The organism is Amycolatopsis sp. NPDC028719, assembly GCF_055565395.1.
Genome location: NZ_JBVHUL010000009.1, coordinates 30,401 through 86,770, shown reverse-complemented (window position 1 = coordinate 86,770; position 56,370 = coordinate 30,401). Strand labels below are relative to the sequence as shown.

General features: G+C 72.2%; 49 protein-coding genes (1 of these 49 running past the window's edge). 25 read left to right on the top strand and 24 right to left on the bottom strand.

Annotation, left to right across the window (positions count from 1 at the left end):
• Positions 1-58, bottom strand: the 5' end (the start) of a protein-coding gene (locus ACZ4TR_RS35080; RefSeq protein WP_465292147.1) for a helix-turn-helix domain-containing protein. Its footprint begins 815 nt before the window's first position; only the first 58 of its 873 coding nucleotides appear in the window; the start codon lies at positions 56-58; the stop codon falls past the left edge of the window.
• A gap of 86 nt (positions 59-144) precedes the next feature.
• On the opposite strand from ACZ4TR_RS35080, the gene ACZ4TR_RS35075 reads away from it, so the two are divergent.
• Entirely contained in the window at positions 145-585 is a 441-nt protein-coding gene (locus tag ACZ4TR_RS35075; protein WP_465292145.1) for a hypothetical protein, read from the top strand.
• Here ACZ4TR_RS35075 and ACZ4TR_RS35070 read toward each other — a convergent pair.
• Entirely contained in the window at positions 539-931 is a 393-nt protein-coding gene (locus ACZ4TR_RS35070) for a VOC family protein (protein ID WP_465292143.1), read from the bottom strand. The genes ACZ4TR_RS35075 and ACZ4TR_RS35070 overlap by 47 nt on opposite strands.
• Before the next feature lie 84 nt (positions 932-1,015).
• On the opposite strand from ACZ4TR_RS35070, the gene ACZ4TR_RS35065 reads away from it, so the two are divergent.
• The 3 genes from ACZ4TR_RS35065 to ACZ4TR_RS35055 all read left to right on the top strand — a co-directional run bounded on the left by ACZ4TR_RS35065 (position 1,016) and on the right by ACZ4TR_RS35055 (position 4,549).
• The gene (locus ACZ4TR_RS35065) at positions 1,016-1,966 is read left to right on the top strand and encodes a helix-turn-helix transcriptional regulator (protein WP_465292141.1); all 951 of its coding nucleotides are present in this window, start codon (positions 1,016-1,018) and stop codon (positions 1,964-1,966) included.
• Positions 1,967-2,219: 253 nt separating this feature from the next.
• Positions 2,220-4,286: an AMP-binding protein gene (locus tag ACZ4TR_RS35060; protein ID WP_465292139.1), complete on the top strand. Its 2,067-nt coding sequence runs from the start codon at positions 2,220-2,222 to the stop codon at positions 4,284-4,286.
• Positions 4,286-4,549 carry a hypothetical protein gene (locus ACZ4TR_RS35055; RefSeq protein WP_465292137.1) on the top strand — a complete coding sequence of 88 codons (264 nt, stop codon included), beginning with the start codon at positions 4,286-4,288 and terminating at the stop codon, positions 4,547-4,549. Before ACZ4TR_RS35060 ends, ACZ4TR_RS35055 begins: the two co-directional genes overlap by 1 nt.
• A gap of 71 nt (positions 4,550-4,620) precedes the next feature.
• Here the strand turns inward: ACZ4TR_RS35055 and ACZ4TR_RS35050 are convergent, their stop codons facing one another.
• Together ACZ4TR_RS35050 and ACZ4TR_RS35045 are read right to left on the bottom strand one after the other, a co-directional pair.
• A complete protein-coding gene (locus ACZ4TR_RS35050) occupies positions 4,621-5,238 on the bottom strand; it encodes a GyrI-like domain-containing protein (RefSeq protein ID WP_465292135.1) in 618 nt (205 codons plus the stop codon).
• Complete coding sequence (locus tag ACZ4TR_RS35045) at positions 5,238-5,741, bottom strand: PadR family transcriptional regulator (protein ID WP_465292133.1); 504 nt, start codon at positions 5,739-5,741, stop codon at positions 5,238-5,240. The genes ACZ4TR_RS35050 and ACZ4TR_RS35045 overlap by 1 nt, the downstream gene beginning before the upstream one ends.
• 135 nt (positions 5,742-5,876) lie before the next feature.
• On the opposite strand from ACZ4TR_RS35045, the gene ACZ4TR_RS35040 reads away from it, so the two are divergent.
• From ACZ4TR_RS35040 to rpmJ, 6 genes are all read left to right on the top strand, one after another.
• Complete coding sequence (locus ACZ4TR_RS35040; protein ID WP_465292131.1) at positions 5,877-7,196, top strand: SWIM zinc finger family protein; 1,320 nt, start codon at positions 5,877-5,879, stop codon at positions 7,194-7,196.
• Between the two features lie 85 nt (positions 7,197-7,281).
• Positions 7,282-8,667: a DUF5691 domain-containing protein gene (locus tag ACZ4TR_RS35035; protein ID WP_465292129.1), complete on the top strand. Its 1,386-nt coding sequence runs from the start codon at positions 7,282-7,284 to the stop codon at positions 8,665-8,667.
• Entirely contained in the window at positions 8,664-9,752 is a 1,089-nt protein-coding gene (locus tag ACZ4TR_RS35030) for an ATP-binding protein (RefSeq protein ID WP_465292127.1), read from the top strand. The genes ACZ4TR_RS35035 and ACZ4TR_RS35030 overlap by 4 nt, the downstream gene beginning before the upstream one ends.
• Positions 9,749-11,929, top strand: a complete 2,181-nt coding sequence (locus ACZ4TR_RS35025) for a DUF5682 family protein (protein ID WP_465292125.1) — start codon at positions 9,749-9,751, stop codon at positions 11,927-11,929. The genes ACZ4TR_RS35030 and ACZ4TR_RS35025 overlap by 4 nt, the downstream gene beginning before the upstream one ends.
• Positions 11,926-13,098, top strand: a complete 1,173-nt coding sequence (locus tag ACZ4TR_RS35020; protein ID WP_465292123.1) for a VWA domain-containing protein — start codon at positions 11,926-11,928, stop codon at positions 13,096-13,098. The genes ACZ4TR_RS35025 and ACZ4TR_RS35020 overlap by 4 nt, the downstream gene beginning before the upstream one ends.
• A 90-nt stretch (positions 13,099-13,188) precedes the next feature.
• Positions 13,189-13,311, top strand: a complete 123-nt coding sequence (gene rpmJ / locus ACZ4TR_RS35015; protein WP_284742536.1) for a 50S ribosomal protein L36 — start codon at positions 13,189-13,191, stop codon at positions 13,309-13,311.
• On the opposite strand, the gene ACZ4TR_RS35010 is transcribed toward rpmJ, so the two are convergent.
• The 7 genes from ACZ4TR_RS35010 to ACZ4TR_RS34980 form a co-directional block, all read right to left on the bottom strand.
• Complete coding sequence (locus ACZ4TR_RS35010) at positions 13,302-14,783, bottom strand: flavin-containing monooxygenase (RefSeq protein ID WP_465292121.1); 1,482 nt, start codon at positions 14,781-14,783, stop codon at positions 13,302-13,304. The genes rpmJ and ACZ4TR_RS35010 overlap by 10 nt on opposite strands.
• 71 nt (positions 14,784-14,854) lie before the next feature.
• Entirely contained in the window at positions 14,855-17,221 is a 2,367-nt protein-coding gene (locus ACZ4TR_RS35005) for a polysaccharide lyase 8 family protein (RefSeq protein ID WP_465292119.1), read from the bottom strand.
• Positions 17,222-17,470: 249 nt separating this feature from the next.
• Entirely contained in the window at positions 17,471-18,925 is a 1,455-nt protein-coding gene (locus ACZ4TR_RS35000; protein WP_465292117.1) for an aldehyde dehydrogenase (NADP(+)), read from the bottom strand.
• Positions 18,926-18,938: 13 nt separating this feature from the next.
• Complete coding sequence (locus tag ACZ4TR_RS34995) at positions 18,939-20,078, bottom strand: hypothetical protein (RefSeq protein ID WP_465292115.1); 1,140 nt, start codon at positions 20,076-20,078, stop codon at positions 18,939-18,941.
• Between the two features lie 4 nt (positions 20,079-20,082).
• The gene (locus ACZ4TR_RS34990; RefSeq protein WP_465292113.1) at positions 20,083-21,339 is read right to left on the bottom strand and encodes a glucarate dehydratase family protein; all 1,257 of its coding nucleotides are present in this window, start codon (positions 21,337-21,339) and stop codon (positions 20,083-20,085) included.
• Entirely contained in the window at positions 21,339-22,274 is a 936-nt protein-coding gene (locus ACZ4TR_RS34985; protein WP_465292111.1) for a 5-dehydro-4-deoxyglucarate dehydratase, read from the bottom strand. The genes ACZ4TR_RS34990 and ACZ4TR_RS34985 overlap by 1 nt, the downstream gene beginning before the upstream one ends.
• Positions 22,275-22,325: 51 nt before the next feature.
• Positions 22,326-23,831 carry a sodium:solute symporter family protein gene (locus ACZ4TR_RS34980; RefSeq protein ID WP_465292109.1) on the bottom strand — a complete coding sequence of 502 codons (1,506 nt, stop codon included), beginning with the start codon at positions 23,829-23,831 and terminating at the stop codon, positions 22,326-22,328.
• Positions 23,832-23,991: 160 nt separating this feature from the next.
• Here ACZ4TR_RS34980 and ACZ4TR_RS34975 point away from each other — a divergent pair, with 160 nt between their 5' ends.
• The 3 genes from ACZ4TR_RS34975 to ACZ4TR_RS34965 all read left to right on the top strand — a co-directional run bounded on the left by ACZ4TR_RS34975 (position 23,992) and on the right by ACZ4TR_RS34965 (position 26,495).
• Positions 23,992-24,801, top strand: a complete 810-nt coding sequence (locus tag ACZ4TR_RS34975) for an IclR family transcriptional regulator (protein ID WP_465292107.1) — start codon at positions 23,992-23,994, stop codon at positions 24,799-24,801.
• 41 nt (positions 24,802-24,842) lie between these two features.
• Positions 24,843-25,649 (top strand): NAD-dependent epimerase/dehydratase family protein, encoded by an 807-nt coding sequence (locus ACZ4TR_RS34970; RefSeq protein WP_465292105.1) that lies wholly within the window; start codon positions 24,843-24,845, stop codon positions 25,647-25,649.
• Between the two features lie 114 nt (positions 25,650-25,763).
• Positions 25,764-26,495, top strand: a complete 732-nt coding sequence (locus tag ACZ4TR_RS34965) for a polysaccharide deacetylase family protein (protein ID WP_465292103.1) — start codon at positions 25,764-25,766, stop codon at positions 26,493-26,495.
• On the opposite strand, the gene ACZ4TR_RS34960 is transcribed toward ACZ4TR_RS34965, so the two are convergent.
• Complete coding sequence (locus tag ACZ4TR_RS34960; RefSeq protein WP_465292101.1) at positions 26,437-27,426, bottom strand: histidine kinase; 990 nt, start codon at positions 27,424-27,426, stop codon at positions 26,437-26,439. The genes ACZ4TR_RS34965 and ACZ4TR_RS34960 overlap by 59 nt on opposite strands.
• Before the next feature lie 23 nt (positions 27,427-27,449).
• On the opposite strand from ACZ4TR_RS34960, the gene ACZ4TR_RS34955 reads away from it, so the two are divergent.
• A complete protein-coding gene (locus ACZ4TR_RS34955; protein ID WP_465292099.1) occupies positions 27,450-28,028 on the top strand; it encodes a LuxR C-terminal-related transcriptional regulator in 579 nt (192 codons plus the stop codon).
• Positions 28,029-28,928, top strand: coding sequence for an aminoglycoside phosphotransferase/kinase family protein (locus tag ACZ4TR_RS34950; RefSeq protein ID WP_465292097.1), 900 nt, complete (start codon positions 28,029-28,031; stop codon positions 28,926-28,928).
• Between the two features lie 19 nt (positions 28,929-28,947).
• Here the strand turns inward: ACZ4TR_RS34950 and ACZ4TR_RS34945 are convergent, their stop codons facing one another.
• A complete protein-coding gene (locus tag ACZ4TR_RS34945) occupies positions 28,948-29,565 on the bottom strand; it encodes a TetR/AcrR family transcriptional regulator (RefSeq protein WP_465292095.1) in 618 nt (205 codons plus the stop codon).
• Between the two features lie 67 nt (positions 29,566-29,632).
• On the opposite strand from ACZ4TR_RS34945, the gene ACZ4TR_RS34940 reads away from it, so the two are divergent.
• From ACZ4TR_RS34940 to ACZ4TR_RS34930, 3 genes are read left to right on the top strand one after another with little or no spacing between them, the layout of a single operon-like run.
• Complete coding sequence (locus ACZ4TR_RS34940; protein WP_465292093.1) at positions 29,633-30,271, top strand: MSMEG_1061 family FMN-dependent PPOX-type flavoprotein; 639 nt, start codon at positions 29,633-29,635, stop codon at positions 30,269-30,271.
• 1 nt (position 30,272) lies between these two features.
• Positions 30,273-31,157 carry a PDR/VanB family oxidoreductase gene (locus ACZ4TR_RS34935; protein ID WP_465292091.1) on the top strand — a complete coding sequence of 295 codons (885 nt, stop codon included), beginning with the start codon at positions 30,273-30,275 and terminating at the stop codon, positions 31,155-31,157.
• Complete coding sequence (locus ACZ4TR_RS34930) at positions 31,157-31,951, top strand: siderophore-interacting protein (RefSeq protein WP_465292089.1); 795 nt, start codon at positions 31,157-31,159, stop codon at positions 31,949-31,951. Before ACZ4TR_RS34935 ends, ACZ4TR_RS34930 begins: the two co-directional genes overlap by 1 nt.
• 25 nt (positions 31,952-31,976) lie before the next feature.
• Here the strand turns inward: ACZ4TR_RS34930 and ACZ4TR_RS34925 are convergent, their stop codons facing one another.
• Positions 31,977-32,753: a DUF4184 family protein gene (locus tag ACZ4TR_RS34925; protein WP_465292088.1), complete on the bottom strand. Its 777-nt coding sequence runs from the start codon at positions 32,751-32,753 to the stop codon at positions 31,977-31,979.
• A gap of 98 nt (positions 32,754-32,851) precedes the next feature.
• Here ACZ4TR_RS34925 and ACZ4TR_RS34920 point away from each other — a divergent pair, with 98 nt between their 5' ends.
• The 3 genes from ACZ4TR_RS34920 to ACZ4TR_RS34910 all read left to right on the top strand — a co-directional run bounded on the left by ACZ4TR_RS34920 (position 32,852) and on the right by ACZ4TR_RS34910 (position 37,321).
• Entirely contained in the window at positions 32,852-33,727 is an 876-nt protein-coding gene (locus ACZ4TR_RS34920; RefSeq protein ID WP_465292086.1) for a helix-turn-helix domain-containing protein, read from the top strand.
• 79 nt (positions 33,728-33,806) lie between these two features.
• Entirely contained in the window at positions 33,807-35,582 is a 1,776-nt protein-coding gene (locus tag ACZ4TR_RS34915; RefSeq protein WP_465292084.1) for a maleylacetate reductase and hydroxyquinol 1,2-dioxygenase domain-containing protein, read from the top strand.
• Positions 35,579-37,321, top strand: a complete 1,743-nt coding sequence (locus tag ACZ4TR_RS34910) for an FAD-dependent oxidoreductase (protein ID WP_465292082.1) — start codon at positions 35,579-35,581, stop codon at positions 37,319-37,321. The genes ACZ4TR_RS34915 and ACZ4TR_RS34910 overlap by 4 nt, the downstream gene beginning before the upstream one ends.
• Before the next feature lie 112 nt (positions 37,322-37,433).
• Here ACZ4TR_RS34910 and ACZ4TR_RS34905 read toward each other — a convergent pair whose 3' ends face one another.
• The 4 genes from ACZ4TR_RS34905 to ACZ4TR_RS34890 all read right to left on the bottom strand — a co-directional run bounded on the left by ACZ4TR_RS34905 (position 37,434) and on the right by ACZ4TR_RS34890 (position 43,862).
• The gene (locus tag ACZ4TR_RS34905; protein ID WP_465292080.1) at positions 37,434-38,420 is read right to left on the bottom strand and encodes a peptidylprolyl isomerase; all 987 of its coding nucleotides are present in this window, start codon (positions 38,418-38,420) and stop codon (positions 37,434-37,436) included.
• 84 nt (positions 38,421-38,504) lie between these two features.
• Positions 38,505-40,781, bottom strand: coding sequence for a glycosyl hydrolase family 95 catalytic domain-containing protein (locus ACZ4TR_RS34900; RefSeq protein ID WP_465292078.1), 2,277 nt, complete (start codon positions 40,779-40,781; stop codon positions 38,505-38,507).
• Positions 40,782-40,806: 25 nt separating this feature from the next.
• Positions 40,807-43,101 (bottom strand): glycosyl hydrolase family 95 catalytic domain-containing protein, encoded by a 2,295-nt coding sequence (locus tag ACZ4TR_RS34895; protein WP_465292076.1) that lies wholly within the window; start codon positions 43,099-43,101, stop codon positions 40,807-40,809.
• Positions 43,102-43,235: 134 nt separating this feature from the next.
• On the bottom strand, positions 43,236-43,862 hold the full coding sequence (locus tag ACZ4TR_RS34890; protein WP_465292074.1) for a TetR/AcrR family transcriptional regulator: 627 nt from the start codon (positions 43,860-43,862) through the stop codon (positions 43,236-43,238).
• Positions 43,863-43,908: 46 nt separating this feature from the next.
• Between ACZ4TR_RS34890 and ACZ4TR_RS34885 the strand changes: the two genes are divergently transcribed.
• Positions 43,909-44,751 (top strand): class I SAM-dependent methyltransferase, encoded by an 843-nt coding sequence (locus tag ACZ4TR_RS34885; protein WP_465292072.1) that lies wholly within the window; start codon positions 43,909-43,911, stop codon positions 44,749-44,751.
• On the opposite strand, the gene ACZ4TR_RS34880 is transcribed toward ACZ4TR_RS34885, so the two are convergent.
• From ACZ4TR_RS34880 to ACZ4TR_RS34855, 6 genes are all read right to left on the bottom strand, one after another.
• The gene (locus ACZ4TR_RS34880) at positions 44,748-46,157 is read right to left on the bottom strand and encodes a M1 family metallopeptidase (RefSeq protein ID WP_465292071.1); all 1,410 of its coding nucleotides are present in this window, start codon (positions 46,155-46,157) and stop codon (positions 44,748-44,750) included. The genes ACZ4TR_RS34885 and ACZ4TR_RS34880 overlap by 4 nt on opposite strands.
• Before the next feature lie 80 nt (positions 46,158-46,237).
• Entirely contained in the window at positions 46,238-50,134 is a 3,897-nt protein-coding gene (locus ACZ4TR_RS34875; protein ID WP_465292069.1) for a Pls/PosA family non-ribosomal peptide synthetase, read from the bottom strand.
• Between the two features lie 315 nt (positions 50,135-50,449).
• A complete protein-coding gene (der, locus tag ACZ4TR_RS34870; protein ID WP_364525123.1) occupies positions 50,450-51,919 on the bottom strand; it encodes a ribosome biogenesis GTPase Der in 1,470 nt (489 codons plus the stop codon).
• Positions 51,920-51,935: 16 nt separating this feature from the next.
• Positions 51,936-52,595: a lysophospholipid acyltransferase family protein gene (locus tag ACZ4TR_RS34865; protein ID WP_465292067.1), complete on the bottom strand. Its 660-nt coding sequence runs from the start codon at positions 52,593-52,595 to the stop codon at positions 51,936-51,938.
• Entirely contained in the window at positions 52,592-53,296 is a 705-nt protein-coding gene (gene cmk / locus ACZ4TR_RS34860; protein ID WP_284742753.1) for a (d)CMP kinase, read from the bottom strand. Before cmk ends, ACZ4TR_RS34865 begins: the two co-directional genes overlap by 4 nt.
• A 219-nt stretch (positions 53,297-53,515) precedes the next feature.
• Complete coding sequence (locus ACZ4TR_RS34855; RefSeq protein WP_465292065.1) at positions 53,516-54,082, bottom strand: TetR/AcrR family transcriptional regulator; 567 nt, start codon at positions 54,080-54,082, stop codon at positions 53,516-53,518.
• Between the two features lie 91 nt (positions 54,083-54,173).
• On the opposite strand from ACZ4TR_RS34855, the gene ACZ4TR_RS34850 reads away from it, so the two are divergent.
• From ACZ4TR_RS34850 to ACZ4TR_RS34840, 3 genes are read left to right on the top strand one after another with little or no spacing between them, the layout of a single operon-like run.
• A complete protein-coding gene (locus tag ACZ4TR_RS34850) occupies positions 54,174-54,542 on the top strand; it encodes a DUF4267 domain-containing protein (protein WP_465292063.1) in 369 nt (122 codons plus the stop codon).
• 36 nt (positions 54,543-54,578) lie between these two features.
• Positions 54,579-55,061, top strand: coding sequence for a cation:proton antiporter regulatory subunit (locus tag ACZ4TR_RS34845; protein ID WP_364464715.1), 483 nt, complete (start codon positions 54,579-54,581; stop codon positions 55,059-55,061).
• Between the two features lie 6 nt (positions 55,062-55,067).
• Positions 55,068-56,261 carry a cation:proton antiporter gene (locus ACZ4TR_RS34840; protein ID WP_465292062.1) on the top strand — a complete coding sequence of 398 codons (1,194 nt, stop codon included), beginning with the start codon at positions 55,068-55,070 and terminating at the stop codon, positions 56,259-56,261.
• Positions 56,262-56,370 lie beyond the last annotated feature (109 nt).

The following is a 56,370-nucleotide window of genomic DNA, read 5'->3' as shown; positions in this document are numbered from 1 at the left end:
AGGCACGCAGCCCGAAGCCGAGCGCTCTCGCCCGGGGTGTCGCGAAGGGTGTCGCCATGACCGCATTCTGTCACCGGGGTCCGACGGTCCCGGCGCCTCCACTTCGGCTGGTGTCACAAATCCGCGTCAGGTTCCCTGCAGGTCATGGACCCGGACCACGCCCTGCTGACCCGTCTGCGAGACCTGGCGGCATCCCTCCCCGGCGACGTCTCCTGGCTCGCCGGCCCGCCCTTGCGCGCGGACGGCCTGCGCGACCTCGGCGAGCGTCTGGCCTGCCTCGGCGCGGACCTGATCGGCCGGGCGGGCGTGCTCGACGAGATCGCCGCCGCCCGCCTGCCCGCCCACGGCTGGATCCCCGAGTGCGGGCCGGATCCGCGCCGCCGTCTCGCGCACTACGTCGGCCGTGGCGAGGTCCGGCTCGGGCTCATCTACTACGCGAGCTGCGGCGCGGGCTGCTTTCCCTGCTACGGCACCGATCCGGCCGAGAAGACCGTCCGGCACGAGCGGTGCGACAAGTGCGTCGAGGAGGCCTACCGCCTCATGAGCGTTCCTTCAGGACCGCCAGGTAGTGCACGTTCGTCATGACGCCGAGGACGTTGCCGAACGGGTCGACGACCGACGCCGTCACGAACCCGGGCCCGCGCTCGGTGATCGGCTCGTTCTCCTTCGCGCCCAGGTCGTGCAAGCGGGCGACGGTGGCCTCGAGGTCGTCGACGTGCCAGTAGACGATCTCGCCGCTCGCCCCGCCCATGCTCGCCGGGACGTACTTGCGGTCGATCAGGCCGAGTTCGTGCTGGTAGTCGCCGATCCGGAACTCGGCGTACCCGGGCCGCTGGAAGTACGGCTCGATCCCCAGGAACTCGGTGTACCAGGCCTGTGCGGCCGCGTGGTCGTCGGCGAAGTAGGAGACGGTGGCCATTCCTCGCAGCATGTCTGCTCCTTTGCGATCGTGTGGAGCCATCATGCGGGGTGAAAGTGCGCACCGAATGAGCACTTTGTTTGCGAGACTGCTCCCATGCGCGCCGACCGTCTCGTGGCCACCCTCCTGCTGATGCAGACACGCGGCCGCGTCACGGCCGCCGAACTCGCGGCCGAGCTCGAAATCTCCGTCGCGACGGCCCGCCGTGACCTCGAAGCGCTCTCGGCGGCGGGAGTGCCCGTCTACCCGCAGCCGGGCCGGGGCGGCGGCTGGCGACTGGTCGGGGGCGCGCGCACGGACCTGTCCGGCCTGACCGCGCGCGAGGCGCAGGCCTTGTTCCTCCTGGCCGGCCCGGCCGCGGCGGCGGCCCCGGAGGTCAAGTCGGCGCTGCGGAAGCTGATGGGCGCACTGCCCGGCACGTTCCGCGCGGACGCCTCCGCGGCCGCCGACGCCGTCCTCGTCGACCAGGCGGGCTGGGGCGAGCGTGTGAAGGACCGGCCGCCGATCGTCTCGCTGCTGCAGGACGCCGTCATCGCGCGCCGCCGCGTCCGGCTGACCTACGCCGGACGCGAGAAGACCGAACGCGTCGTCGACCCTTGGGGCCTGGTCGACAAGGACGACGTCTGGTACCTGGTCGCGGGGACGCCGGAGGGGCGCCGGACGTTCCGGGTGGACCGGATCGTCGAGGCGGCCGCGACCGGGGACGCCACGGTCCGCCCGGCGGACCTCGAGCTCGCGAAGGTGTGGGAGGAGGTCGTCGAGGAGATCGAACGGCGCCGGTCGCTCCTCACCGCGGACGTGGTGCTCGGCCGCCGCTACTTCGGCGTCCTGCGCGACCGGTTCGGCCGGCACTGCGCATGGGTCGCGGAGCTGCCGGGCGACCGGGTGCGGGCGCGGGTCGCGGCGCCCGCGCCGATCATGATCGCGCAGGAGCTGGCGGGCTGGGGCGCGCTCGTCGAGGTCGAGTCCCCGGAGTCCGTGAAAGCCGAGCTGGCGCGTCTGGGAGCCGAGCTGATTGCCCGATACGGCAAGGAATGTCCTGAATGACTCATTCAGGTCTTCGCGGATCCCGCAATGAGCCCTTCATGACACCGCCGACGGCACGCGCACCCGTCCGGTGGCCGCTATCCTCGGTGAACAGCGTTAATCACTCCACAGTGGACATTGGAGGCACCTACTGCGGGTGTCCGTTACCCTCCGGTATCTGGCCGTTCGGAGTATCCGGGATCACCCGTTTGCTGTTACTGTGACGCCTCCGTGACCTGAACGTGTGTTCGGTGACACTTCGGTGAGGGTAAAGATGCGTGACGATGTGGTCGAGGCGAGTGCGGTGGTCGGGCACACGCCGGACGTGGTGTGGCAGATCGTCGGATCGCCGGAGTGGTACTCGCGGTTCGTGCCCGAGATCAGCGGGTGCGAGATCGTCGAGCCCGCCGCCCGGGGCCGGGGCCCCCGGGGCGTGATCCGGATCGTGCCCGAGCGCGGGCGGGTGCTGGAGACCCAGGTCCAGGCCGTCGTTTACCGGCCGGGCGAGCACGTCGTGTGGTGCGGCGTTCCCGACGAGGGCACATGGGTCTCCCTCGAGCTGAGACCGCTGGCCGGGGGCAAGACCGAGCTGTTCGTCCGGATGATGCTGCCGCCGGCGCACGCGGATCTGGTGTCGTCGGTGAAGAAGGACGTCCGTACCCTCGCGCGGCGCCTCGACCTGCACCTGGCCGGGCAGTCCGACCCCGACGCCGACAACGATGGCAACAAGGCCACGAAGCTGCGCACCACGAGCATCCTGGTGCGCGCCGGCGTCCTCAGCGCGGGCCGCCCGGACAAGATCGCCCGCCAGCTCGGCCAGCTCGCCCAGTGGGGGGCCACGATCGCCGGCGGCTACCAGGCCGCCGCGGCCCGCGTGCCGGACGAGCCCGCCCTGCACGACGAGCGCAACCTCCGCACCTTCCGGCAGGTCCAGGAGCGCAGCGACCGGCTCGCGAACGGGCTGAGCGAGCTCGGCGTCGGCGAGCGCGACCGGATCGCGCTGATGTGCCGCAACCACGCCGCGATGGTCGAGTCGTTCGTCGCCGCCAGCAAGCTCGGCGCCGACCTGATCCTGCTCAACACCGGGCTGTCCGCGGCCTCGGTCAAGGACGTCATCGCCGAGCACGAGCCGGCGGCGGTGCTGGCCGACGACGAGTTCGCGCAGACCATCGCGAACGTCCCGGGCGAGTTCGCTCGGATCAGCACGTGGCCGGACGCCGAAACCGGCTACCCGACCGTCGACGAGCTGATCCACGCCGCGCCCGCCGACCCGCCCAAGCCGGTCGACCGGCCGGGCCGCGTGGTCGTGCTCACGTCCGGGACCTCCGGGACGCCGAAGGGCGCACGGCGCCCCACCCCCAAGGGCATGGGGACGGCCGCGGCGATCCTCGACCGGATCCCGCTGCGCGCCGGCGACCGGATCCTCGTCGCGGCGCCGCTGTTCCACAGCTGGGGCCTGGCCGCGATGCAGCTCGGTATGGCGCTGCGGGCGTCGCTGGCGCTGATCCGCAAGTTCGACGCCGAGGAGACGCTGCGGGCGATCGCCGAGCAGAAGTGCGACGCGCTGTTCGTGGTGCCGATCATGCTGCAGCGGATCATGGACCTGCCCGAGCGGGTGCGGGCGCGCTACGACCTGTCGTCGCTGCGGATCGTCGCGAGCAGCGGGTCGGCGATGTCCGGCGCGTTCGTCACGCAGTTCATGGACACCTTCGGCGACGTCCTCTACAACTTCTACGGCTCGACCGAGGTGTCCTGGGCGAGCATCGCCGACCCGGACGACCTGCGCGCGGCGCCGGGCACGGCCGGGCGCTGCCCGCTCGGCACGCGCGTCGCGATCCTCGACGAGGACCGCAAGCCCGTCCCGCCGGGCGGCGAGGGCCAGATCTTCGTCGGCAACGACATGCTGTTCGACGGCTACACGAACGGCACCGACCCGGCGCGCGCGGCGGACCTGATGGCGACCGGCGACGTCGGCTACCTCGACGCGGCGGGCCGCCTGTTCGTGACCGGCCGCGCCGACGAGATGATCGTGTCCGGCGGCGAAAACGTGTTCCCCCGTCCGGTCGAGGAAGCGCTGGTGGCCCTGCCGGGCGTGCACGACGCGGCGGTGGTCGGCGTGGCGGACGCGGAGTGGGGCCAGCGCCTCGCGGCGTACGTCGTCCCGCGGCGCGGGGCTTCGCTGCACGCCGAGGACATCCGGGCCTACATCCACCAGCGGCTGGCCCGGTTCGCGGTGCCGCGCGACGTGTACTTCGTGCCGGACCTGCCCCGCAACGCGACGGGCAAGATCCTCAAGCGCCTGCTGCACGACGACACCTGGCCGGCGACCTCCGACTACTGATGCCCGAACACACCCCCGACGGCCGTTACCTCATCGTCGACGGCCGCCGCTGGCGCGCAACGGACCCGGAGATCCCGGACGACGTCCGCGACCGGCTGCAGAAGCACCTGATGGCGGCCCGGCGGGTACAGGACCGCGCGCGTACTCAGGTGGCGAAGGTGGCGTTGGGCGAACGCGGCGAGCCGTGGTGGGAGCAGACATCCGCGCAACGGCGTGAGCGGTGGGAAAGCGGCCTCGCGGAGCTGGATGGGCCCACCGACTGATCGCTGCGGCGACGCTGGCCCGGATGCAGTGAATGACTCATTCCTTGCACCGGACGCCAGGAATGAGTCATTCACTGCATCGGAGACACCCTGGCCACCGGCTGACGCAGCACGGTTTTGAGCTTCGCCGGCTCCACCCGCCGCGGGTCGCCGAGGTAGACCTCGTGGTGCAGCCCGGCCGGCCGGAGCCCCTGCCGCTCGAGGAACTCACCGTGCAGCCGGGCAAGCAGCGGGCCTTCGTCGTCGTACGAGCCGACGTGCAGCGCCTGCGCGCACCGCCCCTCGTGCAGCTTCTCCAGGCGGACCGGCGCGTCGATCTTCTTCTTGCGCCGCACCGATTCCCGGGCCTCCTCGACGGCGCCCTCGCCGATCCACGCGGGCTGGGAGATGAGCATCGTCCACTGCCAGGAGTCCTTGGCCCGCACGGTGAACGCGGCGTAGTCCCCCGCCCACCACAGACCTTCCAGCGGCCCGACCACGAAGTCCTCACCGGCACGCTTGGCCGTCATCTTGATCGTGTAGGCGAAGGCGTAAAGGGCTTCGACAGCCCGCTTGTAGCTCTCGGCCGTATTCGGGTTGCCCCGGCCGTCGATCGCGAGGAACTGCTGCCCGGGCACCTCGACCAGCGCCCAGTCGGTGTTCTTCGACGCGTACAGCTGCTTCAGGTCTTTCTTGACGTCGTAGGGCATCAGGTCATTCCTTCCAGCCACGCGGCTTCCGCTTCGAGCTGCGCGATCGAGTAGTCGAAGATCGCCCGGACGAACGGTGGCGCGTCGACCTCCGCCGCGCGGCGGACTTCGGCCAGCCGCTGCGCCACCGCTTCGGCGCGCCGGGCCAGCGCGTTCGCGAGCCGCTCGGGCGGGATCGCCGGGCTGTTCGCCAGCCCGGTCAGCACCGGCGGGTGCACCGGGCGCAGTTCGGCGATGGCCGCCTCCGCGGCTTCCGCGCACGCCCGCCGGCCCGTGTCCGTCGCCGTGTACGTCTTCTTGGCCTTCGCGTGCGGCCGCTCCGCCACGACCTCGGCGACCAGCCCGCGGTCACGGAGTTTGCCGAGCACGTAGTAAATCGAGCTGAAGCCGAGGGCGGTCCAGTCGCGCATGCCGCGTTCCGAGACGACCTCGTCCAGCTCGTAGCCATGCCTCGGCCGCTCGACCAGGAGGCCGAGCACCGTCAGTTCCGCGTCGGTCAGCACCGGACTATTCTAACGCTAGAATAGAGCCGCGTGTCCAGGTCGCCGGAAATTGTCGGTGGGTGCTGGCATGCTTCACCGGGTAAGCCTCCCCGGGCCACTAACCTGGGGAATCCGACCGGACGGCAAAGGAAACCAGTGGGGGGACAGGTGGTGACGGCGGTGCCGTGGACCGCGGAACGCGTGGCCGGGCTCGCGCCGGATCCCGCTTCGGAAAAGGCGGGCCGGGCGCTGGCCACGCCGGCGAAGTGGTCGGGCGCGGGTGCGTCCGAAGAGGCCGTGTGGGGCTTCTGCCAGGGCAGCGGCAAGAAGCCGTACCAGACGTGCGTCGAGCTCGCCGAGCCCGCGTTCCGGTGTTCCTGCCCCAGCCGGAAGTTCCCGTGCAAGCACGCACTCGGGCTGTTGATGGTGTGGGCCGCGCGGCAGCTCGACACGGCCGAGCCGCCCGAGTGGGTGCACGCCTGGCTCGCCGAACGCGCCGATCGGGCTCAGCGGGCCGAAAAACGGGCGGAAGCGGCCGGCCCCAAGGACGAGGAGGCCGCCGCTCGCCGGGCCGGTGAACGCGCCGCGCGCGTCGAAGGCGGTGTCGCCGAACTGAAGGTCTGGCTCACCGACCGGATCGGCGCGGGGTTCGCCGGTTTCGAGCGCAGCGGCGGCGAAGAGCTGCGCACGGTGGCCGCGCGGATGGTCGACGCCCAGGCGTCCGGCCTGGCGGGCGGGCTGCGGCGGGCGGCGGGGATCGTCGGCCGCCGCGACTGGCCGGAGGCGCTGCTCGGCGAACTGTCGCTGCTGTACCTGCTGGCGGACGCGGCGACCCGGCTGGACACGCTGCCGGGTCCGCTGGCCGAGACCGTCCGCACGCGGCTCGGTTTCTCGGTGGAGACGGCCCGGGTCCTGGAAAGCGGCGAGCGCGTGTCGGACGAATGGCTGATCACCGGCGCGGCCGACGAGGAGAACGACCGGCTGCTCACCCGCCGCACGTGGCTGCGCGGCCGGCTCACGGGCCGCGACGCCTTGGTGCTGTCGTTCGCGCCGCCGGGCCGTCCGCTGGACGCGTCGCTGCCACCCGGGCACCTGCTGACGGCGGAGCTGGCGTTCTACCCGGGCGCGGCGCCCCTGCGGGCGCTGGTGGCCGAGCGCGGCATCCCGCTGCCGGCCCCGGCCGCCGAGGGCGGGTCGATCGCGGACGCGCTGGCGGCGTACGCGCGGGCGATGGCGGCGGACCCGTGGCTGGAACGCTGGCCGGTCCTGCTGTCCGAAGTCACGCCGGCCGAACACGCGGGCGGCTGGTGCCTGTCCGAAAAGGACGGAACCGCGCTGCCGCTGGTGCCGTACGCGTTCCCGTGGTCGCTGCTGGCGATGTCCGCGGGCAAGCCGCTGACGGTGGCGGGCGAATGGAGCCAGTCGGGGCTGCGGCCGCTGATGTGCTGGCAGGACGACCGGGCGGTGCGGCTGTGATGCCATCCCGCCTCAGCCGGCTCCGATCGGCGAAACCCGAGTCACCCACCGCAGCACCCCATCGACTCCGGAAGGCGGTGAAGCCGTGAAAGCCTGGGAAGACCTCGTCGGCACCGCGCTGCTCGGCACCCGCCGGCGCACCCTCGACCCCGCCACCCAGCCACCCGCCGTCCGCAACCTCGTCGAAGACCGCGCCGACCCCGCGGAACAGCTCCTCTCCGCGGCGGCCGTCCTCACCACCTACCGGCGCGCCGGGCGCCGGCCGCTCCACGACGTCCGTCCCCTGCCCGTCGCCGCGCCCGACGAGCGGCCGTTCGTCCCTCCCCTCGCGCGGGAACGGCTGGCCCGACTGCTCGCCGCCAGCCACCCCGATCTCCTGCTGGAGTGGCTCGGCATCGTCGCCGGCACGGACTACCGCGTCCCGCCCGAAACCCTTCCCCTGCTCGCCGAAGCCGCGCGCAGCAAGGCCGCGCTGCGGGGGCCGCTCGTCGCCGTCGCCGGGCCGGTCGGGGCGTGGCTCGGGCAGCGCAACCCCGACTGGGCCTTCCTCGCCGCGCCGCCCGAAGAATCCGGCGACGTCTGGCAGTACGGCAGCCTGGCCCAGCGCCGCCGCTGGCTCGCCGCCAAGCTGGCCGACGATCCCGCGGCCGCCCGCGAAGCCCTGACGACGTCGTGGAAGAGCGAACCGGCCGACGTCCGGTCCGACTTCCTCGGCGTGCTCGCCGGACACGTGCGCGCCGAGGACGAAGCTTTCCTCGAAGCGGCCCTCGGCGATCGCGCCGCCGCCGTCCGCGAACGGGCCGCCGACCTGCTCGGCCGGCTGCCCGGCACGCGGTACGGCGAGACCATGGCCGACCGGCTGCGGCCGCTCGTCCGCCGGAAGGGCCGGGTGCTCGAAGTGTCCGTCCCGCAAGGCGAACGCGGCGAAGGCACCGTCCGGCTGCGCACCCTGGCCGCCGCCGCTCCCCTGGCCTTCTGGACCGAGTTCGGCCCGCCCGCCGAAGTGGTGCGGATGACCGTCGAGGGCTGTCCGCCCGGCGTCCTGCGCGACTCCTGGGCCACCGCGGCCCTGCGCCAGCGCGACGAAACCTGGGCGCAGGCGCTGATCGGCGCCGATCCGGGCGGCCGCACCACGCCACCGCTGCTCGGCGTGCTGAGCCCGGCGAGCCAGGCCGCCACCGTGGGGCACCTGGTGAGCCGGCTGCCCGTCGAGTCGTTCGCGCGGCTGGTCCACGAGCTGCCCCGGCCGTGGACCAAGGAGCTCGGCACCGCCCTGCTCGACTGGATCGCCCGCCAGGACGACCACCGCCTGGTCTCGCACGCCGCCGTCGTGATCGCCCGCGCGGTCCCCGCGGGGTGCCTCCGTCACCCGCTCGCCACCACGCGCCTGAGCATGGACGCCGGTCCGTGGCGCCGGGCGCTCACCGAAACGCTGAACTTCCGCCGCGAAATGTACGAGGAGCTCGCATGACCGCCCCCGCCACCGTCCTCCGGCCGCACGCCGAGCAGGACCACGCCGCCGAGCTGGCCGCGCTGGCCGCCGCCGACGACCGGGCCAAGCCGCCCAACTGGAACCTGTCCCCGTGGGCCGTCGTCGAGTACCTGCTCGGCGGCACCCTGCCCGACGGCACCGTGATCACGCCGAAGTACGTCGGCCCACGGCGGCTGGTCGAGGTCGCCGTCGCGACGCTGGCCACCGATCGCGCGCTGCTGCTGCTCGGCGTGCCCGGCACGGCGAAGACCTGGGTTTCCGAGCACCTCTCCGCCGCCATCAGCGGCGATTCGACGCTGCTGGTGCAGGGCACCGCGGGCACGTCGGAGGAGTCCATCCGCTACGGCTGGAACTACGCCCGGCTGATCGCCGAAGGCCCGAGCGCCGCCGCGCTGGTCGAAAGCCCGCTGCTGCACGCGATGCGGGACGGCAAGCTCGCCCGGCTCGAGGAGCTGACCCGCATCCCGGCCGACGTCCAGGACTCGCTGATCACGATCCTGTCCGAGAAGACGCTCCCGATCCCGGAGCTGGGCACCGAGGTCCAGGCGCGGCCGGGCTTCAACCTGATCGCGACGGCGAACAACCGCGACAAGGGCGTCAACGAGCTGTCCAGCGCGCTGCGGCGGCGGTTCAACACCGTGGTGCTGCCGCTGCCGGACAGCGCCGAGGCTGAGGTCGAGATCGTCAGCCGGCGCGTCGCCGAGCTGGGCACATCGCTGCAGCTGCCGGTGGAAGCCGCCGAGCTGAACGAGATCCGCCGGGTGGTCACGGTGTTCCGCGAGCTGCGCTCGGGGCGCACCGAGGACGGGCGCACGGCGGTGAAGTCCCCGTCCGGCACGCTCTCGACGGCCGAGGCGATCAGCGTCCTGACCGGCGGCCTCGCGCTGGCCACGCACTTCGGCGACGGCGTGCTGCGCCCGCACGACGTCGCGGCCGGCATCCACGGCGCGGTGGTCAAGGATCCGGTGGCCGACCGCGCGATCTGGATCGAGTACCTCGAGACGGTCATTCGCGAGCGCGACGGCTGGGCCGACTTCTACCGGGCGGGCCAGGAGCTTTCGTGACGACGCACCTGCTCGGCATCCGCCACCACGGCCCGGGTTCGGCCCGGGCCGTGGCGACGCGGCTCGCGCAGCTCGAACCCGACGTCGTGCTGATCGAAGGCCCGCCCGAGGCCGATGCCCTGGTCGAGCTGACGGAGGACCCCGCGATGGCACCGCCGGTCGCGCTGCTCGCGTACGCGACCGACGACGTCTCGCGCGCCGCGTTCTGGCCGTTCGCCGTCTTCAGCCCGGAGTGGCAGGCGCTCACCTACGCACGCGAAGCCGGCATCCCGGTGCGGTTCTGCGACCTCCCGGCCGCGAACACGTTCGCCGCGGGGCCGGACGAGCACGCCGGGCCGCCCGGCGATCCGCTGGCCGCGCTGGCCTCGGCCGGCGGTTACGACGACCCGGAACGCTGGTGGGACGACGTCGTCGAGTCGCGGCGCGGCGACGACGACCCGTTCGAGGTGATCGCCGAGGCGATGACCGCGTTGCGGGAGGACGAAGAACCGCCACGCGGCAACGAAGCGCGGCGCGAGGCCTACATGCGCTCGGTGCTGCGCCGCACCCGCAAGGACGGCTTCGGGAACATCGCCGTCGTCTGCGGGGCCTGGCACGTGCCCGCGCTGGCCGACCCGCTGCCGCCGGCGTCGCACGACCAGACCGTCCTCAAAGGACTGCCGAAGCGGAAGGTCGCGTGCACCTGGGTGCCGTGGACCCACGGGCGCCTCGCGACGGCCAGCGGCTACGGCGCCGGCGTGCGGTCGCCGGGCTGGTACCACCACCTGTTCACCACGGCTCAGGACGTCACCACGCGCTGGCTGACCGGCGTCGCGGGGGTGCTGCGGGAGGAGGACCTGCCCGTCTCGACCGCGCACGTCATCGAGGCGGTCCGGCTGTCCGAGACCCTGGCCACGCTGCGCGGGCGGTCGTCGGCCGGGCTGGCCGAGGTCACCGAAGCCACTCGATCCGTGCTCTGCGGCGGCGACGAGGTGCAGGTCGAGCTGGTCACGCGGCGGCTGGTGGTCGGCGAACGGCTCGGCGAGGTGCCCGAGCGGGTGCCGCAGCCGCCGCTGGCGGCGGACCTGACCGCGACGGCGAAACGCCTGCGGCTCAAGAAGGACCCGATCGTCAAGGAGCTCGACCTCGACCTGCGCACACCCGGCGGGCTCGAGCGCTCGAAGCTGCTGCACCGGCTGCGGATCCTCGGCATCGAGTGGGGCAGCCGGGAGGCGTCGGCGCGGCGGAACCGGGGCACGTTCCGGGAGACCTGGGCGCTGTGCTGGGAACCGGCGTTCGAGGTCGACCTGGTCGCGGCGGCGGTGCACGGCACCACCGTGCCGTCGGCGGCGACCGCCGCGGTCCGCGACACCGTCGAGGGCACGCCTCCGCTGGACGAGGTGACCACGGCCGTCGAGAACTGCCTGCTCGCCGATCTGCCGGAGGCGCTGCCCGAAGCGCTCGCGGCTCTGGACGCGCGGGCGGCGGCGGACGCGGACGTCGCCCGGCTCATGTCGGCGCTGCCCGCGCTGGCCCGGGCGACCCGGTACGGGAACGTCCGCGGCACCGACACCGGTGCACTGCGCGCGGTCGCCGACCGCATGCTCGACCGGATCTGTGCCGGGCTGCCGCCGGCGACGCACGGGATCGACGACGACGCCGCGGCCCGGATGGCCCAGCTGGTCGACGGGGTGCACGACGCGACGTCCCTGCTGGGCGACGACCCGAAAGAGCGCTGGCTCGCGGCGCTGGCGCGGCTGGCCGAACGGCCGTCGCTGCCCCCGTTGCTGGCCGGCCGGCTGACCCGGATCCTGCACGACGCCGGGCTGCTCGACGCGCTGGACATCGAACTGCGGCTGGGCCGGGCGCTCACGCCGGGCATCGCGCCTTCGGCGGGCGCGGCGTACGTCGAAGGCTTCTTCGACGGCGGCGCGCTGCTGCTGGTGCACGACGAAGGTCTGCTGCGGGTGATCGACGCGTGGCTCGCGGGGATCCACGAAGACGTGTTCACCGAGGTGCTTCCGTTGCTGCGCCGCACGTTCGGCGCGTTCAGCGGGCCCGAGAAGCGGGCGATCGGGGACCGCGCGGCCGGGCTCACCGGCACCGCGGCGGTGGTGGCGACGGCCGAGGAACTGGATGAGGACCGGGCGGAGCGCGTGCTGCCGGTGCTCGCGACGCTGCTGGGGGTGGGGGCATGATCAAGGCGGACGCCGAGCGCACGCGGCGCTGGCGGCTGGTGCTGGGTGCCGAGGGCGCGGGTTCGGGGTCGGGGCTGGCCGACGCCGAACTGTCCGATGAGGACAGTGGGGTCGACTCGGTCCTGGCCGCTCTCTACGACAAGCCGGACGAGGAGGCGGCGGGTGGCCCGCGCAGCGCGAACCTGGGTGCGTCGGCGCCGCGGGTCGCGCGGTGGCTGGGTGACATCCGCCGGTACTTCCCCAGCACCGTGGTGCAGGTGATGCAACGCGACGCGGTCGACCGGCTGGGGCTGACCCGGATGCTGCTGGAGAAGGAGCTGCTCTCGGCGGTCGAGCCGGACGTGCACCTGGTGGGCACCCTGCTTTCGCTGAACGGTGTCCTGCCCGAGGAGACCAAGGAAACCGCGCGCGAGGTCGTCCGCAAGGTGGTCGAGGAGCTGGAAGAGCGGCTCGCCGAGCGCACGCGCGCGGCGATCAAGGGCGCGCTGGACAAGGCGTCGCGCACGCAGCGGCCCCGGCCGGGCGACGTCGACTGGGCGCGCACGATCCACCGGAACCTCAAGCACTACTCCCCCGAGCTGGGCACGATCGTGCCGGAGCAGCTGGTCGGGTACGGCCGGCGTCAGCAGGCGGTGCAGCGCGACGTCGTCCTGGCCGTGGACCAGTCGGGCTCGATGGCGGAGTCGGTGGTGTACTCGGGGCTGTTCGGCGCGGTGCTGGCCTCGATGCGGGCGCTGAAGACGTCGTTCGTCGCGTTCGACACGGAGGTCGCGGACCTCACCGAGCACCTCGCCGACCCGGTCGACGTGCTGTTCGGCACGCAGCTGGGCGGCGGCACCGACATCAACCGGGCGATCGCGTACTGCCAGGGCCTGGTCGGCCGGCCCGAGCGGACGTTGCTGGTGCTGATCAGCGACCTGTACGAGGGCGGCGACGAGGACGAGCTCCGGCACCGGATCGCCGAGCTGGCGGGCTCGGGCGTCCAGGTGGTGGCGCTGCTGGCGCTGTCCGACTCGGGCGCGCCGTCGTACGACCACGAGAACGCGGCGGCCCTGGCGGAGCTGGGGGTGCCGGCGTTCGCGTGCACGCCGGACCAGTTCCCGGAGCTGATGGCGGCGGCAATCCGGGGTGACGACCTGCAGGCCTGGGTCGCGCGCGAGACCAGCTGAGTTGCGGAATGAAACCGAGTGGTCGGCGGTTGAGACGAAAGCGGGACGCATTCGGGGCCCGCACCGCCGACCAGGAAGGGACGGCTCACCATGAAGGTTCGCAGCTCGGTCCGTTCGCTCGCCCGCCAGCCGGGCGCCCAGGTGATCCGGCGCGGCAACCGCGTGTTCGTGATCAACAAGGACAACCCGCGCTCGAAGGCCCGTCAGGGCTGACTGGGCGCGGCTGCCCGGTCTTCCGCGCGGCCGAACCGCATCACTCCGTCGTCCACGCGGGTAAACCGCATGTCGGCCAGATCCAGCAAGTAGTTCTGGCGCATCATCCAGGGCCGCCTCTCGCCCTGCTTCGGCAGGCCGGGGGCGGCCCTTTTGATGTACCCCGACGCCAGGTCGACGATCGGGCGCGGCCGCCCCGCCGTCGACGCCGAGGCCGCGTCCGGGGCGCAGTACGCGTACCCGCGCCGGTCCAGGTACGCCAGCAGCCGGCACACGTACTGGGACGTCAGGTCCGCCCGCAGCGTCCACGAGTTGTTCGTGTACCCCACGCACCACGCCAGGTTGGGCACACCACCGAACATCATGCCCTTGTACGCCCGCTGCTCCCCCGGCTCGATCGCGCGGCCGTCGACCGTCAGGGAGATCCCGCCGAAGGCCACCAGACGTAGCCCGGTCGCCGTCACGATGACGTCGGCGTCCAGCGAGCGGCCCGACTCCAGAAGGACGCCGGACGCCGTGAACCGCGCGATCCGGTCCGTCACGATGTCCGCCTTGCCCGACCGCAGCGCCCGGAACAGGTCCGCGTCCGGCACCAGGCACAGGCGCTGGTCCCACGGGTCGTACGACGGCACGAAGTGCGGGTCCACCGGGATCGACGCCGGCAGCTGCGCCGCCACCCGGTCCCGCAGCGCCTGGGCCGCCCGGCGCGGCAGCCGCCGCATGAGCTGGAAGAACAGCGTCCCCATGACGACGTTCTTGCCCCGCACCACCCGGTGCGCGAGCTTCTCCGGCAGCAGCGCCCGGATCCGGTCGGCCAGCGCGTCCTGGCCCGGCCGCGCCACGATGTACGACGGCGAACGCTGCAGCATCGTCACCCGCGCGGCCTGCGAGGCCATCGCCGGGACCAGCGTCACCGCCGTCGCGCCGCTGCCGATCACCACGACCCGCTTGTCCGCGTAGTCCAGCGAAGCGGGCCAGTGCTGCGGGTGCACGATCTCCCCCGCGAACTCCGCGCGGCCCGGGAAGTCGACGACGTGCCCGGACTCGTAGGAGTAGTAACCACTGCACAGGTACAGGAACCGGCAGGTGAACGTCGCCCCGTGCCCGGTCGACACCGTCCAGAGCGCGTCCGAGGACGACCACGATGCCCGCACGACCCGGTGGCCGAAGCGGATCCGATCGACGACTCCGTGTGCCGCCGCCGTCTCCCGGATGTACGCCAGGATCGCCGGCCCGTCGGCGATCGCCTTCGGGTCCTTCCACGGCCGGAACGGGTAGCCGAGGGTGAACATGTCCGAATCGGACCGGATGCCCGGATAGCGGAACAGGTCCCAGGTGCCGCCGATCGTGTCGCGCGCCTCGAGGATGGCGTACGTCTTGCCCGGCAGCCGTTCCTGGAGCCGGCAGGCCGCACCGACGCCGGACAGGCCGGCGCCCACGATCAGGACGTCCACGTGGTCGGCGGTGGTCATGAAATCCAGCCTAACCGAGGTGGGGACCCCGCCGGACCGGGTCGGGGCACCGGTCCGGCGGGGAAGACCCGCTACAGGGGAACGACCTTCGTCGCGCCGAAGCTGCCTTTGAGCGGCACCACCACGGACTTGCCGCGCACGGTCACCGTCACGCTGTCCTGCGTCTGGGTCGGATCCGACACGGCGAGCTGGCGGCGCCAGCCGGACCGCCCCACCGCGACCGACGCGGGCCCGGAGACGCGCACGTCGCCGGCCGAGCCGGCCGCGAAGAAGTTCGCCAGCAGCGTCTCCCCGACCTGGACCGCCTGGACCGTCGCGGTGTTCGCCCGCACCTGCCACGCCCAGGACGCACCGACCGTGCCGAGGACCGACGCACCGGGCAGCACCGCGTACGCGTACTTCGCGTCCGTCGGCTGGACTCCGTGCTCCAGCACCAGCTTCTGGTACCGGCGCGTGTTCGGCGTCGTGGTGCCCTTGGTGTTGGCGCCGGTGTCGATGTCGCGCCACGCACCGGTGCGGTCCTCCCGCAACGCCGTCACCGAAGCGTCGTCCAGGAGCACGTACCCGCCGACGTTCTCCAGGTGCACCCAGCGCGGCCGCCGCAGCGCGGAGACCTTCCCGAGGTCGGTCGCGACGCGCCGGAAGTCGGCGGTCAGCGCGCCGCGGCCGCCCTCGCCGAGGTTGCGGTTCTCGATCGCCGTGCGCACCGCGTGAGGCGACGTGCTGGTGATCCCGGCGCCGAGGCACACGATCCCCGACGGCGTGAAGAACCACGACTTCTTCGCGACCAGCGACCCGTCCCAGGACGTGAAGTCGAACGCGTAGGTGCCGTGCTCGTCGTCCCAGCGGACGCCACCGGTGTGCGGGTTCGGGCCGACCGGCACGCCGCCGAACTTCGGGTCGGCCGGGCCGTCGTTTTCGGTCGTGCCCGGCAGCAGCAGCGGGTCGACCGTCGGCCAGTAGGCGTCGGTGTAGTGGCCCTTCGCGTTCGGCAGGAACGTGTAGAGCACGCCGTCGCCGACGTGGTAGCCCTTGAGGTTCTGGCCGTTGATGGACTCGTAGCGCGAGATCCGCGTCGAGCTGACGCCGAGGGACGCCGACCAGCCGTCGGTGACGTGCACCATCCGGTCCTGCTGGCCGAAGATCCGGTGCGTGGCGACCACCCGCGCCGGCCGCGCGCCCGAGGCCAGCATGTCCTGCGCGAACTCGATCCCCGGCGTCGCCACCAGGTCCGGGCCGGGCGCGAACCGCTCCGGGTCGGGGATCTTCAGGAACGGCGCGTACGTGCCTTCCTTGATCCACTTCGCGGCCAGGGCGTTGAGGTCGGTCTTCGTCTTCCCGGAGGCCGTGCGGGCCAGGACCAGCGTCGCGACGGTCAACTGGTGGCCGATGTCGTGCCCGGTCTCGCCCTGCCGCGAAAGCATCCGGCCGCGCACCGGTTCCATCAGCGCGCCCGCGTAGACGAACGGCGCGAAGCTGTCCGCGACCAGCGCGTAGATCTTGTCCTTCAGCGGCTGCGGAAGCGCGAACTCCGTGCCCTGCGTGACGTGGATGGCGCCGGCGAGCGCGGTGAGCAGGACGATGCCGTAGTGCCCGGGGTACGGGATGGTGTCGTGCTGGATGAACGAGCCGTCGACGTGGAAGCCGTCGCCGGCCGCGCGGTCCAGCTTCGCGACGACGCTCGCCGCGCCCCCGCCGGCGACGTCGGTCAGCGCGTCGATGCCCGTCTTGATCCACCCCGTGTCGCCGATCAGCGCCCCGGCGACGATGGAGATCAGGGCCTTGTCCGCGCGGTTCGCGCCGGTCTCGACGAGCGACGGGGTGTTCGCGCGGACGTTCGGGTTGCCGACGAACCGCTTGATCGGGCTGACGTAGCGGGCCAGCTCGTCCGCGGTCAGCTGGTCGGCGACCACCGAAAGCGTGTGCAGCACGTAGTACGGGACGCCGATTTCGTAGGTGTACCAGTTGCCGATCTCGCCGACGGCCGGGTTGTACTGGCTCGCGTAGATCAGTTCCAGCGCGGCCTTGATCCGCTCGAGTACCGCCGGGTCGCCGGCCAGCGCACCACCCGGCGTGCCCCAGTCGACGGCGATCGCGCGCAGCCGGGCGTACATCGACGTCGTGTAGTCACTGCCCGGGCCGAGCGGCAGGTCCGTCCACAGTGGAGTGTCACCGCCGGCGACGGACAGGCTGTCGTTGTACGCCTTCGCGACGCGGCTCAGGTTGGCCAGGGCTTCGGTGCGTTCGGGCGACGGCCGGTCGATGCCGGTCTGCAGCTGCCGGTAGGCGGCGACGATCGGCGCGGTGGCGGTCGGCACCCCACGCGCGGCGGCGGCCACCGGAGTGGCGGCCGCCGCGAACGCGGGCCGGGTGAGCAACACGGTCGAAGCGGCCGCCAGCGCGCCGCCGCGCAGGGCGTTTCTCCGGTTCACGGGCATGACAATGCCTCCCAGGAAGACATCTTCGGCTTGCGGGGAAAGGGGAACGGAATTCAGTTGTGCGGCGGCGGATTCGGTTCTCGGCACCAGAAACTGTCGGTGCCGGGCGATAGAGTGGAAACGGGGGGCGCCCCCGCGGGAGCAGGGACTGCGAGTCAGGGCCGGGGTCGGCGGCGCCGGAAACTGTCGGTGCCAGGCGGTAAAGTGGAAACCGGGGGGGGCGCCCCCCGCGGGAGGCGCCCCGCCGGGTCAGCGGGAGCCGTCGGTGCGGCGGGGCAGCTGCCAGGGGTTGGCCTCCTGGAGGGGTTCGGGCAGCAGGGCGTCCGGGAAGCCCTGCCACGCCACCGGACGCAGGAAGCGCTCGATCGCGGCGGTGCCCACCGACGTCGTGGTCGGGGCCGTCGTGGCCGGGTACGGGCCGCCGTGCTGCTGGGCCCAGCTCACCGTCACGCCGGTGGGCCAGTCGTTCCACAGCAGCCGGCCGGCGATGCGGGCCAGCGCCGGCAGCACCGGCCGGATCCAGTCCGCATCGGACTGTTCGCCGTGGATCGTGGCGGTGAGCCCCGGTTCGATGACGTCGAGCAGGCTCAGCAGCTCGGCCTGATCGGCGTAGGTGACGATCAGCGACGCCGGGCCGAAGCACTCTTCGTGCACCGAGTCGCCGCCTTCGAGGAACTGCTTGCCGGTGGTGGCCAGCAGCGTCGGGGTGAAGGACGGCGACTCCGAAGCCGCTTCGGACACGACGTCGACGCCCGGCACCTCGCGCAGCTGCGCGAGCTTGTCGGCGTACCCCGCGGCGATGCGGTCGTTGAGCATCGGCTGGGCCGCGGCACCCGACAACGCCTGGCGCAGCGCGTCGGTCAGGCCGTGGTCCTCGGGCAGGAACAGCAGGCCCGGCTTGGTGCAGAACTGGCCGGCCCCGAGGGAGAACGACCCGGCGTACCCCTTCGCGACCGCCTCCCCGCGCGCGGCGATGGCGGCCTCGGTGACGACGACCGGGTTGACGCTGCCGAGCTCGCCGTAGAACGGGATCGGCCGCGGCCGCGCGTTCGCGATGTCGAACAGCGCCCGCCCCCCGGGGATGGACCCGGTGAACGACGCCGCCGCGATCCGCGGGTCCTTCAGCGCGGTGACGCCTTCCTCCTGCCCGAAGATGACGTCGAAGATGCCTTCGGGCGCACCCGCGCCGACCAGGGCTTCGCGCACGATCCGGCCGGTCAGCGCGGACAGCTCGGGGTGGCCGGGGTGCGCCTTGAGGACCACCGGGCAGCCCGCGGCGAGCGCGGACGCCGTGTCGCCGCCGGCGACGCTGAACGCGAACGGGAAGTTGCTGGCCGCGAACACCAGCACCGGGCCGAGCGCGGTCTTCACGCGGCGGATGTCCGGACGCGGGCCCATCGGCCAGTCCGGGTCGGCGTGGTCGACGGTGGCGCCGAGGTACTCGCCGTCGGTGAGCACCTCCGCGAAGAGGCGGAGCTGGAACGTCGTGCGCTTCAGCTCACCGGCCAGCCGCGGAGTGGCGGGCAGGTGGGTCTCGCGGTGGGCCAGCGGGACGAGGTCGTCGGCGGCGGCGTCGAGCGCGTCGGCGGCCGCGACCAGCCAGCGGGCGCGCTCGGCCGGGGTCGCCTCGGCGGCGGGACGGGCTGCCGCGGCGGCTCCCGTCAGGATCTTCTCGAGCGTGGCGGCGTCAGTGGCCTGGCTCATTCGGTACAGCTCCTCAGTGCATCTCGTGGGCGGCGGCGGTGGCCGCGCCCAGATCGCTCCAGCGACCCGGGCCGGCCAGTCCGAGGTGGTACAGGTGCAGCTCGGCGGCGCCCGCCTTGGCCAGCTCGCCGGCGTACGCGGCGATGTCCGGCACCGGTGCGGCGGCGACCGCGGTGATGTAGCTGCCGATCGCGACACGCTCGGGCAAGGCTTCCCGGGCCGCCGCGACGGCCTCGGCGCCGGTGGCGGGCGCCCACCCGAACACTACGACCGCATCGACGTCGTCCGCAGCGGACGGCGTCAGCCCGGGCAGCGCGCCGGTGACCCACGGGTCGAGCGCGCCGTGCAGCACGATCCGGATGCCCTCCGGCAGCGTGGCCAAAACGGTGGCTCGCAGCTCGTCGGTCGCCTTCTGCCGGACCCGCAGCAGCATCCGGGTCAACTCCGGCGGCAGCCGATCGCCGGTGATGCCCAGGTCGCCGGTCGCGACCAGCCGCCGGACCTCCTCGACGAGCTGGGCCCGGACAGCGTCCGGGTCGAGGTCCCACGAAGACGCGCAGGCCTCGCAGCAGCAGATCGACAGCAGCCGGGCCACCGCGGGCGCCCAGACGCCGTCGGTCTTCTCGTGCTGGTGCTGGTGCACCGCGCCGAGCGGGCCGCAGGCCTCGAGAATCACCGACGACAGCTCGAGCCCGGCGACGGCCTCGGCGGTCAGCGTCGCGGCGTACTCGCGCACCGCGGGCTGCGCAGGGCACAGCGCCCAGGGGTAGCTCTCTCCGAAGCAATTGCGCATCACCACGTCCGGGTGCTCGTAGCCGAGCTGCGAGTTGTGGGTCAGCACGATCCACGCGGCTGCCGGGATCCCGGCCTCGTTCAGCACCCCAACAGCGTCAGAACCGCTGTCCGGGGCAGCTAGCCAGTCCGGAGTGGACGGACGCAGACGTTTGCTTCCCCAGGCTTGCTCGCGCACCGGCCGGTAGAACGCCGCGTGCCGCGCCACGACCGCCGTGCGCGAAGCCGACCACGGCGTCGCCGCCCGGGCGCTGTGGTAGGACAGCGCGACGGCCACCTCGTCGACGCCCAGGTCGCGGGCCCGCGCGGCGAACCCGGCCTCCAGGACGTCCCAGGGATAGGCGTATCCCGTCACCTTCACCGGATCACCACCTCGTCGTGTTCGGCTCGAACCCGGCCACGTACTCGCGCATGTAGGTCACGTCATCCCGCTTGGTCAGTCCACATCGGACGTAGTTCTCGTGCAGCCGGGCCAGCGCGTCCTCGTCCAGCTTGACGCCGAGGCCCGGGGCCGGCGGCACCGCCACGGCGCCGTCGCGGAACTCCAGCACCCCCGGCTCGATGACGTCCTCGACCTTCCACGGCCAGTGCGTGTCGCAGGCGTAGGTCAGGTGCGGGGTCGCCGCCGCGACCTGGACCATCGCGGCCAGGCTGATCCCGAGGTGGCTGTTCGAGTGCATCGACAGGCCGACGCCGAAGCTTTCGCAGGTCGTGGACAGCGACTGCGTCGCCCGCAGCCCGCCCCAGAAGTGGTGGTCCGAGAGCAGCACGCCGATGGCGCGCGCCCGGAAGCCCGGCTCGATGTCGCCGAAGTTCACCACGCACATGTTGGTGGCCAGCGGCATCGACGCCTCGGCGGCCACCTGGGCCATGCCGTCGATGCCCGGCGTCGGGTCTTCGAGGTACTCCAGGACACCGTCCAGCTCACGAGCCACCCGGATACCGGTCTGCGGCGTCCACGCGCCGTTCGGGTCGATCCGCAGCGGGTGCCCGGGAAACGCTTCGGCGAGCGCGCGGATCCCGTCGACCTCCTGCGCGGGCTCGAAGACCCCGCCCTTGAGCTTGATGGACCGGAAGCCGTACTCGTCGACCATCCGCTTCGCCGAACCGACCAGCGTCTCCGGCGTGGTGATCTCGCCCCAGGAGTCCTCGCGGCCGTCGACGTGCTTGCCGTACTTGTAGAACAGGTAGGCGGAGAACTCGACGGCGTCGCGGGCCTTGCCGCCGAGCAGGTCGGCGATCGGGCGTCCGAGGTACTGACCCTGCGCGTCCAGGCACGCGACCTCGAACAGCGAGTAGACGCTCGCGACGGTCTTGCGGATGGAGAACCCGCCGATCAGCCCGTGGGCGTCGGTCAGGACCGTGCCCGACAACGCCCGCGCGACCAGCCGCTGCAGACCGGGCAGGTCGAAGACGTCGTGGCCGCGCAGCTGCGGCAGCACCTTGCGCACCTCGCCGAGGAACGCGTCGTCGCCGTAGGACTCGCCGAGCCCCACGATGCCGTCTTCGCATTCGACCTGCACGACGCTGCGCAACGCGAACGGCTCGTGCACGCCCATGACGTTGAGCAGCGGCGGGTCGGCGAACGCGACCGGCGTCAGCGCCACATCGAGGATCTTCATCAGCCCAGCGCCTTCAGCGTCACGAAGCCGTCCTCCACGACCTTCTCGAGCCGGTGGATCTGCTCCGGCGTCGGCTCGACCAGCGGCGGCCGGACCGGGCCGACCTTGTCCCCGCGCAACCGGGCGGCGGCCTTGACCAGGGACACCGCGAAGCCCGGCGTCTCGTCCCGCAGCGCCACCAGCGGCAGGTAGAAGCCCGTCAGCAGCGCGTCCATCACGCGGGTGTCGCCCTCGCCGAGCGCGCGGTGGAAGCGGTGCGCGATCTCGGGCGCGAAGCAGTGCACGGCCGAGGAATAGCGGGCGACGCCGATCGAGGCGTACGCCTTGGCGGACACCTCGGCGGTGGGCAAGCCGTTGAAGAACAGGAAGTTCCGCGCCCGTTCGGTGTCCAGCGACCGGATGGTGGTGACGATCCGGGTCATCACCTCGACGTCGCCGTAGCCGTCCTTGAGGCCCGCGATCGAGGGAATCTCGAGCAGCGAGGCCGCGGCCGGCGCGCCGAACACGCCGGTGCCGCGGTGGTAGACGATCACCGGCACGGACGAGTCGCCGACGGCGTAGCGGACGAAGTCGACCAGCCCCGCCTGCGGACCGGAAACGAGGTACGGCGGGAGGAGCAGGACACCGTCCGCGCCGCCGGCCTGAGCCGCCGCGATGCCGGCCCGCGCCGACGCCGCGCCGCCCCCGGCGCCCACCCAGACCGGGACGCGGCCGGCGGCCACCTCCCGGGACCGGGTGAGCACCGAGGCGTGCTCGGCGGGCGAGAGCGAGCTGAACTCGCCGGTGCCGCACGCGACGAACAGCGCACCGGCGCCCGCCGCGATGTGGCTCTCCACGTTCTCCGCGAGCGCGTCGAGGTTGACCTCGAGGTCCTCGGTGAACGGGGTGAGGGGGAACGCCAGCAGGCCGTCCAGCTCGATCTCGGTCTGTGCCATCAGTTTCTGCTCTCTCGTCCTTTTTCGGTTTCGGCCCGGGTGTGGCCAACGTCAGGCGGGCACGGTCGTGCCTTCCTTCTTGCGGTCGACGTCGTCGTCGGTGTTCACGGTGTCGACGATCTCATCGGCGACCGCGCTGCGCTCGGGCGCGATCAGGCCGAGGCCGACGTAGAGGGTGAGCGAGACCAGGATCGGGGTGGCGACGAGCACCGTCTGGTTCGCGTTGAAGACGTAGTAGCAGAGGCCGTAAGCGACCAGGCCGCCCGCCCAGGAGACCAGCGCCGCGCGCGGGCCGCACTTGCGGAACCACGGCAGCATGCCCAGCAGCAGCGGGATCGAGATCGGGCCCATCAGCGCGGCGACCCAGTTGACGACGATCTGCAGCACGCCGCCGAGGTTCTGCGCCTGCGTGGCCACGAGCATCGTCAGCGCGACGAACACGACCGTGGTGATCCGCGCCGCCTTGAGGCCCTGGACGTCGGTCCACTGCCGGGTGCGGCGGACCATCGCCGGGATCATGTCGCGGGTGATCACCGCGGAGATCGCGTTGGCGTCGGAGGAGACCATCGCCATGGTGTGCGAGAAGATCCCGGCCAGCACCAGGCCGACCAGGCCCGGCGGGAGGAACGTCGTGGTCATGATCGCGTAGGACTGCGTCGGGTCCTTGATGCCGGGGATGAGCAGCGGCGCCGCGAACATCGGGAACATCAGCACCAGGGGCCACAAGAGGTACAGCGCGGACGAAAGCCGCGCGCCGCGCCGGGCCTCGTGGGTGTTCGGCGCCGCCATGTAGCGCTGCGCCAGGTTCCACATGCCTCCGTTGTACTCCAGGGTCTTCACGAGCACGTAAACGAGCAAGAAGATGGTGGTGTACTTGGACGTCACCGGGTCGACGTGGTTCTCGGGCAGCTTGTCCCACATCGTCCAGAGCGCGGAGATCCCGCCCAGCTTGCCCAGCACGACGACGATCATCACGATCGCGGCGATGCCCTGGATGACGAACTGGCCGAAGTCGGTGAGCGCGTCGGCCCACAGGCCGCCGATGGTGCAGTAGACGAGGGTGACGGCGCCGGTGATGAGGATGCCGAGGTTGTAGTCCAGGCCGGCGAAGACGTGCAGCAGCGTCGCGACGGCGAACCACTTGGCCGCGATGTCGAAGATCTTCAGCAGGCTGCCGCTCCAGGCGAGCGCCTGCTGCGTCGGCACGTTGTACCGCCTGGCCAGGTACTCCAGCGGCGAGGCGACGCCGAGCTTCGAGCGCAACCGGTTCCACCGGGCGGCGAACAGCCAGCTGCCGATCCCGACGCCGATGCCGATGCTGGCGAATCCCCAGAAGTACACGGTGACGCCGCTCGTGTACGCGACGCCCGCGTACGCGACGAAGAGCACCGCGCTGTAGCCGGACATGTGGTGCGAGATGCCCGCCAGCCACCACGGCATCTTGCCACCGGCCGTGAAGAAGTCCTTCACGTCGCTGACCCGTTTGTGCGACCACCAGCCGATCACGATCATCAGCACGAAGTACGCGCAGACCATCGCCCAGTCGAGTACGTGCACCGCAGGCTCCTTTCCGCGTCCACAGTGATGCGGTTCCCGAAGGAGGTGTTCACATCCATGAACGGAGTCTGTTATAGTGATTATGTTCATCCATAAGAACGTTGTTCGGGACGCTAATATGGCCGGAGTCACAAGTCAACGGCCGGACGGAGGAGCACAAATGCCGCAGAAGGTGGACAACCCGGTAGCGGCCGACGGTGCCCCCGCCGAGTCGTCGGGAGTGAAGTCCGCGCGCCGGGCCGTCGACCTCATCGAGACGTTCGCGGCGAACGACGTCTGGCTGTCGCTGTCCGACCTGCACGCGCGCACGGGCTTCCCGCGCTCGTCGCTGCACGGCCTGCTGCGGACGCTGCTGGAGGCCGGCTGGCTGGAGGCGGACACGAACACCGCCCGCTACCGCCTCGGTGTCCGCGCGCTGATCTGTGGCACGGCGTACCTGGACCGCGACGCCGTCGTACCGTTCGCCACCGAGGCCCTGGAGCGCATCCGGGAGAAGACCGGCTTCACCGCGCACTTCGCGCGGCGCAACGGCACCGAGGTCGTCTACCTGGAGACGCGCGAGTCGCAGCGCTCCACGCACCTCGTCTCCCGCGTCGGGCGCACGCTGCCCACGCACGCGACCGCGCTGGGCAAGGCGCTGCTGGCCGAGCTGACGCACGACGAGATCGAGGCGCTGATGCCGGCGTCGCTGACCGCGCTGACGCCGAACACCATCACCACGCTCGAAGGCCTGCACGCCGAGTGCGCCGCGACCCGCGAGCGCGGGTACGCCGCCGAGATCGAGGAAGGCACGCTCGGCGTCCGCTGCGTCGCCGCGGTGATCCCCTACCGGATCCCGGGGACGGACGCGATCAGCTGCTCGATGCCGATCTCCCAGGTGACCGACGCCGACGCGCAGCGCGTCGGCGAACTGCTCGCCGAAATCACCGCCGAGCTCGGGCAGCAGCTGCGCCGCGCCGGTATCCGATAACACCACAGTCCGCCGCCGTTCCCTGTTAGGAGAGGAATCCCATGACGGACCAGCGCGTGCTCATCACCGGGTCGGCGGGTGTCGTCGGCACCCTGATGCGGCCCCGCTTGAAGCGCGACGGCCGCGTGCTGCGCCTGCTCGACCTGGCCCCGCAGACGGCGTCGGACGCGTCCGAGGAGATCGTGACGGCGTCGGTCACCGACCCGGCGGCGATGGCGGCGGCGTGCGAAGGCGTCGACGCGCTGATCCACCTCGGCGGGCACAGCCGCGAGAACACATGGGAAGCGACGCTCGACGTCAACATCAACGGCACGCAGACGGTGCTGGAAGCGGCGCGGACGGCGGGGATTTCGCGGGTGATCCTGGCGTCCAGCAACCACGCGGTCGGCTTCCGGCGCAACGACTCCGAGCTCCCGGCGGACTCTTCGCCGCGCCCGGACACGTATTACGGCGTCAGCAAGGCGGCGATCGAGGCGCTGGGCAGCCTGTACCACTCGCGCTTCGGCATGGACGTCATCGTGATCCGGATCGGCTCGTGCTTCGAGACGCCGTTGCCGCTGGGCCCGCGCGGCCTGACGACGTGGCTCTCCCCGGACGACGGCGCCCGGCTGTTCGAGGCCTGCCTGTCGGCGCCGTCGCCCGGGTACCGGCTGATCTGGGGCGTCTCGGACAACACGCGCCGCATCTACTCCCTGGCCGAGGCCGAAGCGCTGGGCTACAAGTCCCTGGACGACGCCGAGGTGTACGCGGAGCAGCTGGCTTCCCGCCCCGCACCGACCGGCGCCGCGGCGGAGTACGTCGGCGGCCCGTTCTGCACCGCTCCCCTGGGCGTCTTCAACCCGCTCTGACGTTCCGTGAATGTCGCATTGAGGGACTTGAAGTCCCTCAATGCGACATTCACGGCTTTGGTACTAGTACCTTGGCGGCTTCCCGGGCCGCGGGAAGATCGCCAGGGTGACGCCATGATCTTGAGATCCCGCCGCGCGCGGAAGCGGACCATCGTCGTGGCGTGCGTGCTGGTCGTCGTCCTGGGCGCCGCGTTCACGCTGTTCCAGGTGTCGAAGTCGCCGACCTTCCAGTTCTTCGGCACGCTCGTGAACCGCGTCGAGACCAGCGAGAAGGTCGTCGCGCTCACCTTCGACGATGGCCCCGATCCCGCCGGGACCCACGCGATCCTCGACGCGCTGAAGAGCCGGCAGGTGCCCGCGACCTTCTTCCTCATCGGCCGGGACATCGCCGCGCACCCCGATCTCGCCCGCGACATCGCCGCCGCCGGGCACGAAATCGGCAACCACAGCTTCAGCCACGACCGGATGATCGGCGTGACGCCGGCCTGGGTCGCCGACGAGGTCGAGGCCACCGACGCGCTCATCCGGACCTCGGGTTACCCCGGTGAAATCCTCTTCCGGCCCCCGAACGGCAAGAAGCTCTTCGCCCTGCCGCACTACCTCGCCGAGCACCACCGCACCACGATCACCTGGGACGTCGAGCCGGACTCCGCGGGAACACCGGCCGCCGCGACGGTCGTTTCGGAGACGCTCGGCCAGGTGCGGCCCGGCTCGATCGTGCTGCTGCACGCCATGTACGCGGGCCGCGAGCAGACGCGCCAGGCGATCGGGCCGATCCTCGACGGGCTCAAGCAGCGCGGCTACCGGTTCGTGACCGTGTCGCAGCTGCTGGCAATGCGACGCTGACGACCCACTCGCCGTCCCGCGGCCCGTGCGTCAACGCTCCCCCGGCCGCCGCGGCCTGCTCCGCGAGCCCGGCGAGGCCGTACCCCCCGCCCGTGCGCGGACTTCCCTTGAGCGGGTTGCGCGCGGTGATCGTCACCGGGTCGCCGGTTTCGACGTGGAACCGCAGCCGGACGCCGGGACCGTTGTGCCGCAACGCGTTCACGGCCGTCTCCGCGACGAACCGCTCGGCCAGCTCCCGCACCGGGCGCGGCAGCGCGGGCAGCACCGGATCGCGGTCGAGGACCAGGCCGGCGGTGCGCAACCGGGCCAGCACCTCCGCGAGGTCCGGGGCCCGGTCTTCGTCTTCCCGGAGGTCGTCGAGCGTGCGGCGGACCAGCGTCAGCGCGCCGCGGCCGGCCGCCAGGAGCGTGTCGAGGCGTTCGCGGTCGGCGTCGGTCAGGTCACCGACCGCGCGCAACGTCTCCGCCTGCACCAGCATCACGGCCGTGGTCTGCGCGAGCGTGTCGTGCAGCCGCCGGGCGGCGCGCTCGGCCCGGTCCGCGAGCGCGCGACGGCGTTCGGCGCCGAGCAGCCAGGCGACCGCACTGATCGTCAGCACCAGGACCGTGCCGTCGACCGGCCCCTTCGCCGGGTACACCGCCGCGCCGATCACCAGTGCCGAGGACGCCGCGAGCCACCGCTGCGGCGTGCTGTGGAGCGCGAGCAGCACGGGCACGTACATCGTGTTGCGCGGCTGGTCGAGCAGCAGGTGCCCGGCGGTCGCGAGGGTGACGACCACCAGCACGAGGGCGGGCGCGCGACGCGACCACAGCAGCGGGACCAGCTGCACCGCGCTGAGCAGCGCGGCGAGCCAGCCCTGGTACGGGGTCCAGGCGCCGCTGGCGAAGAACACCGCCGCGGCCGCGGCCGTCGTGAGGAGGGACTGGCGCATGCGCCGACAGTAGAGTGCCCGGCATGATCCGGGTCCAGGTCGTCGACGACCACGCGCTGGTGCGCGAGGGCATCGCCCTGATCCTGGGGGCGCGGCCGGACCTCGACGTGGTCGCGCAGTACGCGAGCGGGCCGGAGCTGCTCGGCTCCGCCGTCGAGGCCGACGTCGTCCTGCTCGACCTCTACCTGCCCGGCATGGACGGCCTCGAAGTCCTGCGCCGGCTGCGGCCCCCGGCGCCGCGCGTCCTGATGCTGACCACGGTCGGCCGCCCCCGCGAAATCCGCGAAGCGCTCAGCGCGGGCGCGGCCGGGTTCGTGCTGAAGGACTCTTCCGGCGACGAGCTCGCGGCCGCCGTCCGCGCCGCGCACCAGGGCGTGACCGCGCTGAGCCCGGCGGTGGCGTCGGCCCTGACCGGCGGCGGCGCGCTGACCCCGCGCGAACGGGACGTGCTGGAGCTGCTCGGCGAGGGACTCTCCAATCGGGACATCGCCGCGCGGTTGCGGCTGGCCGAGCGGACGGTCAAGGTGCACGTCGGGAACGTGCTGGCCAAGCTGGGCGTCACGAGCCGCACGCAGGCGGCGCTCGTGGCGCGGGACCGCTGAGTGGACTGGCTGCCGCGCTGGTGCGCCGACCACCTGGGCGCCTCGCCGGCCGGCGTGCTCTTCGAACGGCACTCCCTCTCGTCGGTGTGCGGGCTGCGGCTGGCCGACGGCCGGGAGGTCGTGGTGAAGGCCCGCGAAGACGACGGCCGGGCGTCCTCGTGCGTCACCGCGCAGGCCCGGCTGGCGGAGCGCGGGTTTCCGTGTCCCTGGCCCCTGACGGCGGTGTCCGTCGTCGGCACGCTGGCCGTGCACGCCGAGGAGTCGCGCCCCGGAGGTGCGGTGCTGCGCGGCGACTCGCCGGACGTCGCCGTGCGCTGCGCGGCGGTGTTCGCGTGGCTGATGACCGAGCTGGCCGAGGTGGACGTGGCACCACCGCTGCCGAACCCGCGCTGGGCGCGCTGGGACCACCGGGATCCCGGGCTGTGGCCGGCGATCGGGTTCCTCGACGAGCGCGACCAGAGCGTGGTGCCCGCCCACGTCGTCGAAGTGGCCGCCCGGGCCCGGAAACGGTTGCCGGCCGCGGACTTGCCGTGCGTGCTGGGCCACGCGGACTTCGAAGCGCAGAACCTCCGCTGGCACGACGACATCTGGGCCGTACACGACTGGGACAGCCTGGCCTGGCAACCGGAAGCGGCACTGGCCGGGGCGGCATCCGGGGCGTTAGCCAGTGACTCGCCCCCGACGCTCGCGCCGATCGCGAGTTCGGCCGCGTTCTTGTCGGCCTACCAGGAGCTTCGCGGCCGCCGGTTCACCGAGGAGGAGCAGGAGGTGGCGTGGGCGGCGAGCCTGTGGGCAGCGGCGCACAAAGCCCGGTGGGAAGCACTGCACGGCGACCCACCGGTGTCCGGCGACGCGGTCCGCGCCCAGGCGGCCGAACGCCTCCGCCGCGCGAACGCGTGAGCACGGCGCCCCCGCCGGTTCACCCCTTGACGTACCGCGTCAGCATCGCGACCATCTCGTCCTCCAGCTTCCCGGTGTCGACCGGCTCATGGTCGGCCACGAGCTGGTGGATCACCAGCTCGACCGTCGTGACGATCAGCCGGGCCGCCGTCTCGGTGTCGGCGATCCGGACTTCGGGGTGCCCGTCCAGGAGCGCCCGCAGGTAGCCGACGAGGTGGGTCTTCATCCGCTCGACCTTCTCGAGGACGTCGGTGGACTTCGGGGCCCGTTCCAGCAGTACCCGCAGGAGCCGGGGCTCGTCGAGGTGGCTCTCGATCGCCCCGTGGACGAAGAGGCGGAAGACCTCCTCGATCGGGCCGGGCAGCTGTTCGCGCTGGACGCGCTCGGCGATCGCCGCGCCGTCGTCGAGGTGGCGGACGAGCAGCTCGGCGAGGATCGCGTCCTTGTTCGGGAAGTACTGGTACAGCGAGCCGATGGAGATGCCGGCCCGCTCGGCGATGCGGTTGGTGGTGCCCGCGGCGTAGCCGTGCTCGCCGAAAACGTGAGCAGCCGCCGTCAGGATCCGCTGCCGGGTCAGCTCGGCGCGGACCTGCCGGGGCTGTTTACGTGGCTGGATGCGGCGCTGGTCCGGCGTCACGACGCTCCCTTCCGCGCGGCTCGAAAGCGAGTAGCGCAAGACCTGAATGTTTGCTCATAATTGTGCCATGACCAGGACAAACACGCTGAGCACCCGGTACCGGCGGGTGTCCATGGCCGAGGTGCGCAACCGGCTGGGCGCCCCCGAGGAGATGCTCGAGGGCAAGAAGCTCGACCACGTCGACAAGCACGCCCGCCGGTTCATCGCGCACTCGCCGTTCCTCGCGCTGGCCACCTCCGACGCCGCGGGCCGCGCGGACTGCTCGCCCCGCGGCGACTACCCGGGCTTCGTGAAGGTCCTCGACGAGCACACGGTCGCGCTGCCCGACCGGCCCGGCAACAAGATCGCCGACTCGTTCCGCAACATCGCCGAAAACGACGGCGTCGGCCTGCTGTTCTTCATCCCCGGCGTGCGGGAAGTCCTGCGCGTCAACGGAAGCGCGTACGTCACCGACGACCCGGACGTCCTGGCCCGGATGCGCACCGAAGCCAAGGCGCCGATCTTCGCCATCATCGTCGAGGTCGCCGAGACGTACTTCCACTGCGGCCGCGCGCTGCTGCGGTCCCGGCTGTGGGACCCGGCCAGCCAGGCGCTGGCGGCGGAGATGCCGTCGGCCGGCGAGATCGTCGCCGACCAGCTGGGCCTGGCCGTCGACCCGGCGATGTTCGAGCAGCTCCTCGAAGACAGCTACCGGAAGTTGTACTGACATGCAGAAAACGATGCTGGACCGGGTCGAACGGGTCGCCGACGACGTAGTCTCGCTGGTGCTTCGCGGCGACGACGGGCCCTTGGAAGCGTGGGAGCCGGGCGCGCACATCGACCTGGTGCTGCCGAACTGGCTGACGCGGCAGTACTCGCTGTGCGGCGACCCCGGCGACCTCTCGGCGTACCGGATCGCCGTCCGGCTCGACCCGCTGAGCCGGGGTGGCTCGGAGTACGTCCACTGGTACCTCAACCCGGGCCGGACGCTCGAAGTCTCTTCGCCGCGCAACCACTTCCCGCTCGTTCCCGCGCCGGAATACCTGTTCCTGGCGGGCGGGATCGGGATCACGCCGATCGTGCCGATGCTGCGGGCGGCCGTCGCCTCGGGGGCCGCCGTTTCGCTGGTCTACGTGGGGCGGTCCGCTTCGACCATGCCGTTCGCGGCGGAACTCGTCGACACGTATGGCGAACGCGTACGGCTGTTCTCCGGAGGCCGGCCGGATCTCGGGGAGTTCGCGGATTTCGCGGGTGAGGTCTACTGCTGCGGACCGGCGTCGATGCTGGCCGCGGCCGAAGCGGTGTTCCCGCGGGTGCGCGCCGAACGCTTCCAGCCGACCGCGCGGGTGTTCGGGCCCGACACCGCGTTCGAGGTGGTCTGCGCGCGGTCCGGGGCGACGATCCAGGTCCCGGCCGACGAGTCCTTGCTCGACGCGCTGAACCACGCCGGGCGGCCGGTGCCGTCCGGGTGCCGCGAAGGCGTTTGCGGGAGCTGCGAGCTGTCGGTGCTCGCCGGCGAGCCCGAGCACCGCGACGACATCGGCGCGCCCGCCGGGCGGATGTACGCGTGCGTGTCGCGGGCGTCGTCGCCGCGGCTCGTGCTGGACATCTGATGATTCCGAAGGTGCGTCGCCCGGCTTCCCGGCGGATGATCACCCTCGAAGTCCTGGCGAACACCGCGCCGAGCCCGGCGTTCAGAACCATTACGCTCGGCGGCCCCGCGGTCGCGGACCTCGCAGTGGCGGGCGACGACCAGGCCGTGCGGCTGTTCTTCCCGCGGGCAGGCCAGGACGGGCTGCGGATGCCGACCCTGGACAACGAGGGCTGGATGGCCGAGGTGCTGCTGCTGCCGAAGTCGCGTCGGCCCTGGGTGCGCAACTACACGATCCGGCGGGCGCGTCCGGGCGAGATCGACATCGAGTTCGCGCTGCACGACGGCGACGCCCCGGCGGCGTCGTGGGCCCGGCGGGCGCGCCCCGGCGACCCGGCGGGCATCTTCGACCTGGGCGTGAGCTACCTGCCGCCGTCCGGGGTGGCGTGGCAGCTGCTGGCCGGCGACGAGAGTGCGGTGCCGGCGATCCTGGCGATCCTCGAGCACGCTCCGGCCGGCCTGATGGCCGAGGTGTTCCTGGAGGTGCCGTCGGCCGCCGACGTCCGGCCGGTGTCGGCGCCGCCGGGGGTCCGGGTGCACTGGCTGCCCCGCCTGCGGCCCGGACGTCCGGGGGTGCTGGCGCTGGAGACGGTCCTCGCGGCCGACCTGCCCGGCGGGCGGGCTTACGCGTGGGTGGCCGGCGAGGCCGCGCTGGCCACGGGAGTACGCCGTCACCTGGTGCGCGAGCGCGGCTGGGCGAAGTCCGACATCGCGTTCCTGGGCTACTGGCGTCACGGCCGAGCGGCCCCCGGTTGACGACTCGCGTACCTGAAGGGTCGGCTCACGTACCTGGAGGGCCGGTTCGTGAGCCGACTGTCCGGGTACGTGAGCCGACCCTCTGGGTACGCGAGGCGACTGTCCAGGCCAGTACGTAGGCCGTTGCGGCCAGGGCGCCTCCGCGCACCGCGCCGAGCAGGAGGCACCGCACCCAGTCGTAGCCGCTCACCCGGCTCACCGGGTCGGTCAGGCCGAGCAGCGCGCCGGCCACCAGCCCCACCCCGAGCCCGGCGAACACCACCGCGCGGATGGCTCGTGAAAGCACCGGCCACGCGCGGCCGGCCCGGGGCGTCCGGCGGTACCACCGCGTCGCCGCCATGCCGAGCACAACGAGACCCAGCACCGACGAGACGTAGCCGACGACGTTGTACAACCGGTGCGGCCCGGCCACCGGCACCCGCAGCAGCGGCCAGTGCCGGACCATGAAGCCGGCCGTGTGCGTGAAGGCGTCCCAGAGCAGGTGGGTGGCCGCTCCCACCACGATCGCCACCACCGCTCCGGGCCACCGCACGCGCACGGCCGGCCGCGGCACCCGCTCCCGCAGACCCGCCGGGCCGAGCGCCAGTGCCGGGCCGAGCGCCCCGTGGCCGACCACGACCAGGGCGAGCCCCAGCAGCAGATCCAGCGTCACGAGCCCGAGCGGCTCATGGGTGAGCTCACCGCCCGGCACCGGCAGGTAGTAGGCGACGTCGGGGGCCAGCGAGCCCGCGACGAGGCCCGGCAGCCACAGCCGGCGGGCCAGCGGCAGCACGGCGGCCGGGTGGGCGAAGGTGAACGGCAAGGGGTCTCCAGCACTCGGACGGACTACGGAGAAGACGCCTGGCCCACCTACGAGGTTCGCGTACCATCGCGAGCAGCCTCGACGTCGAGGAGGCAGGCGTGGGCGAACTCGGGCTGACCGACACCAACGGCATCCTCGCGCTGCCCTGGGTCCGGCCCGAACGCACCAGCGCCGGGCTCGGCTGGGACCGCGTCTACGTCTCCCGGCAGCGGGAACGTCCCTACCGCGCCGAGTTCGCGCCCGCCCGCAGCCACCAGCTGATCCTGCACCTCGACGGGCCGGTGACCGTCCGGCGCGGCGTCGGAACCCCGCGCGAACGCAGCCGCCGGATGCCCGCCGGTGGGCTCTTCCTGCAGCCTTCGCACGCCGATCTGTCCGTCGAGCTCGGCGGGGAGCTCGAAACCGTGCACGTCTACGTCGCCGACGACGCCGTGCAGGAGGCGGCCGGTGACCACGCGCCCCTGCGGCTCGCCGAGGAGCTCGGCAGCTCCGATCCCCTGCTCGAACAGCTGGTGCTCGGCCTCGACGGCGTCGTCCGCGACTGGGAGCCGAGCGCGCGCACGTACGCCGACCAGCTGGGCACGCTCGTCGCGGCGCAGCTGGTCCGCCGCCACCACGCCGGCCCCGCTCGCGAGCCCGCGCCGTCGCGGGGTCTCTCCGATCGGCAGTTCACCCGGGTCCGCGACGTGATGGCGGAACGCCTGGCCGAGCCGGTGCCGCTGGCGGAGCTGGCCGCGCTCGCCGGGCTGAGCGTGAGCCAGTTTTCGCGGCAGTTCAAGGCCCGCACCGGCCTGCCCCCGCACCGGTTCCTGCTGCGGCTGCGTGTGGAGCGGGCGGGCCTGCTGCTGCGCACGGGCGACGACCCGATCGCCGAGATCGCGGCCCGCTGCGGCTTCTCCCACCAGGAGCACCTGACGCGGGTGCTGCGCGCCCAGCTCGGCACCACCCCGGCGGCCCTGCGCCGGGCCGGCTGAAGGGCACACGCGCGTTTCGTGCCGTCCCGCAGCACGAACGTGCAGGACCGCACGCCAGGCCGGCCGGATACTCGCTCGCATGACCTCGTTCACCTACGCCGCGAACCCCGTCCGGGTGGTCTTCGGCCGCGGCACGCTCGGCGCCCTCGGGGACGAGGCACGCCGCCTCGGGATGAGCCGCGTCCTGCTCATCGGCACTCCGCGCCACGCCGGCCAGGCCGCCGAAGCGCTCGGCCCGCTGCTGGCCGCGCGCTTCGAAGACGCCACCATGCACACCCCCGTCGACGTCACCGAGCGCGCGCTCAAGGTCGTCGCCGAGCACGACGTCGACGGCGTCGTCGCCATCGGCGGCGGCTCGGCCACCGGGCTGGCCAAGGCGATCGCCCTGCACACCGATCTGCCGCAGCTGATCGTCCCGACGACGTACGCGGGCTCCGAGCTCACCGAAGTCCTCGGGCAGACCGCCGACGGCCGCAAGACCACGCAGAAGACCCCGAAGGTCCGGCCCGAAACGGTCCTGTACGACGTCGGCCTCACGCTCGGCCTGCCCGTGCCCCTCTCCGCCGCCAGCGGCCTCAACGCGCTCGCCCACGCCGTCGAGGCCCGCTACGCCCCCGACGCCAGCCCGATGACCGACCTGCTCGCCGCGGAAGCGACGAAGCTGCTCACGAGCGCCCTGCCCCGCATCGCGCGGGATCCGTCCGATGCGGACGCGCGGACCGACGCCCTGCGCGGCGCGTGGCTGGCCGGGACGTGCCTCGACGCCGTTTCGATGGGCCTGCACCACGAACTCTGCCACCTCCTCGGCGGCAAGTTCGGCCTGCCGCACGCGGAAACGCACGCCGTCCTCCTCCCGTACGTCATGGCCCACAAGGGCCTCGACGACGCCGGTGACGTCTTCGAACTCGCCGCGAGCCTCCCCATCCCGCACTCGCTGGCCGAGCTCGGGCTCACCGAAGCGGACATCGCGGACGAGCCGGAGGCGGATCTGCTCCGCCAAGCGATCGCCGGCACCCGGCCCGCCGCACGCCCGAGTCTCAAGGCACTCACGAAACAGGTCGTCGACAGCTTCGCCGCCGCCCCGGACCGCATCCGCGAACTCCTCACCGACCTCGTCGAGACGCTCCACGGGTACGCCGTCCGCACCGACCTCACCCAGGACGAGTGGGAGTACGCGATCGGCTTCCTGACCCGGGCGGGCCACATCACGACCGACACCCGGCAGGAGTTCATCCTGCTGTCGGACACCCTCGGTGTGTCGAGCGTCGTCGACGTCCTGACGAACTCGCGGACGCCGGACACGACGCCGTCGGCCGTGCTCGGCCCGTTCTACGTCGAAGGGCCGCCCGAAACCCCGCAGGGCGCCGACATCGCGGCAGGGCTTCCGGGCACTCCACTGTGGACCGATATCCGCGTCACCGACACCGACGACCAGCCGGTGCCGGAGGCGGTCGTGGACGTCTGGCAGTCCAATGAGGACGGCTTCTACGACGTCCAGCTGCCCGACGTCGACGGTCCGGTGCTGCGGGCCCGGTTCCGCACCGACGCCGAGGGCCGGCTGCGTTTCCGGACCATCGTGCCGAGCGCGTACCCGATTCCCGCCGACGGCCCGGTCGGACAGATGCTCGACGCCGTGGGCCGGCACCCGTTTCGCGCGCCGCACGTGCACTTCATGATCGCCAAGCCCGGCTACCGGACGCTGATCACGCAGCTGTTCGTCGCCGGCGGCGAGTACCTCGACTCGGACACGGTGTTCGGCGTCAAGGACGGCCTGATCGTCGACTTCACCGAGCAGCCCGGGGGAACCGGGCGCCGGCTCGACTTCACCTTCCGCATCTCGGGGAGCAGCGCATGAGCTACGACACCGACGTCCTCGTGGTCGGCAGCGGACCGGCGGGCGGATCCGCCGCGCTGCTGCTCGCCACCTACGGCGTGCCGACCGTGCTGGCCACCAAGTACGGCTGGACGGCCAACACGCCCCGCGCGCACATCACCAACCAGCGCACCATGGAGGTGCTGCGCGACCTCGGCGTCGAGGACAAGGCCCTCGCCGTCGGGACGCCGCCGGAGCTGATGGGCGACACCGTGCTCTGCACGTCGCTGACCGGGCCGGAGATCGGCCGGATCGCCAGCTGGGGCACCGGCGACCGGTCGGCGTCGGAGTACACCGCGGCCAGCCCGTGTCACATGATCGACCTGCCGCAGACCTACCTCGAGCCGATCCTGGTGAGCGAGGCCGCCGCCCGCGGCGCGAAAGTGCGGCTGGACACCGAGTTCCTCGGCTTCACGCAGGACTCCGGCGGCGTCACCGCGCGGTTCCACGACCGCGTGCGCGGCGACGAGTTCACCCTCCGGGCGAAGTACCTGATCGGCGCGGACGGCGCGCGCAGCCGCGTCGCCGAGCAGGCCGGCCTGCCGATCGCCGGGCAGACCGGCAAGGCGGGCAGCATGAACATCACGTTCACCGCCGACCTCGGGCCGTACGTGGCCCACCGCCCGAGCGTCCTCTACTGGGTGATGCGGCCGGGTGCGCACCTCGGCGGGATCGGGATGGGCCTGGTCCGGATGGTGCGGCCGTGGAACGAGTGGCTGCTGACCTGGGGTTACGACATCGAGCAGGCCCCGCCGGAGGTCGACGTCGCAGAGGCGACGCGGCTGGTGCGCGACCTCGTCGGCGACCCGGACCTGGACGTCGAGATCACCTCGACGTCCCTGTGGACGGTCAACCACAACTACGCGACGGAGTACCGGAGTGGCCGGGTGTTCTGCGCCGGGGACGCCGTGCACCGGCACCCGCCGTCCAACGGGCTCGGCTCCAACACCTCGATCCAGGACTCCGCCAACCTCGCGTGGAAGCTCGCGATGGTGCTTCGCGGCGAAGCGGGCGAAGGGCTGTTGGACAGCTACAGCGCCGAGCGAGCGCCGGTCGGCAAGCAGATCGTCGACCGGGCGAACCTGAGCCGCGACCAGTTCGGACCGATCTTCGCGGCGCTGGGCATCACCGGCGACACCGACGCCGACGGCATCACCGCCGGGCTCGAGACCTGCCTCGCGCCCACGGCCGAGGGCGCGCTGAAACGGCGTGAGCTGGAGAGGGCGATCGAGCTGAAGCACTACGAGTTCAACGCCCACGGCGTCGAAATGGATCAGCGGTATGTCTCGGGCGCGGTGCTGCCGGACGGGGTCGTGGCCCCCTCGGAGCGCGATCCCGAGCTGTTCCACCGGCCGAGCACCGAGCCGGGTGCGAAGCTGCCGCACGCGTGGCTCGTGGGACCGCACGGGCGCCGGGTGTCCACTTTGGACCTCGTGGGCGGCGGCCGCTGGACGGTGCTGACCGGCCTCACCGGCACGGCGTGGCGCGACGCGGCGGCCAAGGTGGGCGCCGAACTGGGCCTCGACCTGCGCGCGGTACGCGTCGGCGACCCGGAGGGCCGGGACGCGTACGGCGACTGGTCCCGGCTGAGCGGCATCGACGAGGACGGCTGCCTCCTGGTCCGCCCGGACGGCTACGTCGCCTGGCGCCACCGCACAGCCGACGCGGAAGCGGCGAAGTCCCTCCTGACGGCGTTGCGAACCCTCCTGGACCGTGCTTGAAGGGTCGACACGCGTGATTGAGCGGGCATCACCTGTGATTGCAGGGGCATCGCACGTGATGCCCCTGCAATCACGCGTGATGCCTTTCTGATCACGCGTGATGCCCATTCCTTCACGGGGTGGTGACCTCGGTGAAGGTGACCGGGATCTTCGGGGGGCCGCTGCCGTCGCCGATGCCGGGCTTGGACGTGTCGATTCCGCCCTGGGCGACCTTGTCCAGGACTTCGAGACCGGCGTCGTCGATGCGGCCGAACACCGTGTACTCCGGCGGGATCTCCGTTTTCCCGAAGACCAGGAAGAACTGGGACCCGCCGGTGTCGGGTTCGGCCGTCTTCGCCATCGCGAGGATGCCGCGGCCGTAGGTCAGCTCGGGGAACGTCTCGTCCTTGATCGTGTAGCCCGGCCCGCCGGTGCCGTCGCCGGCCGGGTCTCCGCACTGCAGCATCTGCAGGCCCGTCGTCACCGACAGCCGGTGGCACGACGTGCCGTCGTAGAACCCCTGCTTCGCGAGGCTCAGGAAGTTCACCACCGTGCACGGCGCGAGCGCGCGGTCGAGCGTCAGCACGATGGCGCCCGCACTGGTCTCGAGTTTCACGTTCAAAGTCCCCGACGACGGCGCCGGCCCGTCCGGTGGCGGTGTCGCCGGCTTCGGCGCGGGTGACCCGGGGGCGGGCGTGAACGCACAGGTGATCGGGTTGGCGAGCGGCCTCGGCCGCGTCGGCATCGGGTGCCGGCCGCCCGCGATCGACACCGGGGCGCTCTCCGTGGTCGTCGGCGCCACGACCGAGGTCGGCGAGGGCGACGCCGTGAACCGCCCGATGGCGCCCTCGCCGTCCGGCTCGCGCAGGAAACCGGGGTAGCCCCAGGCCAGGAAGGCCAGCGCCATCAGGATGACGACGATGACCGACCCGACGATCAGCACGACGGCGGCGGGCGAAGTCTTCTTCGGCGGCACCGGCGGCTGCCACTGCGGGTACTGGGAGAACTGCTGGTAGGGCTGCTGCGGACGCGCGTCATACCCCGGGAAGGGCGGCTGCGGCGGTGCCCCGTTCGGACTGTCCCCATCCGGCCGCTCCCCTGGTGGCCCCGGCTCGCTCATCCCGCTCCCCTCGTCAGGAAGCCCATTCTGCCGCGCGGGCCGGCTCCCCGGGCGCGAACCCGGAAAGCCTGCCCGATCAGCCCCTCACGGCAGCCCCCACGGCACGCTCGCCCCGCCCGGCGCGACCGGCCGCACGCCGAAGTCCGGCCGGTCGCCCTTCCGGTGCACGAAGGCGTCCTCACCGCGGGCCAGCTCCACCTGCACGTCACCGTTGCCCAGCCGCCGCCAGTGCCGCGAACGGCCTCGCGCGTCCGTCACCGCGAGGTCGCCCTCGATGCCCGGCCGCAGCACGCAGGGCGCCCCCGCCTCGCTGTGCACCTTCAGCCAGCGCGTCTTCCCCCCGGCCCGGGACGCGCTCAGCAGGAACGCGCCCTCCGTGCGGAAGTCGCGCAGCGCGATGTCGCCCCAGGCCGCGGGCACCGCGGGGAACAGCCGGAGCACGCCACCCCAGCTCTGCACCAGCATGTCCTGCAGGGACTTCGCCGCGGACAACGGCGTCTCGATGACCGGCCCCGACTCCTTGTACATCGTGTTCGGCTGGATGTACCGGCGCTGCAGCTCGCCGAGGTAGAACGCCGCCTGCTCGCCGCGCAGCATCTGCGCCGAGATCGACGCCGCCCCGGTGAACGTGTACCCCTGCAGCGCTCCCTCGAAGCCGACCCAGTGGTTCAGCGACGTCTCGATGATCTGCCGGTGCTCCGGCTGCTCCCACGTGACGTCGTAGAGCGGGTAGATCTGCAGCAGGTGCGAGTAGTGCCGGTGCGACTTCGCGAACGGGACACCGGCGCCGATCATGTACCCGTCGGCGTCGGCCGGGTAGTCCACCAGCGAAGCCAGGACCTCCCGCCACCTCGGCGCCAGCGGGTCGCCGGGCGCATTCTGCAGGAGCGTCTTGCAGCCCCAGCGGATGAGCGAGAGGTCGTAGTTGCAGTCGGGCGCGTTGACGCCGTACTCGGGCGAGAACGTCGGCGGCAGGTGCAGCTTCCCGTCCGGGCCCGGCGCGAGGAAGTGCAGGTAGTAGTTGATCGCCCTGCGCAGCAAGGGGACCAGCGTGCCGGACAGCAGCTTCCGGTCCATCGTGTGGCGGTAGGACAGCCACACGTTGTGCAGCGCCCACGTCAGGTTGCCGACCTCCGGCGTCGGCGTGTCCTGCCCGGGAACGCCGACCGGGAACCCGCTGGTGGCGTTCGAGACGCCGTTGAGCAGGGTCATGTCGGTCGTGCGCGGGATGCCCGCGGAATCGGCCTGGTACGGCGATGCGACCTGGCTGGTCAGGTTGGCGCGGTACTTGTCCAGCGCATAGCTGACGGCGTCCAGTTCCAGGTGGTTCGAGCCGTGGATCAGCCAGTATTCGAGCTGGACGTTGAGGTTCCACCACGTCGCCGGCCACGGCGTGTTTTCCAGCCACGGCCCGGACGTCGCCATCACCGGCGCCTCGCGCCGCGCCGCCGACGCCACCTTGTACAGCTGGATCCAGTAGAAGCTCTGCAGCCGGGTGTCCGGAATGGACAGGAAGCTCGCCCGGTAGTAGTCGTGCCACCAGCGCCGGTGGTCCTGGGTGAGCGCCCCGAACGGCTCAGCTCGGCGAACCGTCGAGAGCGCCCGGGCGGTCGCCGTCTTCGCCGGGTGCGACCAGGCCACCGACGTGTACAGCGTGCGCGTGCCGCCGCGGGTGACCTCCCGCCAGGCCGTCACGTGCTCGCCGCCGGCCAGCAGCGGCTGGACGGCCAGCCGCGCGTCCCCGCTGCCGTTCAGCTGCACCGGCGGGTTCGCGGTGTAGCCGGCGGGCGGCGGCTTGTTCCACACCGGGTCGGCGCGCGGGCTGACCGCGACCGCCGGGTGGAAGACCCACTTGAACGCGCGTTCCCCCTCGGAGGGGCGGATCTCGACGGCCAGCAACGACTGTCCGGTGTGGACGATCGCCCACAGGCTCAGGCTGCCCGACGTCGTCGTGATCGTGCCGGTCAGCTCGGCGTTCCACAGGTCCATCCGCCAGTCGATCGCGGTGATCGCGCCGACCGGTTCGAGCGTGAAGTACCCGATCGGCAATCGGGCGAGGCCGAACAGCGAGCCGAACTCCGGGCGGTGGTCCTGCACCTGGCTGTGCTGGACGGTGAAGCGGATCGCGTTCTGCCCGGGCTCGGCGTAGATGCCGGAGCCGAGGAACCCGTTGCCCAGGAAGGGACCTTCGTACCAGGTCTTCGGCAGCCGCCGCCAGTGCAGGTCCGCGGTGCCGAGGAACCCGGCCCAGCCGAAGTCGTCGCTGCCGGGCACGTCGGCGAAGGCGGGGGTGATGCCGGCCGCGCCCGCCGCGATCCCGGCGAGCGCCCCGCCGAGCACGGTCCTTCGGGTGATGTCCATTCCGACCTCCTTGTCGAAAACGGGTTCAGCTCGGCAGGCCCCACGCCGGTGCGGGGCCGAGGGCGGGAACGTCACGGGGCGCGCAGTCCGGCCGCGCACCGCGCGGGGTGACGACGGCGGTGCCGCCATGCCGCAGCCCGATCGCGATCCGCCCGGGCCCGGCCGGGCGCCACGGCAGCCGCCGGCCGTGCTCGTCCCGGACGTCGACGTCGCCGGGGACGCCGTGCTGCAGCACCAGCGGCTCGCCGGCTTCACTGCGCACACGTACGAACTCCGTCCTGCCGCCTCGGCGGGAGGCGTCCACGAGGAACGCGCCTTCCGCGCGCAGGCCCGCGATCGACGCATCGCGCCAGGTCGCCGACACCGACGGGAAGACCTTGAGCACGCCGCCGGACCCCTGCATCAGCATGTCCACCACGGACTGGGCGGCGGTGACCGGGCTTTCGATCGCGAAGTTCGAGCCTTCGCGGTACATCGTGTTCGCGGTCAGCCCGGTATCGGCGACGATGTTGCGGTCGAGGAAGAACTTCAGGTAGCGCAACGCTTCCTCGGGCGCGTCCATCACCGAGCTCATCGACGACGCGGCCGCGTAGCTGTAGCCGTGCCAGGCGGTCTGGTCGGCGATCCAGTGCCGGAACGTCCGCGTCATGACGTCGCGGTCGGCGGGGCGGTCCCACACCTTCTCCCGCAGCGGGTAGAGCCACAGCAGGTGCGAGAAGTGCCGATGCGACGCGGACAGGGGGACGCCGTCGCCGATCAGGACGCCGTCGGCGGCGGTTTCGTGGTACGGCGTCAGTTTCGCGCCGATCTCCCGCCAGATGGGGACGCGTGGTTCGTCGAGGCGCAGGATCCGCGCGGTGTCGACGAGCGTGCGGGCGGCCCAGCGGATCAGCGACAGGTCGTAGGTGCAGTCGGCCGCGTCGGCGTACTCCGGCGACCGGGTCAGCGGCAGGTGCAGGGACCCGTCCGGGCCGGTGAAGAGGAAGTGGCGGTAGAAGTTCAGGGCCTTCGCCAGCGTCGGGTACAGGACGTCGCGCAGCACCCGCCGGTCCAGGTGGTGGCGGTAGGCGAGCCAGACGTTGTGCAGGCCCCACAACAGGTTCCCGGTTTGGTCGGTCTTGGACGTCGTCCCGGGAACGCCCACCGAGCGCGTGCCGCCCGGCCGCAGCCGCCAGTCGCCGGGATGCGAGAGGGCGTAGGTGTCGCCGTCGCGGTAGGCGGGCGGCACGGACGTCTCCAGGTTCGCGTGGTCGCGCCGGAAGGTCTCGGTGACGGCGTCGAGCTCGGGGTGGTTGCTGCTGTTGACGATCGGGTAGGTGACCTGGACGTTGAGGTTCCACCAGACCGCGGTCCAGCTGTTGCCGACCTCGGGGAACCACGGTCCCCACTCGGACACGACCGGCCCGCCGGCGCGGGTGGCGGCCGCGATCTTGTAGAGCTGGATCCAGTAGAACCGCTGGATTTGCTTGTCCGGCACCGAAACGAAGCTGCGCGCGTGGTAGTCGTTCCACCAGCGGCGGTGGCGGGTGAGCAGCGCGTCAGGGTCTGCGGCAAGCGCTTTCCGGACGGCTTCGAGAGCGTCGGTGGTGTGCGTCGTGCCCGGGAAGCTGTAGGCGACGGTCGCGGCGAGCAGCCGTCGCGCCCCGACCGAGCGTTCGCGCCAGGCGGTCGTGTAGCCGCCCCCGGCGAGCATCGGCTGCGCGCAGTACCCGGCACCGAGCTCGGGCGCGGGGTTCGCGACGTACTCGGGTGGCTTCCGGACGGTCCGGGTGGTCGCCGACTCCAGCGGCTGGAACGCCCACGCCGCGCCGGTCTCCCCCGCGCTCGGCGTGAGCGAGACGAGCAGCACACCCAGGTCGTTGTGCACGACGGCGGAGAACGCGACCGAGCCCTGGGTGGTGGTGATCGTGCCGCCGAGCTCGGCGTTGTAGAGGTCGAGCGTCCAGTCGACGGCGGTGATCGCGCCGGCGAGGGTGAGCGTCAGGTAGCCGATCGGCAGGCGGGACAGCCCGATCCCGGCCTCCCAGTGGACGCGCTGGTCCTGCACCTGGGTGTGGCTCAGCATCACCTTGAGGACCTGCGGTGTCTTCCCGGCGTAGACCTGCGCGCCGAGGTAGCCGTTGGCGAGGAACGGGCCTTCCTGCCAGTTCTTCGGGAGCCGCTTCCAGACCATGCGCGCGTCGGCGGCGACGTCCCGATGCGGGTTTCCCGGCCGCGCGGCGGCGGGCGGTGCGGCTCGGGCCCAGAGTCCCCCGAACGCGGCGGCTCCCGCCACGACCGAGGCAGAGCGGAGCAGGGTACGCCGCGACACTGCGTCCATGAAGCATCCTCCGAATTCATACTACGTTTCGGTGAGATCAGCAGGCGGCGTGCGGCCATACTTGCAGAAGGCGTCCCGAAACGCCAGGAGGATTCACCCGGAAAGCGGCATATACATCCGATGTATCTGGTCGCTCAGCTGCTGTCGCAGAGCTGAGCGACCAAGGTGCCGGCCACCCAGTCCTCCCACCGCTCCGGCGACCAGCCGCGGTCGCGGACGAACACCTGGTAGAGCTCCGGGCTGAGGACTCCGAACAGCAGGTCGGCGGCGTGCTCGGCCGTCGATCCGACGCGCACTCCGGGCTTGGTCACCAGCGACCGGGCGGCTTCCAGGTGCACGGCGAACCGCGGGTCGGCGCCGTCGTCCCACTGCCCGGCGATCGCCGGGTCGGCCGCGGCGGCCGCGCGCAGCATCTCGACGATCGGGGCGACGCGCTCCAGGATCCCGCGGGTGCCCCGGACGAGCAGCCGCAGGTGCGACTCGGCCGTCGGGGCCGCGAGAACCTCCCGGAACCACTCTCGGTCCATCGTCGCGACCGGCTCGAGGTCGCCCGCGATGGCCACGTCGACCAGTTCCTTGAGCAGCACCCGTTTGTTGCCGAACGTGAAGTAGATGGTCTGCACGGCGACACCGGCGCGGTCGGCGATCTCCTTGAGGGTCGTCGCGCCGTACCCCTTGACGACGAACAGCTCGCGCGCCGCCTCCAGCATGCGCCGGCGCGTCCCAGCGGCGTCTCGGGCCCGTTTCTTGCGCTGCTCCATTACTAGAGTGTACATCTAGAGTACAACTCTAGTAACGGAGGAACCCATGCAGGCCATCGCCAACGTCCGGCAAGCCGAAGCCTGGAACGGCTGGGAAGGCGCGCACTGGGCGCAGAACCGCGCCCGGTACAACGCGACCGTCGCCGCCTTCAACGACGACCTCTTCCGGTGTGCCGCGGTCGCGCCGGACCACCACGTCCTCGACGTCGGCTGCGGCACGGGCCAGGTCACGCTGCTGGCCGCGCGGCGGGCGGACCGGGGGCACGTCGTCGGAGTCGACCTCTCGGCCCCGATGCTGGAGCGCGCCCGCGCCGACGCGGCCACCCAAGGCATCGCCAACGTGCGGTTCGAGCAGGGCGACGCGCAGGTCCACCCCTTTCCCGACGCCGGGTTCGACGTCGCGATCAGCCGGGGCGGGGTGATGTTCTTCGAGGACGCCGTGGCCGCGTTCGCCAACATCCGGCGCGGGCTGCGGCCCGGCGGGCGGCTGGTGTTCATCGGCCCGCAGGGCGGTACGCCGGACAGTGAATACGCCCGCGCCACCACGGCGCTGCGGCCCCTGATGCGCAAGCCGTCGCCCGCTTCGCGCGGCATGGGATCACTGGTCGACCCGGCCCGCATCCGCGAAGTGCTCGACGCGGCCGGCTTCACCGGCATCCGGATCGAGCCGGTCACCGCGCCGATGGACTACGGCCGTGACGCCGCCGACGCGGCCGAGTTCATCCTCGGCCAGGGGCCGGTCCGCAGCAATCTGGCCGGGCTCGACCCGGGCGTCGTGGAGCGGACGCGGGAACAGCTGCGGGCGGGGCTCGAAGCGTTCGAGACGCCCGAAGGCGTTCGCATTTCGGGCGCGGTCTGGCTGGTCGACGCCACCCGCGGCGGATCCTAGGCCCCCGGCAGCGGGGGCAACGCCGTCGTCGAGAGCCAGCGTGTGAAGAACGCGTCCAGCGACCGTCCCGCATACGCCGCCGCCATCGCCACGAACCCCTCCGTCGTCACGACGCCGTGGCGGTGGTCGACCGCCCACGCCTTCAGCAGCGCGAAGAACGCCGGATCGCCGATCTCCGCCCGCAGCGCGTGCAGCGTCAGCGCTCCACGCTTGTACACCCGCTCGTCGAACATGCGGGCCACACCCGGGTCGGCGATCCGGACGTCCGCCGGCTTGGCCTTGATCCGCGTGTGCCAGCCGCGGGCCAGCGCCTGCGCGGACTGCCCGCCCGACTCCTCCGACCACAGCCACTCGGCGTAGGTCGCGAAGCCCTCGTTCAGCCAGATGTGGCGCCAGTCGGCCACCGTCAGGCTGTTGCCGAACCACTGGTGGGCCAGCTCGTGCGCCACGAGACGCTCGTGGGTGCGGCGGCCGTCGACGTGGTTGGCGCCGAAGATCGCCATGCCCTGGGCCTCGATCGGGTCGTCGAGGTCGTCGTCGGTGACGACGATGACGTACTCGCCGAACGGGTACGGGCCGAACAGCCGCTGCAGCATCTCCAGCATCCGGCCCTGCCGCCCGAAGTCGCGTTCGAAGAGGCGACGCAGCCGCGGAGGTACGGCGGCCCGCTGCGGTACCGATTCGAGGACCGACTCGACGCGGCCGTGGCCGAAGCCGACCATCAGCCGGCGCGCGCTCACGCCCGTGCGCGGGAACCAGCCGCGGCCGGACAGCTCGAGCTCGTCGTAACGGCCGATCTGCACACTCATCAGGTACGTCGCCGTCGGCTCCGGCCGCTCGAAGACCCACCGCGTGGCGCTGCCGCCGATGACGCGCTCGACCAGGTCGCCGGTGACCGCGACCAGGTACGGCGACGCCGTCGTCACGGTGACGCGGTAGGCCGCCTTGTCCGCCGGGTGGTCGTTGCACGGGAACCACGACGGCGCGCCGACCGGCTGGCTCGCCACGAGCGCGCCGTCGGTCAGCTCGTCCCAGCCGACGTCGCCCCAGCGGCTGCCCACCGGCCGCGGGTTGCCGACGTAGTGGACCTCGACGGTGAACGCGGCCCCCGCCGCAACCGCCTTCGCCGGCCGGACGTGCAGCTTCGCGCCGCGCTTCAGGTACTTCGCGGCCTTGCCGTCGACCAGCACGCGGTTGATGCGGAACTCGCCGAAGTCCAGGCTGACGCGGGAAAGCGCCTGCGTCGCCTCGGCCGTGATCACCGCCGAGGCCGAGAGCCGGTTCGGCGCGACCTTGTAGTCCAGGTTCAGCTCGTAGTGCCGGACCCGGTAGCCGCCGTTGCCGTGCGCGGGGAGGTAGGAGTCACCGGAAGTGTCCGCGCCGGGAGCGGGGGCCTTCGAAATCACCCGTGGCGAACCTTTCCTCGTGCGTGCTGGGACCAGGCTCGCACGGAGAGGTGAATCCGGCGCGCCTGGCCCCGCTTTCGTTACTTACCCGGCCACGCGGAGATCGGGTTGCCGAGCCAGCGGGTGTCGGCCGGCACCTCGTCGCCGCGGGTCACCAGCGACCCCGGGCCGACCGTGGTGCGCGCGCCGATCCCGGCACCCGGCAGCACGATGCCGTGTGGGCCGAGCGTCGCGCCCTCGCCGAGCACCACCCGCGACATGCTCATGATCCGGTCGTGGAACAGGTGCGTCTGCACCACGCAGCCGCGGTTGATCGTCGCGCTGTCACCCAGCGACACGAGGTCCGCCTCGGGCAGCCAGTACGTCTCCAGCCAGACCCCGCGGCCGATCTTGACGCCCATCGTGCGCAGCCAGGCGCCCAGCAGCGGGGTGCCGCCGAGCGAGCCGATCAGCCACGGCACCGCGAGGGCCTCGACGAAGGTGTCGGCCAGCTCGTTGCGCCAGACGAACGAGCTCCACAGCGGGTGGTCGATCTCGCGGAACTTGCCGACCAGCAGCCACTTCATGACGGTCGCGGTCAGCGCCGCGACGATCCCGGCGGCCAGCAGGGCGGGCCCGGCCAGCAGCGCGGCGACGCCGAAGCCGAACGCCGTCGCCGCCCACAGCAGCCCGAAGGCGACCGAGACGGTCAGCGCAACCCCGCACATGACCGGGATGATCCGGCACAGTTCGACCAGCGCCCGCGCCGCCTTGAGGTGCAGCGCCGGGGTGTAGGTGCGGCTCGTGTCGGCGTCGCCGATCGCGCGGCGGACCGGCAGCGGCGGCATGCCGAGGTAGGACGAGCCCTTCTTCGCCTTCAGCGGCGTCGAGGACAGGACACCGACCAGGCCGCGCTTCGGCACCGAACGGCCGGGCGCGGTCATCCCCGAGTTGCCGAGGAAGGCCTGCTTGCCGATCCGGGCCGGGGCGACGTGCAGCCAGCCGTGGCCGAGCTCGTAGGTGGCGACCATGGTGTCGTCGGCCAGGAACGCGCCGCTGTCGACCTTGGTCATCTTCGGCAGCGCCAGCACGGTGGACGCCTCGACGTTGCGGCCGACCTTCGCACCGAGCAGCCGCAGCCAGACCGGGGTGAACAGGCTGGCGTACAACGGGAACAGGCCTTCGCGGGCCATGCTCATCAGGCGTTCGGTGGCCCAGACCTGCCACGCGACGCGGCCGTGCACCGGGTGGTAGCCCTCGACCATGCCGATGCTCAGCAACCGGACGCCGGCCAGCACGAACAGCATGTACGCGGCGAAGTACGCCACGGTCGCGACCGGCACGAAGATCAGCGCCTGGACGAACGCCGCCAGGAGCGTCGGCGCACCGGCGATCGCGTAGCCGAGCACGGCGACACCGGCCAGCGCCGCGATGCCCGGCAGGAAGCCGAGGAGCAGCGAGGTCGCGCCGTACACGGTGGCCCAGAAGTGCGACCGCGGCGGGCGGCTCGACGGCCACTTCAGCGCGTCCTTCGCGTCCTTGCCGTCCTTCCCGACGGGCGCCGCGGGAGAACCGGCGAAGTGCTGACCGGCCTTGACCACGCCGCGGACGGTCGACCCGGCCGCGATCTCGGCGCCCTTGCCGATGCGGACGCCGGGGAACAGCGTGCTGCGCGCGCCGATGCGGGCTTCCGCGCCGATGCGGACCTTGCCGATGTGCACGCGGTCGCCGTCGACCCAGTGCCCGGTCAGGTCGACCTCGGGCTCGATCGCCGCGCCGCGGCCCAGCTTGAGGAAGCCGGTGACCGGCGGCGGCGAGTGCAGGTCGACGTCCTTGCCGATCCGCGCGCCGAGCGCCTTGGCGTAGGTCGTCATCCAGGAGGCACCCGCGACGCTGTCCGCGCCGGAGAACCCGGCGAGCTTCTCGGCCGTCCACAGTCGCAAGTGGACACTCCCGCCGCGCGGGTAGGTGCCGGGACGGACCCCCGAAAGCAGCACACGCGCGCCGCCCGCGGCGATCGCGATCCGGCCCGCCGGGCTGAACAGCGCCACCCAGGCCAGGCCGATCCACGCCCAGCTCAGCGTCGGCGCCCAGGCGAACCCGAGCAGCGAAAGGATGTTCGACAGCGCGGCGGCCAGCGTCGCCCAGCGCAGGCCGACGAGACCCATCAGCGGAACCATCAGCAGCGTCTGGATCACCCCGGCGCGACGCGGGGTCGGCGCGATGTCCCGGCGCTCGGTGGCCTGGCCGCTCAGCGCGTCCAGCACCGCGGCCATCGCGCCCAGCTTGGGGTGGGCGTAGATGTCGGCGACCGACACCTGCGGGTGCCGGGTGCGGATCCTCGCGACGACCTGCGCGGCCGTCAGGCTGCCGCCGCCGTGGGTGAAGAAGTCGGCTTTCGGGTCGTCGACCGACACGCCGAGGATCTCGGCCCAGCCTTCGGCGAGCCACGTCTCGGTCGGCGACAGCCCGGTGGCGTCCACTGTGGACAGCGGCCACGGGAGGGCGGCGCGGTCGACCTTGCCGGAGGTGCGGGTCGGCAGGTCGTCGACGACGGCCAGCAGCGGCACCAGCGCGGCGGGCAGGTGCTCGCGCAGCCGGGTCGCGGCCTGGTCGTGATCGAACTTTTTGCCAGGAGCCGGCACGACATAGCCGACGAGGACCTGGTTGCCCGCCTTGGTGCGGCGGATCGCGGCGGCCGCCCCCTGCACGCCCGGGAGCGACTGCAGTGCGGCGTCGACCTCGCCCAGCTCGATGCGGCGCCCGCCGAGCTTGACCTGCTCGTCGAGGCGGCCGAGGAACAGCAGGCCCTCTTCTTCGGCGCGGACCATGTCGCCGGAGCGGTAGGCGCGCTGCCAGCCCAGCGACGGCAGCGGCGCGAACTTCTCGGCGTCCTTCTCGGCGTCGAGGTAGCGGGCCAGGCCGACGCCGCCGATGACCAGCTCACCGGTCTGGCCCATGGCGACCGGCTCACCCTCGTCGTTGACGACGGCGAGCTGCCAGCCGGCCAGCGGCAGGCCGATCCGGACCGGCCCTTCGCCGGTCAGCTGCGCGGCGCAGGCGACGACGGTGGCTTCGGTCGGGCCGTAGGTGTTCCAGACTTCGCGGCCTTCGACGGCGACGCGCTCGGCCAGCTCCGGCGGGCACGCTTCGCCGCCGAAGATGAGCAGGCGGACGTCTTCGAGCGCGTCGGCGGGCCACAGCGCGGCCAGCGTCGGCACGGTCGAGACGACGGTGATGCCCTGCGCGACCAGCCACGGGCCGAGGTCGACGCCGGTGCGGACCAGCGCACGCGGCGCCGGCACCAGGCAGGCGCCGTGGCGCCAGGCCAGCCACATCTCTTCGCAGGAGGCGTCGAAGGCGACGCTCAGCCCGGCCAGGACGCGGTCGCCCGGGCCGATCGGCTCCTCGGTGAGGAACAGCCCGGCTTCGGCGTCGACGAACGCGGCGGCACTCGCGTGGCTCACCGCGACACCCTTGGGCTTGCCGGTGGAGCCGGAGGTGAAGATGATCCACGCGTCGTCGGCCGGGCCGGGGACGCCGTCACGGCCACCCGGGGTGCTGTGGACGTGGATCTTGCCGTCGGTGGCGACCGCCGCGACCTGGGCTTCCTCGAAGACCAGCTCGGCGCGCTCGTCCGGGTCGTCCGCGTCGACCGGCACGTAGGCGGCGCCGACGGACAGGGTGGCGAGGATCGCGACGTACAGCTCGGCGGTGCCGGAGGAGATCCGGATGCCGACGCGGTCGCCGAGGCCGACGCCGTAGCTCTTGAGGCGGCGCCCGTAGGCGTCGATCTCCTCGAGGAGGCGGCGGTAGGTCAGCGTCGTGGTGCCGTCGTCGATCGCGGCGGCGTTGGGGTGCTGCTCCGCGGTGGCGGCGAGGACGTCGAGCAGGGTGCGCTCGCCGGCCCCGAGGCCGGACCAGAACAGCGCTCGGTCGGCGACCGGGGCGAGGGTGACTTCGGGGGCGGGCTCGACCGGTTCGATGGTGACGGTCATCGGCCACTCACCTCGGCCGTGACGCAGACGTGCAGGGACGAACCTCGGGCGCGCAAGCCCACCACTCACCTTCCGGGAGCCTCACCGGGCTTGCTCTCCGAACGAGGCGCCCGCAACGACCCTTCACCATACCCGCAGGTGAAGGAAAGATATCCGCACGGTCACGACGGAGTGTCGGACCTCACGAAGATCGCCGTGACCGGAGGGGCATCACGCGTGTTCAGAGAGGCATCACGCGTGATTGGAAGGGCATCGAGAGTGATGCCCCTCCAATCACGGGTGATGCCCGCCGGATCACGCGTGATGCCCGAAACGTCACCGGGATTTGGCGGGACGGGCCGCTTTTCCGCCGATCTTCTGTTTCGCCTTCTTTTCGCGAACCCGCACATTCACCCGGACGGGGCTGCCTTCGAAGCCGAACTGCTCACGGAACTTGCGCTCGATGAACCGGCGGTAGCCCGCCTCGAGGAAGCCGGTGGTGAACAGCACCAGCGTCGGCGGCCGGATGCCCGCCTGCGTCGCGAACAGCACCTTCGGCTGCTTGCCGCCGCGGACCGGCGGCGGGGTGGCCGCGATCAAGTCGGACAGCCACGCGTTGAGCTGCCCGGTCGGCACGCGCTTGTCCCACGACGCCAGCGCCGTCCGCAGCGCCGGGGCGATCTTGCGCACCGAACGGCCGGTCAGCGCCGAGACGTTGACCTTCTCCGCCCACGGGACGCGGACCAGGCCGCGGTCCAGCTCGCGGACCATCGCGTGCCGGCGGTCCTCGTCGACCAGGTCCCACTTGTTGAACACCAGCACGCACGCGCGCCCGGCCTCGACGACCATGCTCAGCACCCGCAGGTCCTGCTCCGAGATCGGCTCCGCCGCGTCCAGCAGCACGACCGCGACCTCGGCGGCGTCGATCGCCGTCTTGGTGCGCAGCGAGGCGTAGTACTCGGCGCCGGCGGCGAAGTTGACGCGCTTGCGCAGGCCCGCCGTGTCGACGAACCGCCAGGTCTCGCCGTCCAGCTCGACCAGCGAGTCGACCGGGTCGACGGTGGTGCCCGCGACCGAGTCGACGACCGAGCGCTCCTCGCCGGAGAGCTTGTTCAGCAGGCTCGACTTGCCGACGTTCGGCTTGCCGACCAGCGCGACGCGACGCGGCCCGGACGTCGCGGCGACACCCTCGCGCGGCGCCTCAGGCAGGGTCTTGAGGATGGCGTCGAGCAGGTCGCCGGAGCTGCGGCCGTGCAGCGCGCTGACCGGGTGCGGCTCGCCGAGGCCGAGCGACCACAGCGACGCGGTGTCCGCGAGCAGCCGGTCGTCGTCGACCTTGTTCGCCACCAGCAGCACCGGCTTCTTCGAGCGGCGCAGCACCTTGGAGGCGGCTTCGTCGGTGGCCGTGGCACCGACCGAGGCGTCGATCACCAGCAGGATCGCGTCCGCGGTCTGCATGGCCAGCTCGGCCTGGGCGGCGACGGAGGCCTGCAGCCCGGTCGCGTCCGGCTCCCAGCCGCCCGTGTCGACCAGGGTGAACTTGCGCCCGCCCCAGTAGGCGTCGTAGGCGACGCGGTCGCGGGTGACGCCCGGCACGTCCTGCACCACGGCTTCGCGGCGGCCGATGATGCGGTTGACCAGCGTGGACTTGCCCACGTTCGGCCGCCCGACCACGGCGAGCACCGGCTGCGCGAGCGCGGCCTCCTCGGCCGCTTCCGCCGCCTCGATCTGCGCGTCCAGCTTGGCGAACTCGGTCTCGTCCGACCAGGTGCCGTCGACTTCGCCGACGCTGTCCAACTCTTCCATCAGAACCCAATTTCCCTTATGGCGAGCCGAATCCGTTTTCGGAACGCCAATCGTCCAAAGTCTTCACGAGCGCCGCGAGCTCGCCGCGCAGCTCTTCGGTGCCCTGGTCGAGCCCGGTCTTCCCGGGTCCGACCTTCGGCGTGAACGGCTCCCCCACGAGGATGTCCACGCGCGGGCGCCAGCGCCGCTTGCCGTCCGCCGGCTTGAGCGTCCCCCGCGTCGCGACCGGGAGCACGGTCGCGCCGGAGGCCCGGACCAGCCAGGCCGCGCCGCGTTCGGCCGCACCGACGTCCCCGGCACCGCGGGTGCCTTCGGGGAAGATCCCGACGACGCCGCCGTCTTTGAGCACCCCGGCCGCCGTCATCAGCGGCTTGCGGTCGATCGCGCCGCGCTTGAGCGGGATCTGCCCGATGGCCACCAGGAACTTCCCGGCCACGCCCTTGAACAGCTCGGCCTTGACCAGGAACGCCGAACGCCGCGGCAGCATTCCGAAGATCAGCTGCGGTTCGATCATGGAGCTGTGGTTCGCGACCACGAGCACCGGCCCGGTGGCGGGCATGCGCTCACGGCCGTGCACGCGAATGCGGAAGGCCGACCGCAGATGATACCGGCCGAAGATTCGCCCGGCGTCGTGGAGCCAGCCGACGGAGCCCTCGGGCAGTCCGTCAGCTTTCATCGAGCTACCTCTGCGTTGCACCCCGCCAGCAGTCCGCGGTGGCTGGCGAGCTCACTGAGGGCGACGATCACCTGGTCGATCGACAGTTCCGACGTGTCGACGTGCACGGCGTCGTCGGCCGCGCGCAGCGGCGAGGCGGTGCGAGTGGAGTCGAGGTGGTCGCGGCGCTCGACGCTGGCCAGGGCGTCGGCGACCGACGACTTGCGCCCGGCGGCGGTGTCCTGGGTGCTGCGGCGCGAGGCGCGGACGTCGGCCGAGGCGGTCAGGTAGACCTTGAGCGGCGAGTCCGGCGCGACGACGGTGCCGATGTCCCGGCCCTCGACGACGATCCCGCCGCGGTGCCCGACCACGTCGTCGATGATCTGCCGCTGCCGGGCGACGAGCAGCTCCCGCACGTGCGGCACGGCCGAGACGGGGGAAACGGCCTTCGTGACCTCGGGCCCGCGGATGTCGGCGGCGACGTCCTCGCCGGCCAGCCGGATCTCGAGCCGGTCGGGGCTGGTGCCGATGCCGAAGTCGGTCTTGTCCGCCAGCACGGCGACGGCGGCCGCGTCGGCCGGGTCGACGCCGGCCCGCAGCACGGCGAGGGTGACCATCCGGTACATGGCGCCGGTGTCGAGGTAGCCGGCGCCGAGGCGCTGGGCGAGCTTGCGCGCGACGGTGGTCTTCCCGGTCCCCGACGGGCCGTCCAGCGCGACCACACCTCGTAGGGCTCCCGTCACCGGCACTCTCCTCGCGTTCTCGTCTCGTTCGGGCCGTCCCCCATTCTGCCGGTCGGGCCGTGCGGGAGATCAGTCGCCCCGCACGGGGCCGACTTCCGCCGTGTCGTCCTCCCCATCACGCGTGTCGTCCTTCCAATCACGCGAACCGACCGTCCGGGTACGCGAGCCGACCCTCCGGGTACGTGGATCGGCCCGGGCTCAGCCGTCCCGCGCGCCGAAGCGGGCGACCACCAGCTCGAGCCGCCCGGCTCGGTGCGCGGGCGACAGACGGTGCCCGCGGTCGAGGGTGATCAGGCCGTGCAGGGCGCCCCAGAACACCTCCGTCAGCGTTCCGGCGTCCTCGTCGCCCGCCACCGGTTCGACCACGGCGAACAGCCCGTCGAACGCCTCCTTCATGACGGCGGGCGTGTCGTCCTGGGCGAACGGCAGCTCCGAGGCCAGCGTGAACATCGCGTCGTACAGCGCGGGTTTCGCCTCGGCGAACTCCAGGTACGCGCCCGCCACTCCCGCGACACCGCGGTCGCGCGCCGCCGCCAGCGCCGAGGCCAGCTCGCCGAACCCCTCCAGCGCGGCCGCCGTCATGATCGCGTCCTTGCCGCCCGGGAAGTGGCTGTACAGCACCGGCTGGCTGTACTCGATCAGCGCCGCCAGCCGGCGGGTCGTGACCGCTTCCCAGCCCTCCGCCTCGGCGAGCTCCCTGGCCGCGGCGACGATCCGCTGCCCTCGCTCGGTCCGGTCGCGCACTCGCCGTTGTCGCTGGGTCATACGTCACATGCTAGCACTGCTAGACAAACTAGCGCCGCTAGACTAGCGTTGCTAGCAATCCTAGCGATGCTAGAAACCTGGAGGGAACACCATGCTCGTCACCGGCTACGTCCTCGTCGCGATCGTCTCGCTCGGCATCATCTACGTCGGCCTCAACTACCTCTTCGCGCCGGCCAAGATCGCCGCGGGCTTCGGTTTCACCGAGGTCCCCGAAAACGCCGAAAGCTTCCTCAACGTGAAGGGCGGCCGTGACATCGGGGCCGGCCTGATCCCGCTGGCCCTGATCGTCTACGGCGACCCGCACGCGCTGGGCTGGGTCATCCTCGTCGCGGCCGTTTGGCCCGTCTTCGACATGCTGATCGTCCTGCGCCACCGGGGTAAGAAGGCCATCGCCTTCGGGGTCCACGGCCTGACCGCCGCGGTGATGGTGGTCGCGGGCCTGTTCCTGCTGCTCGGCTGAACGTCGCGAATCGGACACGTGGGTTACGGTGGTTGGGTGAACGTCGAAGTAACCCCCCTGCCCGGCATCGGGGTCCGCAAGGACTTCAGCACCCGCACCGGCCGCCGCATCGGCGTCGTCACCCAGCGGGACGGCCACACCGAGCTCATCGTGTCGAAGGCGGACGACGCCGACGCCTGCGCCGCCTCGATCCCGCTGACCGCGGACGAGGCGGGCACGCTGGCCAACCTGCTCGGCGCGCCCCAGCTGGTCGCCCAGCTCACCGAGGAGCACCGGGACCTGCCGGGGATCAGCACGCGGCAGCTGCCGATCAAGCCGTCCGGCCCGTTCGACGGCCGGACGCTCGGCGACACGGCGATGCGCACGCGCACGGGCGTCTCGGTGGTCGCGGTCGCGCGGGCGGGGCAGGTGCACCCCTCGCCCACGCCCGACTTCACCCTCACCGGGGGCGATCTGCTGGTCGCGGTCGGCACGAGCGAGGGTCTCGAAGCCGCCGCCAAGATCCTCAAGTACGGCTGAGCCACGATGGACCACACCGCGCTGTCCCTGATCGAACTGGGGGCGGTCTTCTTCGTGCTGGGCGCGCTCGGGCGCCTGGCCGGCAAGATCGGCCTTTCCCCCATCCCGCTCTATCTGCTCGGCGGCCTGTGCTTCGGCTCCGGTGGGCTGATCCCGCTGACCGACATCGGCGGCTTCACGCACCTGGCCAGCGAAATCGGCGTCGTGCTGCTGCTCCTGCTGCTGGGGCTCGAATACTCCGCGGCCGAGCTGTTCACCGGGCTGCGCCGCTCGTGGACGGCGGGCCTGCTCGACATCGTCCTCAACGCCGCCCCCGGCGCGGCCGTCGCGCTGCTGCTGGGCTGGGGCCCGGTCGGCGCGATGGTGATGGCGGGCGTCACGTACATCTCGTCGTCCGGGATCGTCGCGAAGGTCCTCGGCGACCTCGGCCGGCTCGGCAACCGCGAGACGCCGGTGGTGCTGTCGATCCTCGTGTTCGAAGACCTCGTGATGGCGCTCTACCTGCCGATCCTCACCGCGGTGCTCGGCGGCGTCAGCTTCCTCGGCGGCATGGAGGCCGTCGGGATCTCGCTGCTGGTGATCACCGTGGTGCTGGTGATCGCGCTGAAGTTCGGCCGGTACGTCTCGGCCGCCGTCGACAGCCCGGACCGCGAGGTGTTCCTGCTCAAGGTGCTCGGCGCGGCGCTGCTGGTGGCGGGGCTCGCGTCGGCGATGCAGGTGTCGGCCGCGGTCGGCGCGTTCCTGCTCGGCATCGCGATCTCGGGCTCGACGGCGGAGAACGCGACGCACCTGCTGGAACCGCTGCGGGACCTGTTCGCCGCGGTGTTCTTCGTGGTGTTCGGGCTCAACACGAACCCGGCGTCGATCCCGCCGGTGCTCGGCTGGGCGATCGTGCTGGCGGTGGTGACGACGCTGACGAAGGTCGGCACCGGCTGGTGGGCGGCGCGCCGCCAGGGCATCGGGAAGATGGGCCGGGCCCGCGCCGGAGCGGCGCTGGTGGCGAGAGGCGAGTTCTCGATCGTCATCGCGGGCCTGGCGGTGACGGCGGGCGCGGTGGAGGGTGAACTGGCGGCCCTCGCGACGGCGTACGTGCTGCTGATGGCGATCCTGGGCCCGACGGCGGCGCGGGTGGTCGAGCCGATCGCCCGCGCGCTGCAACGGAAGTCGGCGACCAAGACCGCGCCGATCGAGGCGGGCTAGCCCCGGTCCGGAGCGCCCCAATGTGGCATTGGGTGCGTCAGACGCACCCAATGTGGCGTTTGGTGTGTTCCCCGCCCCCAACAGCACACTGGGGTGGTGGGGGTCCACG

Excerpts from the sequence above, each read along its gene's own strand:
- ACZ4TR_RS35075 (WP_465292145.1), top strand. The coding sequence starts at position 145 with ATGGACCCGGACCACGCCCTGCTGACCCGTCTGCGAGACCTGGCGGCA.
- ACZ4TR_RS35070 (WP_465292143.1), bottom strand. The coding sequence starts at position 931 with ATGCTGCGAGGAATGGCCACCGTCTCCTACTTCGCCGACGACCACGCG.
- ACZ4TR_RS35065 (WP_465292141.1), top strand. The coding sequence starts at position 1,016 with ATGCGCGCCGACCGTCTCGTGGCCACCCTCCTGCTGATGCAGACACGC.
- ACZ4TR_RS35060 (WP_465292139.1), top strand. The coding sequence starts at position 2,220 with ATGCGTGACGATGTGGTCGAGGCGAGTGCGGTGGTCGGGCACACGCCG.
- ACZ4TR_RS35055 (WP_465292137.1), top strand. The coding sequence starts at position 4,286 with ATGCCCGAACACACCCCCGACGGCCGTTACCTCATCGTCGACGGCCGC.
- ACZ4TR_RS35050 (WP_465292135.1), bottom strand. The coding sequence starts at position 5,238 with ATGCCCTACGACGTCAAGAAAGACCTGAAGCAGCTGTACGCGTCGAAG.
- ACZ4TR_RS35030 (WP_465292127.1), top strand. The coding sequence starts at position 8,664 with ATGACCGCCCCCGCCACCGTCCTCCGGCCGCACGCCGAGCAGGACCAC.
- ACZ4TR_RS35020 (WP_465292123.1), top strand. The coding sequence starts at position 11,926 with ATGATCAAGGCGGACGCCGAGCGCACGCGGCGCTGGCGGCTGGTGCTG.
- rpmJ (WP_284742536.1), top strand. The coding sequence starts at position 13,189 with ATGAAGGTTCGCAGCTCGGTCCGTTCGCTCGCCCGCCAGCCGGGCGCC.
- ACZ4TR_RS35010 (WP_465292121.1), bottom strand. The coding sequence starts at position 14,783 with ATGACCACCGCCGACCACGTGGACGTCCTGATCGTGGGCGCCGGCCTG.
- ACZ4TR_RS35005 (WP_465292119.1), bottom strand. The coding sequence starts at position 17,221 with ATGCCCGTGAACCGGAGAAACGCCCTGCGCGGCGGCGCGCTGGCGGCC.
- ACZ4TR_RS35000 (WP_465292117.1), bottom strand. The coding sequence starts at position 18,925 with ATGAGCCAGGCCACTGACGCCGCCACGCTCGAGAAGATCCTGACGGGA.
- ACZ4TR_RS34990 (WP_465292113.1), bottom strand. The coding sequence starts at position 21,339 with ATGAAGATCCTCGATGTGGCGCTGACGCCGGTCGCGTTCGCCGACCCG.
- ACZ4TR_RS34985 (WP_465292111.1), bottom strand. The coding sequence starts at position 22,274 with ATGGCACAGACCGAGATCGAGCTGGACGGCCTGCTGGCGTTCCCCCTC.
- ACZ4TR_RS34975 (WP_465292107.1), top strand. The coding sequence starts at position 23,992 with ATGCCGCAGAAGGTGGACAACCCGGTAGCGGCCGACGGTGCCCCCGCC.
- ACZ4TR_RS34970 (WP_465292105.1), top strand. The coding sequence starts at position 24,843 with ATGACGGACCAGCGCGTGCTCATCACCGGGTCGGCGGGTGTCGTCGGC.
- ACZ4TR_RS34965 (WP_465292103.1), top strand. The coding sequence starts at position 25,764 with ATGATCTTGAGATCCCGCCGCGCGCGGAAGCGGACCATCGTCGTGGCG.
- ACZ4TR_RS34960 (WP_465292101.1), bottom strand. The coding sequence starts at position 27,426 with ATGCGCCAGTCCCTCCTCACGACGGCCGCGGCCGCGGCGGTGTTCTTC.
- ACZ4TR_RS34955 (WP_465292099.1), top strand. The coding sequence starts at position 27,450 with ATGATCCGGGTCCAGGTCGTCGACGACCACGCGCTGGTGCGCGAGGGC.
- ACZ4TR_RS34940 (WP_465292093.1), top strand. The coding sequence starts at position 29,633 with ATGACCAGGACAAACACGCTGAGCACCCGGTACCGGCGGGTGTCCATG.
- ACZ4TR_RS34935 (WP_465292091.1), top strand. The coding sequence starts at position 30,273 with ATGCAGAAAACGATGCTGGACCGGGTCGAACGGGTCGCCGACGACGTA.
- ACZ4TR_RS34930 (WP_465292089.1), top strand. The coding sequence starts at position 31,157 with ATGATTCCGAAGGTGCGTCGCCCGGCTTCCCGGCGGATGATCACCCTC.
- ACZ4TR_RS34915 (WP_465292084.1), top strand. The coding sequence starts at position 33,807 with ATGACCTCGTTCACCTACGCCGCGAACCCCGTCCGGGTGGTCTTCGGC.
- ACZ4TR_RS34910 (WP_465292082.1), top strand. The coding sequence starts at position 35,579 with ATGAGCTACGACACCGACGTCCTCGTGGTCGGCAGCGGACCGGCGGGC.
- ACZ4TR_RS34905 (WP_465292080.1), bottom strand. The coding sequence starts at position 38,420 with ATGAGCGAGCCGGGGCCACCAGGGGAGCGGCCGGATGGGGACAGTCCG.
- ACZ4TR_RS34900 (WP_465292078.1), bottom strand. The coding sequence starts at position 40,781 with ATGGACATCACCCGAAGGACCGTGCTCGGCGGGGCGCTCGCCGGGATC.
- ACZ4TR_RS34895 (WP_465292076.1), bottom strand. The coding sequence starts at position 43,101 with ATGGACGCAGTGTCGCGGCGTACCCTGCTCCGCTCTGCCTCGGTCGTG.
- ACZ4TR_RS34890 (WP_465292074.1), bottom strand. The coding sequence starts at position 43,862 with ATGGAGCAGCGCAAGAAACGGGCCCGAGACGCCGCTGGGACGCGCCGG.
- ACZ4TR_RS34885 (WP_465292072.1), top strand. The coding sequence starts at position 43,909 with ATGCAGGCCATCGCCAACGTCCGGCAAGCCGAAGCCTGGAACGGCTGG.
- ACZ4TR_RS34875 (WP_465292069.1), bottom strand. The coding sequence starts at position 50,134 with ATGACCGTCACCATCGAACCGGTCGAGCCCGCCCCCGAAGTCACCCTC.
- der (WP_364525123.1), bottom strand. The coding sequence starts at position 51,919 with ATGGAAGAGTTGGACAGCGTCGGCGAAGTCGACGGCACCTGGTCGGAC.
- ACZ4TR_RS34865 (WP_465292067.1), bottom strand. The coding sequence starts at position 52,595 with ATGAAAGCTGACGGACTGCCCGAGGGCTCCGTCGGCTGGCTCCACGAC.
- ACZ4TR_RS34855 (WP_465292065.1), bottom strand. The coding sequence starts at position 54,082 with ATGACCCAGCGACAACGGCGAGTGCGCGACCGGACCGAGCGAGGGCAG.
- ACZ4TR_RS34850 (WP_465292063.1), top strand. The coding sequence starts at position 54,174 with ATGCTCGTCACCGGCTACGTCCTCGTCGCGATCGTCTCGCTCGGCATC.
- ACZ4TR_RS34840 (WP_465292062.1), top strand. The coding sequence starts at position 55,068 with ATGGACCACACCGCGCTGTCCCTGATCGAACTGGGGGCGGTCTTCTTC.